Origin of the sequence: Pseudomonas sp. GZJR-8 (assembly GCF_002916705.1) — a bacterium.
Lineage (GTDB): Bacteria > Pseudomonadota > Gammaproteobacteria > Pseudomonadales > Pseudomonadaceae > Aquipseudomonas > Aquipseudomonas synxantha_A.
This window is the reverse complement of record NZ_JXSI01000013.1, coordinates 113,418-171,088: the sequence shown is the minus strand read 5'-3', so window position 1 is coordinate 171,088 and position 57,671 is coordinate 113,418. Positions and strand designations below refer to the sequence as shown.

The 57,671-nt window shown below is 59.9% G+C and carries 46 protein-coding genes and 3 pseudogenes (1 of these 49 only partly in view); 30 read left to right on the top strand and 19 right to left on the bottom strand.

Annotation, left to right across the window (positions count from 1 at the left end):
• Positions 1-473: 473 nt before the first annotated feature.
• Positions 474-926, top strand: a complete 453-nt coding sequence (locus tag TK42_RS22790; protein WP_032875250.1) for a M10 family metallopeptidase C-terminal domain-containing protein — start codon at positions 474-476, stop codon at positions 924-926.
• A 2-nt stretch (positions 927-928) separates the two neighbouring features.
• Here the strand turns inward: TK42_RS22790 and TK42_RS22785 are convergent, their stop codons facing one another.
• The gene (locus TK42_RS22785; protein WP_005788457.1) at positions 929-1,714 is read right to left on the bottom strand and encodes a LuxR C-terminal-related transcriptional regulator; all 786 of its coding nucleotides are present in this window, start codon (positions 1,712-1,714) and stop codon (positions 929-931) included.
• Between the two features lie 199 nt (positions 1,715-1,913).
• Here TK42_RS22785 and TK42_RS22780 point away from each other — a divergent pair, with 199 nt between their 5' ends.
• From TK42_RS22780 to TK42_RS22735, 10 genes are all read left to right on the top strand, one after another.
• Positions 1,914-3,278 carry an APC family permease gene (locus TK42_RS22780; protein ID WP_005788456.1) on the top strand — a complete coding sequence of 455 codons (1,365 nt, stop codon included), beginning with the start codon at positions 1,914-1,916 and terminating at the stop codon, positions 3,276-3,278.
• A 9-nt stretch (positions 3,279-3,287) separates the two neighbouring features.
• On the top strand, positions 3,288-4,394 hold the full coding sequence (locus TK42_RS22775) for a P1 family peptidase (protein WP_103735198.1): 1,107 nt from the start codon (positions 3,288-3,290) through the stop codon (positions 4,392-4,394).
• Between the two features lie 366 nt (positions 4,395-4,760).
• On the top strand, positions 4,761-6,194 hold the full coding sequence (locus tag TK42_RS22770) for a serralysin family metalloprotease (RefSeq protein WP_005788454.1): 1,434 nt from the start codon (positions 4,761-4,763) through the stop codon (positions 6,192-6,194).
• Between the two features lie 46 nt (positions 6,195-6,240).
• Entirely contained in the window at positions 6,241-6,609 is a 369-nt protein-coding gene (locus TK42_RS22765) for an AprI/Inh family metalloprotease inhibitor (protein WP_032875255.1), read from the top strand.
• Positions 6,610-6,708: 99 nt separating this feature from the next.
• Positions 6,709-8,463 carry a type I secretion system permease/ATPase gene (locus tag TK42_RS22760; protein WP_103735197.1) on the top strand — a complete coding sequence of 585 codons (1,755 nt, stop codon included), beginning with the start codon at positions 6,709-6,711 and terminating at the stop codon, positions 8,461-8,463.
• Positions 8,460-9,773 (top strand): HlyD family type I secretion periplasmic adaptor subunit, encoded by a 1,314-nt coding sequence (locus tag TK42_RS22755; protein WP_103735196.1) that lies wholly within the window; start codon positions 8,460-8,462, stop codon positions 9,771-9,773. Before TK42_RS22760 ends, TK42_RS22755 begins: the two co-directional genes overlap by 4 nt.
• A 2-nt stretch (positions 9,774-9,775) precedes the next feature.
• Positions 9,776-11,116 (top strand): TolC family outer membrane protein, encoded by a 1,341-nt coding sequence (locus TK42_RS22750; RefSeq protein WP_103735195.1) that lies wholly within the window; start codon positions 9,776-9,778, stop codon positions 11,114-11,116.
• A gap of 45 nt (positions 11,117-11,161) precedes the next feature.
• Complete coding sequence (locus TK42_RS22745; RefSeq protein ID WP_103735194.1) at positions 11,162-14,119, top strand: autotransporter serine protease; 2,958 nt, start codon at positions 11,162-11,164, stop codon at positions 14,117-14,119.
• 114 nt (positions 14,120-14,233) lie between these two features.
• A complete protein-coding gene (locus TK42_RS22740) occupies positions 14,234-17,341 on the top strand; it encodes an autotransporter domain-containing protein (protein ID WP_103735193.1) in 3,108 nt (1,035 codons plus the stop codon).
• A 128-nt stretch (positions 17,342-17,469) separates the two neighbouring features.
• Positions 17,470-18,894 (top strand): lipase, encoded by a 1,425-nt coding sequence (locus tag TK42_RS22735; protein ID WP_103735192.1) that lies wholly within the window; start codon positions 17,470-17,472, stop codon positions 18,892-18,894.
• Between the two features lie 71 nt (positions 18,895-18,965).
• Here TK42_RS22735 and TK42_RS22730 read toward each other — a convergent pair whose 3' ends face one another.
• Entirely contained in the window at positions 18,966-19,190 is a 225-nt protein-coding gene (locus TK42_RS22730) for a YgdI/YgdR family lipoprotein (protein WP_005788446.1), read from the bottom strand.
• A gap of 188 nt (positions 19,191-19,378) precedes the next feature.
• On the opposite strand from TK42_RS22730, the gene TK42_RS22725 reads away from it, so the two are divergent.
• Together TK42_RS22725 and TK42_RS22720 are read left to right on the top strand one after the other, a co-directional pair.
• Positions 19,379-21,025, top strand: a complete 1,647-nt coding sequence (locus tag TK42_RS22725; RefSeq protein ID WP_103735191.1) for a VRR-NUC domain-containing protein — start codon at positions 19,379-19,381, stop codon at positions 21,023-21,025.
• Positions 21,022-23,280 (top strand): ATP-dependent DNA helicase, encoded by a 2,259-nt coding sequence (locus tag TK42_RS22720; RefSeq protein ID WP_103735190.1) that lies wholly within the window; start codon positions 21,022-21,024, stop codon positions 23,278-23,280. The genes TK42_RS22725 and TK42_RS22720 overlap by 4 nt, the downstream gene beginning before the upstream one ends.
• A 126-nt stretch (positions 23,281-23,406) precedes the next feature.
• Here the strand turns inward: TK42_RS22720 and TK42_RS22715 are convergent, their stop codons facing one another.
• Together TK42_RS22715 and TK42_RS22710 are read right to left on the bottom strand one after the other, a co-directional pair.
• Entirely contained in the window at positions 23,407-24,357 is a 951-nt protein-coding gene (locus TK42_RS22715; RefSeq protein ID WP_005788443.1) for an alpha-E domain-containing protein, read from the bottom strand.
• A gap of 2 nt (positions 24,358-24,359) precedes the next feature.
• A complete protein-coding gene (locus tag TK42_RS22710) occupies positions 24,360-25,769 on the bottom strand; it encodes a circularly permuted type 2 ATP-grasp protein (RefSeq protein WP_005788442.1) in 1,410 nt (469 codons plus the stop codon).
• A 425-nt stretch (positions 25,770-26,194) separates the two neighbouring features.
• Here TK42_RS22710 and TK42_RS22700 point away from each other — a divergent pair, with 425 nt between their 5' ends.
• The 3 genes from TK42_RS22700 (at position 26,195) to TK42_RS27210 (ending at position 27,184) form a co-directional block, all read left to right on the top strand.
• Positions 26,195-26,740: a hypothetical protein gene (locus tag TK42_RS22700; RefSeq protein ID WP_032803895.1), complete on the top strand. Its 546-nt coding sequence runs from the start codon at positions 26,195-26,197 to the stop codon at positions 26,738-26,740.
• 85 nt (positions 26,741-26,825) lie between these two features.
• Positions 26,826-27,038 (top strand): hypothetical protein, encoded by a 213-nt coding sequence (locus TK42_RS22695; protein WP_032875270.1) that lies wholly within the window; start codon positions 26,826-26,828, stop codon positions 27,036-27,038.
• 11 nt (positions 27,039-27,049) lie between these two features.
• Positions 27,050-27,184 (top strand): hypothetical protein, encoded by a 135-nt coding sequence (locus TK42_RS27210; protein ID WP_005788437.1) that lies wholly within the window; start codon positions 27,050-27,052, stop codon positions 27,182-27,184.
• Positions 27,185-27,304: 120 nt separating this feature from the next.
• Here TK42_RS27210 and TK42_RS22690 read toward each other — a convergent pair whose 3' ends face one another.
• Entirely contained in the window at positions 27,305-28,651 is a 1,347-nt protein-coding gene (locus tag TK42_RS22690; protein WP_103735188.1) for a sodium:proton antiporter, read from the bottom strand.
• Positions 28,652-28,846: 195 nt separating this feature from the next.
• Here TK42_RS22690 and TK42_RS22685 point away from each other — a divergent pair.
• Positions 28,847-30,022: pseudogene (locus tag TK42_RS22685) on the top strand (pyridoxal phosphate-dependent aminotransferase); the annotation flags it as partial.
• Positions 30,023-30,080: 58 nt separating this feature from the next.
• On the opposite strand, the gene TK42_RS22680 reads toward TK42_RS22685, so the two are convergent.
• A complete protein-coding gene (locus TK42_RS22680; RefSeq protein WP_032875274.1) occupies positions 30,081-30,521 on the bottom strand; it encodes an Lrp/AsnC family transcriptional regulator in 441 nt (146 codons plus the stop codon).
• A 108-nt stretch (positions 30,522-30,629) separates the two neighbouring features.
• On the opposite strand from TK42_RS22680, the gene TK42_RS22675 reads away from it, so the two are divergent.
• Positions 30,630-31,532 (top strand): DMT family transporter, encoded by a 903-nt coding sequence (locus tag TK42_RS22675; RefSeq protein ID WP_103735186.1) that lies wholly within the window; start codon positions 30,630-30,632, stop codon positions 31,530-31,532.
• Here the strand turns inward: TK42_RS22675 and TK42_RS22670 are convergent.
• On the bottom strand, positions 31,510-33,489 hold the full coding sequence (locus TK42_RS22670; RefSeq protein WP_103735185.1) for a U32 family peptidase: 1,980 nt from the start codon (positions 33,487-33,489) through the stop codon (positions 31,510-31,512). The two genes, TK42_RS22675 and TK42_RS22670, sit on opposite strands and share 23 nt — an antisense overlap.
• 207 nt (positions 33,490-33,696) lie before the next feature.
• Positions 33,697-34,077 (bottom strand): RidA family protein, encoded by a 381-nt coding sequence (locus TK42_RS22665; protein WP_032875277.1) that lies wholly within the window; start codon positions 34,075-34,077, stop codon positions 33,697-33,699.
• Between the two features lie 190 nt (positions 34,078-34,267).
• On the opposite strand from TK42_RS22665, the gene TK42_RS22660 reads away from it, so the two are divergent.
• Entirely contained in the window at positions 34,268-35,035 is a 768-nt protein-coding gene (locus tag TK42_RS22660) for a hypothetical protein (RefSeq protein ID WP_143508450.1), read from the top strand.
• A 95-nt stretch (positions 35,036-35,130) separates the two neighbouring features.
• Here TK42_RS22660 and TK42_RS22655 read toward each other — a convergent pair whose 3' ends face one another.
• From TK42_RS22655 to TK42_RS22645, 3 genes are all read right to left on the bottom strand, one after another.
• Positions 35,131-36,000 (bottom strand): oxaloacetate decarboxylase, encoded by an 870-nt coding sequence (locus TK42_RS22655; RefSeq protein WP_103735184.1) that lies wholly within the window; start codon positions 35,998-36,000, stop codon positions 35,131-35,133.
• 109 nt (positions 36,001-36,109) lie between these two features.
• Positions 36,110-36,775, bottom strand: a complete 666-nt coding sequence (locus tag TK42_RS22650) for a DUF3313 domain-containing protein (RefSeq protein WP_103735183.1) — start codon at positions 36,773-36,775, stop codon at positions 36,110-36,112.
• Entirely contained in the window at positions 36,775-37,086 is a 312-nt protein-coding gene (locus tag TK42_RS22645) for a hypothetical protein (protein WP_078821384.1), read from the bottom strand. Before TK42_RS22645 ends, TK42_RS22650 begins: the two co-directional genes overlap by 1 nt.
• A 129-nt stretch (positions 37,087-37,215) precedes the next feature.
• On the opposite strand from TK42_RS22645, the gene TK42_RS22640 reads away from it, so the two are divergent.
• The 5 genes from TK42_RS22640 to TK42_RS22620 all read left to right on the top strand — a co-directional run bounded on the left by TK42_RS22640 (position 37,216) and on the right by TK42_RS22620 (position 42,819).
• Positions 37,216-37,959 carry a response regulator gene (locus tag TK42_RS22640; protein ID WP_032875287.1) on the top strand — a complete coding sequence of 248 codons (744 nt, stop codon included), beginning with the start codon at positions 37,216-37,218 and terminating at the stop codon, positions 37,957-37,959.
• Positions 37,956-39,287: an ATP-binding protein gene (locus TK42_RS22635; RefSeq protein WP_103735182.1), complete on the top strand. Its 1,332-nt coding sequence runs from the start codon at positions 37,956-37,958 to the stop codon at positions 39,285-39,287. The genes TK42_RS22640 and TK42_RS22635 overlap by 4 nt, the downstream gene beginning before the upstream one ends.
• Positions 39,288-39,443: 156 nt before the next feature.
• On the top strand, positions 39,444-40,400 hold the full coding sequence (locus tag TK42_RS22630) for an ABC transporter substrate-binding protein (RefSeq protein ID WP_103735181.1): 957 nt from the start codon (positions 39,444-39,446) through the stop codon (positions 40,398-40,400).
• Positions 40,401-40,413: 13 nt separating this feature from the next.
• The gene (locus tag TK42_RS22625; protein WP_103735180.1) at positions 40,414-41,733 is read left to right on the top strand and encodes an LLM class flavin-dependent oxidoreductase; all 1,320 of its coding nucleotides are present in this window, start codon (positions 40,414-40,416) and stop codon (positions 41,731-41,733) included.
• Between the two features lie 156 nt (positions 41,734-41,889).
• Positions 41,890-42,819, top strand: a complete 930-nt coding sequence (locus TK42_RS22620) for a cupin (protein WP_177464519.1) — start codon at positions 41,890-41,892, stop codon at positions 42,817-42,819.
• A 1-nt stretch (position 42,820) separates the two neighbouring features.
• Here TK42_RS22620 and TK42_RS22615 read toward each other — a convergent pair whose 3' ends face one another.
• Entirely contained in the window at positions 42,821-43,726 is a 906-nt protein-coding gene (locus TK42_RS22615) for a LysR family transcriptional regulator (RefSeq protein ID WP_103735179.1), read from the bottom strand.
• Positions 43,727-43,933: 207 nt separating this feature from the next.
• On the opposite strand from TK42_RS22615, the gene TK42_RS22610 reads away from it, so the two are divergent.
• Together TK42_RS22610 and TK42_RS22605 are read left to right on the top strand one after the other, a co-directional pair.
• On the top strand, positions 43,934-45,655 hold the full coding sequence (locus TK42_RS22610) for a hydrogenase maturation protein (RefSeq protein ID WP_103735178.1): 1,722 nt from the start codon (positions 43,934-43,936) through the stop codon (positions 45,653-45,655).
• A 149-nt stretch (positions 45,656-45,804) separates the two neighbouring features.
• Positions 45,805-46,413, top strand: coding sequence for a dTMP kinase (locus TK42_RS22605; RefSeq protein ID WP_103735177.1), 609 nt, complete (start codon positions 45,805-45,807; stop codon positions 46,411-46,413).
• 129 nt (positions 46,414-46,542) lie between these two features.
• On the opposite strand, the gene TK42_RS22600 is transcribed toward TK42_RS22605, so the two are convergent.
• Together TK42_RS22600 and TK42_RS22595 are read right to left on the bottom strand one after the other, a co-directional pair.
• On the bottom strand, positions 46,543-47,973 hold the full coding sequence (locus tag TK42_RS22600; protein WP_103735176.1) for an amino acid permease: 1,431 nt from the start codon (positions 47,971-47,973) through the stop codon (positions 46,543-46,545).
• A gap of 190 nt (positions 47,974-48,163) precedes the next feature.
• A complete protein-coding gene (locus TK42_RS22595) occupies positions 48,164-49,198 on the bottom strand; it encodes a histone deacetylase family protein (RefSeq protein WP_103735175.1) in 1,035 nt (344 codons plus the stop codon).
• 119 nt (positions 49,199-49,317) lie between these two features.
• Between TK42_RS22595 and TK42_RS22590 the strand changes: the two genes are divergently transcribed.
• On the top strand, positions 49,318-49,818 hold the full coding sequence (locus tag TK42_RS22590) for an Lrp/AsnC family transcriptional regulator (RefSeq protein ID WP_103735174.1): 501 nt from the start codon (positions 49,318-49,320) through the stop codon (positions 49,816-49,818).
• 50 nt (positions 49,819-49,868) lie between these two features.
• Positions 49,869-50,567: pseudogene (locus tag TK42_RS22585) on the top strand (IS3 family transposase); the annotation flags it as partial.
• A 237-nt stretch (positions 50,568-50,804) separates the two neighbouring features.
• Here the strand turns inward: TK42_RS22585 and TK42_RS22580 are convergent.
• The 3 genes and pseudogenes from TK42_RS22580 to TK42_RS27440 form a co-directional block, all read right to left on the bottom strand.
• Positions 50,805-51,239 (bottom strand): hypothetical protein, encoded by a 435-nt coding sequence (locus TK42_RS22580; protein WP_103735223.1) that lies wholly within the window; start codon positions 51,237-51,239, stop codon positions 50,805-50,807.
• A gap of 194 nt (positions 51,240-51,433) precedes the next feature.
• Positions 51,434-52,159, bottom strand: coding sequence for a methyl-accepting chemotaxis protein (locus tag TK42_RS27445; RefSeq protein WP_371920285.1), 726 nt, complete (start codon positions 52,157-52,159; stop codon positions 51,434-51,436).
• A 132-nt stretch (positions 52,160-52,291) separates the two neighbouring features.
• Positions 52,292-52,576: pseudogene (locus TK42_RS27440) on the bottom strand (HAMP domain-containing protein); the annotation flags it as partial.
• Positions 52,577-53,206: 630 nt separating this feature from the next.
• On the opposite strand from TK42_RS27440, the gene TK42_RS22570 reads away from it, so the two are divergent.
• On the top strand, positions 53,207-54,418 hold the full coding sequence (locus tag TK42_RS22570; RefSeq protein WP_103735173.1) for a multidrug effflux MFS transporter: 1,212 nt from the start codon (positions 53,207-53,209) through the stop codon (positions 54,416-54,418).
• A gap of 22 nt (positions 54,419-54,440) precedes the next feature.
• Here the strand turns inward: TK42_RS22570 and xerC are convergent, their stop codons facing one another.
• Positions 54,441-55,355, bottom strand: a complete 915-nt coding sequence (gene xerC, locus TK42_RS22565) for a tyrosine recombinase XerC (protein WP_103735172.1) — start codon at positions 55,353-55,355, stop codon at positions 54,441-54,443.
• A gap of 106 nt (positions 55,356-55,461) precedes the next feature.
• Positions 55,462-56,274, bottom strand: coding sequence for a M949_RS01915 family surface polysaccharide biosynthesis protein (locus TK42_RS22560; protein WP_103735171.1), 813 nt, complete (start codon positions 56,272-56,274; stop codon positions 55,462-55,464).
• 410 nt (positions 56,275-56,684) lie between these two features.
• On the opposite strand from TK42_RS22560, the gene arnC reads away from it, so the two are divergent.
• A protein-coding gene (arnC, locus tag TK42_RS22555; protein ID WP_103735170.1) for an undecaprenyl-phosphate 4-deoxy-4-formamido-L-arabinose transferase crosses the window boundary here: on the top strand, positions 56,685-57,671 show its 5' portion. The gene runs 78 nt beyond the window's last position; 987 of the gene's 1,065 nt are visible here — the first part of the coding sequence; its start codon is at positions 56,685-56,687; its stop codon lies beyond the right edge, outside the window.

Genomic DNA, 57,671 nt, shown 5'->3' with positions numbered 1-57,671 from the left:
AAAGCGCGAAAGTAACCAAAGCGCTCTTGCCCCACCACTCGGCACCTCGCTTAGGCTCGGTGTGCCCGTAATCCGCCATGGATTTGGGGGGCCGCCGCCACGCGCCATCCATGGCGCGGGGCGGCTAAACCGGCATCCCTGCCGGTTTACCCCCCAAATCCCTGTCGAATTCCGGCCAGCGTGGTTTGACGGGGCGCCTGAGATCAAAAGCAGATCAAGATCAAGAGCGGCTCGCTTCGCATCGTGGTTACGTTGGCTGCTATCAAGTTGTGCAACGGGTCGGCCTACATCGCACCGGACGTTAATTGACACTTTTCAGATAATTAACCGGCCACTGGTTAAATAAATAATGGCGTCATGATTAAGACATTTTCTGTCAACTATTCCGAATGGAAAGAAGGGGTGTCACTGTGAGAGATTTCGGCCGCAACACGTAACACTCTCACATAACTGATTATCAACAGGTGACTTATATGTCTTCCATAGAAAGCCTTCCAATCGGCGGTACATGGACCCAGTCCGAATTACGTGGCACAGACCAGCGCGAACGGCTGGAGGCCAGGCGCGGCGAGCCTTCAGTGCTGGTCGGCGGGGCAGGCGGCGACCAACTGGTGGGGCGTCAGGGTGCCAATACATTCAAATATGAAAAAAGCACCGACTCCCTCAGCGATGATCCGGACACGATCCTGAATTTCAATCCGAAAGAAGATGAGATCGATGTGTCCCTGATGTTAAAGGACCACGCTATATCAGCAATCAATATTCAACCAGGCCCGCCTGTGGAGGTGGGCGATGTGCAACTGAGCCACGCGTTCGGCGTGAGTACATTGACTATCAAAGTCAATGCCGAAGGGCCGAACTTTTCCGTACGCGTTGATGGTGTAAATCTGTTGCCGCAGCATATTAATTTCTTCCATTCGGATTAAGCCTACGGGTTCTCCAGGTCATGCCCCAGCGACTGGATAAACAGTGAAAACAACTCGGGCTGTGACGAGATATCGAGCTTGGCGTAAAGGTGCCTGCGGTGCACTTTGACCGTGTCCGGCGAGATCTTGAGGCGTTCGGCCATGGCCTTGGAGGAAAAACCCCGCAACACCAGGCGAGCGATTTCCAGCTCGCGGTCCGACAGTACACCACTGCCGAAATGACTCAGCGCGTCCCGAATCTGGCTGTCTATTGCCGGTGCTCGCTGAGTGCTTTGCTGCCAGTGCTGCTGCATCAATGGCAGCACCCAAGCAGCCAGTGTGGTCAACAGCCCGGTTTCCTCAAAGCTGAAGCGTCGCTGCATACCCAGTGACAGTGAAAGCGTGCCCGTGCCGGGCAATTGCAGGATCAACTGCACTTCGTCTTCCAGCACGTTGTCGTGGAAGTAGTTGAGGAAGTACTCACTCTGGCGAAAATGGTCCGGCGCCACTTCCTCCAGGCGGTACACGCCGCTGGCATAGTTCTCGCGGCACGCCTGGTAGAACGGGTCGAGCAGGTACAGACCGTTGAGGTACACCAGCATCGACGCCGGTTTGCTGCTGGGCTGGGCGTCGTACTCCTCAAGGGCCTGGGGCGGGCCGTCCAGCGGGTAGAAAATCGCCAGGGCGTTATCGAAGGGCAGGCATTGGTGCAATAACAGCACCAATTGTTTCCAGAACCGTTCGGTGCCGATTTGTGACAGGGTGCGCCCCAATCCCGCGTGCATGCCGATTTCCCGGAACAGGCTCATATCACTGGCTCCCCTCAAAAGATCGGCCAAGGGTTCGGCTTTTAGCCGGTACCGTCAAGGGGAGTACGCCAATAGGGGAATTGGCCTACCGGCCCGCCAGCCGATAACGTCGTCACTATTCAAAGGGAAGCATATCCCGCACACACACATCATTTTTCGTTTCTGCCTCACACCAAAAACAACGACAGAGGATAACGATATGAGCGCTACCCCCACGCCCGATGGCGTGCTCAAGCCCACCTTGAGCGTCTTTGATGTAGTGGCTATCACCGTTTCTGCGGTGACGCCGGCCAGTTCCGTATTTGTGATCGCCCCGTTCGCCATTCAGCAAGCGGGCAGCGGTGTGTTCCTGGCGTTTGTGATGGCCGGGCTGCTGGCGTTGATGTTCGCCTTCTGTTACGCCGAACTCGGACGCGCCCATAACAGTGCCGGTGGCGAGTATGTGTATGCCAAGCGCGTGTTTGGTGGCATGGCCGGCTACGCCACGTTCCTGACAGTGCTGGTGATGTTGCTGTTTATTCCGCCGGTATTGGCGACTGGTGCGGCGACTTATCTGAATAATGCCCTGGGTACGAACTTCGACTCCCAAACTGTCGCCCTGGTGATCGTGGTGTGCAGCTACGCCCTGGGCATTCTCAATATCAAGCTCAATGCCTGGATTACCGGCACCTGCCTGCTGTTGGAAGTGGCAGCGTTGCTGGTGATTGTGGTGATCGGCTTCGGCAACCCGGTGCAGCCGGCCAGCGTATTGTTCCAGCCGCAGATCGTCGAAAACGGCGTGTTGCACCTCGCGCCCTGGGCCCTGGTGATCGGTGCCGTCGGTATTGGCCTGTTCTCATTCAATGGCTACGGCCCGGCGGTGTTGCTGGCCGAAGACATGAAATGCGGCGGAAAGGGGGTACACAAGGCGGTGCTGTGGTCCCTGGGGTTGGTGGTGGTGATCGAACTTGTGCCAATCACCGCACTCTTGATCGGCGCGCCGTCCCTGAGTGAGATGATCAGCAGCCCCGACCCCATTGGCTATCTGTTGACCAGTCACGGTAATGAAACCCTGTCGCGGTTGGTCAGTGCCGGGATTTTCCTGTCGGTGTTCAACGCAATTGTGGCCATTGTCATCCAGATCGGCCGGGTGGTGTTCAGCAGCGGACGCGATGCACTGTGGACGCCGAGTATCAACAAGCTGTTCACGCGGATTCATCCGCGCTGGGATTCGCCGTGGCTGGCTACGTTGTTCCTGGCGATTCCTTCGGCGCTGTTGAGTTTCAGCTCGAACCTGGCGGATCTGACGTCGTTCAGCGTGTTGCTGATCATGCTGGTGTACCTGGTGGTGGCGCTGAGCGCGCTGATGAGCCGGGTGCTGCTGCGTGATCGCGAACATCCCTATCGCATGCCATTGTGGCCGTTGCCGGCCGTGCTGGCGGTGCTCGGCGCGGGGTATCTGTTAGTGACCTTGATCCTTGAGGCGTCGATGCGCGACATCATGGTCATTATCGGCTTGCTGGCGCTGTCGGTGATTTTGTATTGCATCAGTGGCCGGTCGAGTCCGGTCTTTCAGAAATTGTAAGGAGTGGGTATGCGCGCACGTCAATTGGGTATCACGCTGGGGCTGGGCACGCCTGGCGAATTGAATGCCATCACCGATGTTCCCGGGGTTCGCGTCGGCCACACCACGCTCAAGACGCGTGTCGACGGCAAGCAGGTGCGTACCGGCGTGACGGTGGTCCAGCCACGCGCCGGTGAGGCCCGGCATCAACCCTGTTTTGCCGGGTACCACGTGCTGAACGGCAATGGTGATGCCACCGGCCTTGAGTGGATCAACGAGGCCGGATTGTTGACCACGCCGATGGCCATCACCAACACCCACAGCGTCGGGATCGTGCGTGACACCTTGATCGCCCTGGAGCGCGAACGCCTGCAAGACCCCGCGGTGTACTGGTGCATGCCGGTGGTCATGGAAACCTATGACGGCCTGCTCAACGATATCTGGGGCCAGCATGTGCAACCTGAGCATGTGCGCCAGGCACTCGACCATGCCGAAACCGGCCCGGTGCAGGAAGGCGCCGTGGGCGGCGGCACCGGGATGATCTGCCATGAGTTCAAGGGCGGCATCGGCAGCGCATCCCGGCGCTTGTCGGCGGAGCAGGGCGGCTGGACCGTCGGCGTATTGGTGCAGGCCAACCATGGCAAGCGCCAGGAGCTGCGGGTCGATGGCTACCCGGTGGGCCGACATTTGATGGACATCACTTCGCCCTTTGCCGAGCAGGGCACGCCCGGCATGGGGTCCATCGTGGTGGTTATCGCCACCGACGCGCCGTTGCTGCCCCATCAGTGCCAACGCCTGGCGCAGCGGGCGTCCATCGGTATCGCACGCACCGGTGGCGGCACCGAGGATTCCAGCGGTGACTTGTTTCTGGCCTTTGCCACCGGTAATCAGGATTTGCCGCAGGCGGACTACGGGCGCAAGGACCTGCCGCTGCGTACCGCGTTGCATATGGTCAATAACGATCATATTTCTCCACTGTTCAGCGCGGCGGCGGAGGCAGTGGAAGAAGCAATCATCAACGCGATGCTGGCAGGGGAAGACATGACCACACAGGCGGGTGTCCAGGTGCCTGGCCTGGCCGGCGAGACCCTCTTGGCAGCATTGCACAAGTGTGGCTGGAGTGTGCCCCGGCAATAGGGGACACTGCACTTTAATAGTGCAAGTAGTGGCTATTTAATGCCGCTAATGACACCGTGACAATATATTGGATCCATTACTCAAGTGCGCCGCTCAACTTGGAGCGGCTTTACTGCTATTTAATATTTAAATAATGCGGCGCTCGAATTCGGCGGGTAAAAGCAAGCGTTCCCAGTAAACACTGCGTGGGACTTCCTCAAGTTGAACCTGTGTCACATTTTTGCTGTGGAAATAGATGTAGACGAAAGATTTCAAGTTGTGTCAGTTTTCTTACGCCTTCAAAAGAGGTGAGTGATAGGACTATCCTCGCCCGCGAGGTTCCTATCGAACAAAGACTGATGCACTTGCAAACAAGGAAGTACGTTTATGTCAAAAGTAAAAGACAAAGCTATTGTATCTGCCGCGCAAGCCAGCACTGCTTACTCGCAAATCGATAGCTTCAGCCATTTGTATGACCGTGGCGGTAACCTCACAGTCAATGGCAAACCGTCCTACACCGTGGACCAGGCAGCGACCCAGCTGCTGCGGGATGGCGCCGCGTATCGGGACTTTGATGGCAACGGCAAGATCGATCTGACCTACACCTTCCTCACCTCGGCTACCCAGAGCACCATGAACAAACATGGCATCTCAGGGTTCAGCCAGTTCAACGCCCAGCAGAAAGCACAGGCCGCACTGGCCATGCAATCCTGGTCGGATGTCGCCAACGTGACCTTTACCGAAAAGGCTTCCGGCGGTGACGGTCACATGACCTTCGGCAACTACAGCAGCGGCCAGGACGGCGCCGCGGCCTTCGCTTACCTGCCCGGCACCGGTGCGGGCTACGATGGCACCTCGTGGTACCTGACCAACAACAGCTACACGCCGAACAAGACTCCGGACCTGAACAACTATGGTCGGCAGACCCTGACCCACGAAATCGGCCACACCCTGGGCCTGGCTCACCCTGGCGACTACAACGCCGGGAACGGCAACCCGACCTATAACGACGCGACCTATGGACAGGACACGCGTGGCTATAGCCTCATGAGTTACTGGAGCGAGAGCAACACCAACCAGAACTTCAGCAAAGGTGGCGTCGAGGCTTACGCTTCCGGCCCGCTGATCGACGACATCGCCGCGATCCAGAAGCTCTACGGTGCCAACCTCAACACCCGCGCCGGCGACACCACCTACGGGTTCAACTCCAACACCGGGCGTGATTTCCTCAGCGCCACATCCAACGCCGACAAGCTGGTGTTCTCGGTGTGGGACGGTGGCGGCAACGACACCCTGGACTTCTCTGGCTTCACTCAAAACCAGAAGATCAACCTCACTGCCACCTCGTTCTCCGATGTTGGCGGCCTGGTCGGCAACGTGTCGATCGCCAAGGGCGTCACCATCGAGAACGCATTCGGCGGTTCGGGCAACGACCTGATCATTGGTAACCAAGTCGCCAACACCATCAAGGGCGGGGCCGGCAACGACCTCATCTACGGCGGCGGCGGTGCGGACCAACTGTGGGGCGGGGCCGGCAGCGATACCTTCGTGTACGGTGCCAGTTCCGATTCCAAGCCAGGGGCTGCGGACAAGATCTTTGACTTCACCTCCGGTTCCGACAAGATCGATCTGTCGGGCATCACCAAGGGGGCGGGCTTGAGCTTCGTCAATGCGTTCACCGGCCATGCCGGCGATGCTGTGCTGAGCTATGCCTCGGGTACTAACCTGGGCACCTTGGCCGTGGACTTCTCCGGGCACGGCGTGGCGGATTTCCTCGTCACCACCGTTGGCCAGGCAGCCGTCAGCGACATCGTGGCCTGATGCACGGCGCGGCGCCTCGGCGCCGCGCTCCAGGATGGAGCTTTATATGCCACGTTTTTCTCATTTGATCGCCTGTGCTTCGCAGGTGTTGTTCGTTTTGGCAGGAGCCCACGCAATGGCTAGCAGTCTTGTATTACCGACCTCCGCCCAGTTGGCGGGGCATTGGCAATTGAAGCAGCAGGACCAGGTATGCGCGCTGGATTTATTGGAACAGGCCAATGCCCTGGGAGGCGATATCGCTTGTGTGGAGCAATGGCTGGGCGACAAGCCACAGACGTGGTCGCCAACGCCGGACGGCATTTGGCTGTTTAACGCCGAAGGCTCAGGGATCACGCATTTGAATCGCCAGAAAGAAGGCGAATATCAAGCCCGCACTAAAACCGGGCAAGTTGTCGAGCTGAAACGAATGCCTTAGTTAAAAGTTATAAGCATATAACTCGATTTAGCAGTTGGCCGTGCGCTTCCTCGGCAGGGCGACTATTACGTGCAGTGCGCTCCAGGAAGATAAAACAATATGGCGAAGTCCCAAGGGGTCGCGCCCTTATTCAGGGCGCTGGGTGAATACAAGAGTATTTTGATCAGCGTTGGCTGTTTCACGGCATTGATTAACCTGCTGATGCTGGTGCCGTCGATTTACATGTTGCAAGTGTATGACCGTGTGTTGTCCTCCCAGAATGAAACCACCCTGGTGATGTTGACGCTGATGGTCGTGGGCTTCTTTGCGTTTATTGGCCTGCTTGAAGTTATCCGCAGCTTTATCGTGATTCGAATTGGCAGCCAGTTGGAGCGGCGTTTCAATCTGCGCGTGTACAAGGCCGCATTCGAACGCAACCTGCAACGCGGCCAGGGTCATGCCGGGCAATCACTGGGCGACCTGACCGCGTTGCGTCAATTCATCACCGGGCCTGCGCTGTTCGCGTTCTTTGATGCGCCATGGTTCCCGATCTATCTGTTCGTGATTTTCCTCTTCAACGTGTGGCTCGGCGTGCTGGCCACGGCTGGCGCGGTATTGTTGATTGCCCTGGCTTGCCTGAATGAATACCTGACCAAAAAACCATTGGGCGAGGCGGGTGTGTTTTCCCAGCAGTCGACCCAGTTGGCCACCAGCCACCTGCACAACGCCGAGACGATCCAGGCGATGGGTATGCTCGGTGCGTTGCGCAAACGCTGGTTCGACGTGCATTCGCAGTTTTTGGGCTTCCAGAACACCGCCAGCGATACCGGGTCGGTCATTACCTCTCTGAGCAAATCCCTGCGCCTGTGCCTGCAATCTTTGGTATTGGGGCTGGGCGCCTACCTGGTGATCAAGGGCCAGATGACCGCCGGGATGATGATCGCAGGCTCCATCCTGATGGGCCGCGTACTCAGCCCCATCGACCAGCTGATCGCGGTGTGGAAGCAATGGAGTTCGGCCAAGCTGGCCTACCAGCGCCTTGATGGGCTGCTGCGTGAATTCCCGCCAGAGGGCGAGCAAATGGCCTTGCCGGCGCCCAAGGGCCAGGTCAGTTTCGAACAGGTCAGTGCTGGCCCACCGGGGCGGCACATGGCGACCTTGCATCAAGTCAGCTTCAACCTGGCGGCCGGTGAAGTGCTGGGCGTGCTGGGCGCGTCGGGCTCCGGCAAGTCCACCCTGGCCCGCGTGCTGGTGGGCGTGTGGCCGACCCTGGCCGGCACCGTGCGGCTGGACGGCGCGGACATTCACCGTTGGGACCGCGACGACCTCGGCCCGCACATCGGCTATTTGCCCCAGGACATCGAGCTGTTCAGCGGCAGCATCGCCGACAACATCGCACGCTTTCGCGAGGCCGACCCGGAGCTGGTGGTCAAGGCCGCGCAACAGGCCGGTGTGCATGAACTGATCCTGCGCCTGCCCCAAGGCTACGACACGGTGCTGGGCGATAACGGCGGTGGCCTGTCCGGTGGCCAGAAACAACGCGTGGCCCTGGCCCGCGCCCTGTACGGCGGGCCGCGCCTGATTGTGCTGGATGAGCCCAACTCCAACCTTGATACGGTCGGCGAAGCGGCGTTGGCCAGCGCCATCGTGCAGATGAAAGCCCAAGGCAGCAGCGTTGTGCTGGTGACGCATCGCTCCTCGGCATTGGCCCAGGCCGACAAATTGCTGGTGCTCGGCGAAGGCCATCTGCAAGCGTTCGGGCCCAGCCAGGAAGTGCTGCGGGCGTTGTCCGGGCAACAGCAGGAAGCGCCGAAAGAGAAAACCGGTGTCAGTTTCAGTCGTCAGTACCCGGCCGCAAGGAACCCAGGCGCATGAGCAGTATTACGGTAGAACCTCGTTTCAAAGAGCGCGATGCCCGCTTCTTCGTGCGTATGGGCTGGCTGATGACGGTCGTCGGTGCCGGTGGTTTTTTCCTCTGGGCCAGCCTGGCACCGTTGGATCAGGGCATCCCGGTGCAAGGCACCGTGGTGGTGTCGGGCAAGCGCAAGGCCGTGCAAACCTTCAGCCCCGGTGTGGTCAGCCGCATCCTGGTCAAGGAGGGCGAACTGGTCAAGCAGGGCCAGCTGCTGTTTCGTCTCGACCAGACCCAGAACCAGGCCGACGTGCAATCCCTGCAAGCGCAGTACCGCATGGCCTGGGCCAGTGTGGCGCGTTGGCAGAGCGAGCGCGACAATCTGCCGAGCATTACCTTTCCCACCGAGCTGAGCGCCAACCCTGATCCAGCCCTGGCGTTGGTGCTGGAAGGCCAGCGCCAGCTGTTCAGCAGCCGCCGCGACGCCTTCGCCCGTGAACAAGCCGGGATTCGCGCCAGCATCGAAGGCGCTACCTCACAGTTGAGCGGTATGCGCCGTGCCCGCAGTGACTTGACCGCCCAGGCCCAATCCCTGCGCGCGCAACTGAGCAATCTGCAACCCTTGGCCGACAACGGCTACATCCCGCGCAACCGGTTGATGGACTACCAGCGCCAGTTGTCTCAGGTGCAGCAGGACCTGGCGCAAAACGCCGGTGAAAGCGGCCGCATAGAACAGGGCATTGTCGAGTCGCGGCTCAAATTGCAGCAACACAGCGAGGAATATCAAAAAGAGGTGCGCAGCCAATTGGCCGACGCGCAATTGCGCAGCCTGACCCTGGAGCAGCAACTCACCTCCGCGGGTTTCAACCTGCAACACAGCGAAATCAACGCGCCAGCCGATGGCATCGCCGTCAACCTCAGCGTGCACACCGAAGGCGCCGTGGTGCGCGCAGGGGAAACCCTATTGGAAATCGTGCCCCAGGGCACGCGCCTGGAAGTCGAAGGGCATCTACCGGTGCATCTGGTGGACAAGGTCGGCACGCACTTGCCCGTCGATATCCTCTTCACCGCCTTCAACCAGAGCCGCACGCCACGGGTACCGGGCGAAGTCAGCCTGATTTCCGCCGACCAGATGCTCGATGAAAAAACAGGCGCCCCGTATTACGTGCTGCGCACCAGCGTCAGCGACGCGGCGATGGAAAAACTCCACGGTTTGGTGATCAAGCCCGGTATGCCTGCCGAGATGTTCGTGCGTACCGGCGAGCGGTCATTGCTCAATTACCTGTTCAAGCCGCTGCTGGATCGCGCCGGCTCCGCGTTGACTGAGGAATGAGCATGAAGCCAGTGTTCATTTCGCTATTGCTGGTGTGTGGCAGTGCCCAGGCCGCCATGGGCCCGTTCGATGTTTACGAGCAGGCGCTGCGCAACGATCCGGTGTTCCTCGGCGCGATCAAGGAGCGCGACGCCGGCCTGGAAAACCGCACCATCGGCCGCGCCGGGCTGCTGCCGAGGCTGTCCTACAACTACAACAAGGGCCGCAACAACTCCGAGGCGCATCTGCCCGACGGGCGCGGCGGTAGCTATAGGGACGACCGCAACTACAACAGCTACGGCTCCACCTTCAGCCTGCAACAACCGTTGTTCGATTACGAAGCCTATGCCAACTACCGCAAGGGCGTGGCCCAGGCGCTGTTTGCCGATGAAAGCTTTCGCGACAAGAGCCAGGCGCTGCTGGTGCGGGTGTTGAGCTATTACACCCAGGCGCTGTTTGCCCAGGATCAGATCGACATCGCCCGCGCAAAGAAAAAGGCCTTCGAGCAGCAATTCCAGCAGAACGAGCACTTGTTCAAGGCCGGCGAGGGCACGCGCACCGACATCCTTGAAGCCGAGTCGCGCTACGAGCTGGCCACTGCCGAAGAGATCCAGGCCCTGGATGAGCAGGACGCGTCACTCAGGGAGCTGGGCGCGTTGATCGGCGTGCAAAGCGTCAACATCAACGACCTGGCGCCGCTGAACCAGAGCTTTGCCGCGTTCACCCTGACCCCGGCCAACTACGATACCTGGCATGAACTGGCGCTCACCAACAACCCGGTGCTGGCTTCACAGCGTCAGTCGCTGGAAGTGGCGCGCTATGAAGTGGAACGCAACCGTGCCGGGCATTTGCCGCGAATCACCGCGTATGCCACGTCGCGCAAACAGGAGTCCGACAGCGGCAACACCTACAACCAGCGCTACGACACCAACACTATTGGCGTCGAAGTGAGCATGCCGCTGTATGCCGGTGGCGGCATTTCGGCCTCCACCCGCCAGGCCAGCCGCGCAATGGAGCAGGCCGAGTACGAGCTGGAAGGCAAGACCCGCGAAACCCTGATCGAGCTGCGCCGCCAGTTCAGTGCATGTCTGTCGGGCGTGAGCAAGCTGCGTGCCTACCAGAAGGCATTGATATCCGCCGAGGCGCTGGTGGTGTCGACCAAGCAGAGCATCCTTGGTGGCGAGCGGGTCAACCTTGATGCGCTGAATGCCGAGCAGCAGCTCTACAGCACTCGCCGCGACCTGGCCCAGGCGCGGTACGACTACCTGATGGCCTGGACCAAATTGCACTACTACGCGGGCAACTTGCGCGACACCGACCTGGCCAAGGTGGACGAGGCCTTCGGCCCGGATAAAAACCTGTAGGAGTTCGCTCCTATAAGGGGAATAACAATAATCAGGAGTGTGCAGATGATCACTGATTCACCGCGTTTCAAACCCTTCACCGCAGGTTCATTGCTGTTGTTGTCCGTTGCGGCACAGGCGCAATACACCGAGACCGGCCAAGCGGGTAACCCGGCCAGTTGGCGTTCGGCCGAATACCAAAGCGATTGGGGCATGGGCCGTATGAAGGCCGATGAAGCCTACGCCGCCGGGATCAGTGGCCAAGGCGTGAAAATCGGCGCGCTGGACTCGGGCTTCGATGCCAATCACCCCGAAGCCTCCAAAGACCGCTTTCATGCGGTGACCGCCACCGGCACCTATGTCGACGGCAGCGCGTTCAGCACCACGGGCGCGCTCAACCCCAACAACGATTCCCACGGTACTCATGTCACCGGCACCATGGGCGCCGCCCGCGACGGCGTGGGCATGCACGGCGTGGCGTACAACGCGCAAGTCTATGTGGGCAACACCAACGCCAACGACAGCTTCCTGTTCGGCCCGACGCCAGACCCCAAGTACTTCAAGACGGTATACACCGCGATGGTGGATTCCGGCGTGCGCGCCATCAACAACAGTTGGGGCAGCCAGCCCAAGGATGTCAGCTACCAGACCCTCGGTGACCTGCACGCCGCCTATGCCCAGCACTACAACCGTGGCACCTGGCTGGACGCCGCGGCGGATGTGGCCAAGGCCGGGGTGATCAACGTGTTCAGCGCCGGCAACAGCGGCTATGCCAATGCCAGCGTGCGCTCGGCCTTGCCGTATTTTCAGCCGGAACTGGAAGGCCACTGGCTGGCGGTGTCGGGGCTGGATAAGGCTAATAACCAGAAATACAACAAGTGCGGTATCGCCAAATACTGGTGCATTTCCACGCCCGGCGCGCTGATCAACAGCACTATTCCCGACGGTGGTTATGGGGTCAAATCCGGCACCTCGATGTCGGCACCCCATGCCACCGGAGCGTTGGCGCTGGTGATGGAGCGCTATCCCTATATGACCAACGAGCAAGCGTTGCAGGTGTTGCTGACCACTGCCACGCAGCTTGACGGTTCGATCACCCAGGCGCCCAACGCAATCGTCGGTTGGGGCGTGCCGGACCTCGGCAGGGCGATGCACGGCCCGGGTCAACTGCTGGGAGCCATGGATGTGAACCTGGCAGCCGGGCAGGGTGATGTGTGGAGCAACGGTATCTCCGACCAGGCCTTGCTTGCGCGCCAGGCCGAGGACCGCGCCGAGCACAGCGCCTGGCAGCAAACCCTGATCGACAAGGGCTGGCAGAACGGCGTGAGCGCCACCGCCAGCCAGCAGGACCAGACCGACTACGCCATCGGCAACGCCCGCGACCAGGCTGCCGCGAACCGTGTGTATGAAGGCAGCCTGATCAAATCTGGCGCCGGCAGCCTGGTCCTCAGCGGTGACAGCACCTATCGGGGCGCCACTATCGTCAATGGCGGCCTGTTGGCGGTGAACGGTTCGCTGACCTCGGCAGTCACCGTGAATGACAGCGGCACCCTTGGCGGTTCCGGGCGTATCGCCGCGTTGTCGGTAAACAACGGCGGCCGCGTGGCACCGGGCAATTCCGTGGGCACCTTGCAGGTAGCGGGAGATGTGAACCTCGGCGCGGGCTCGACCTATGCAGTGGAACTGACGCCCACCAGCAGCGACCGTATTGTCGCGGGCGGCAAGGCGGTCCTGGGCGGCGGCACCGTCACCTTGGCGCTGGAAAACAGCCCCACGTTACTCAGTCAAAGTCAGGTCCAAAGCCTGATTGGCCGGCAATACTCGATCCTTGAGGCCGCGGGCGGCATCCAGGGCCAGTTTGGCCAAGTGCTACCCAACTACCTGTTCCTCGGTGGCACCCTCGACTATGCCGCCAACGCTGTGCAACTGAACGTGGGGCGCAACGACGCGAGTTTTGCCAGCGTCGCCGCCACCCGTAACCAGCGCAACGTGGCGGCGGCTGCCGAGCAATTGGGCGCCAGCAACCCGGTGTATGAAAGCCTGTTGCAGTCGCAGTCAGTCGCCACCGCCCAGCAGGGTTTGCAGCAACTGTCCGGTGAAATCTACCCCGCCGTCGGCGCGATGCTGATCAACGACAGCCTGCAACTGCGCAATGCCGTGGGCGAGCGCCTGCGCCACGTACCAGTGAGCGGCGAAAGCAACCTGTGGTTCAAGGCGCTCGGTGCCTGGGGCAAGAGTGACAGCCGCAGCGAAACGGCCGGTTCGACCACCTCCATCGGCGGCCTGCTGGCGGGCGTGGATGGCGCACTGGATGAGCAGACCCGCGTGGGTGTGGTCGCCGGTTACAGCGACAGCTCCTTGAATATGGGCAGCGGCACGCACTCATCGGCATCCATCGACAGCTACCACTTCGGCGCGTATGCCGGGCGCGAGCTGGGCGACTGGCGCTTGAGTGTCGGCGGTGCCTACAGCTGGCATCGCGGGGATGTGAAGCGCGACCTGCAATGGGGCGATGTCAGCGGCAAGCAAAAAACCAAGCTGGATGCGACCACAGCGCAAGTCTTCACCGAAGCAGCGTACCGCATCCGCCTGCAAGCGGTGGCCTTGGAACCGTTCGCCAACCTGGCCTATGTGCACCTGAACAGCGAGTCGTTCCACGAAAAAGGCGATGCCGCCGCCCTGGAACGCGGCAGTGACCGCCGCGATGCGGTGCTCAGCACCCTTGGCGTACGGGCATTGAAAACCCTGGCCCTCAATGACCACCAGCAACTGGAACTTTCCGGTTCGTTGGGCTGGCAACACAGCCTCACCGCCGTGGAATCCGAAGAGCACTTGGCGTTTGTCGCAGGCGGGCCTTCATTCGCCGTGCGCAGTGCGCCGTTGCTGCGTGACGCTGCTTTGGTGGGGCTGCAAGCCAGCCTGGCGCTGAATGCCGCGACGCGGGTCAACCTGGATTACAACGGCCAGTTGGGTGGCCGCGCTCAAACCCAGGGTGTGGGTTTGAGCCTGAACTGGCAGTTCTGAAGACACCGCGAACAAAAAATGTGGGAGCAGGCAAGCCAGCGCCCACATTGAATCGGCGGTGTTCTGGAGAAAGTGATTTACACACGTGCAATAAGAAAACTAAGGAAGGTCACCGTGAAAAAACGCAAGTCAGGGTTAACTACCGCCATCCACACCGGCCCGGGCTACCCGCTCAAGGCGCTGAGCTGCGTGCCATACGGCGCGTTGCTGTGTTGCCTGGCAAGCCTGGGAACCGCTCAGGCTGCACCCTATGTGGAAACCGGCAAGCTGGGTGATGCCGCCAGTTGGCGCAGCAACGAGTTCAAGGCCGACTGGGGCTTGGGCGCCGTGCATGCCGACACCGCGTATGCCGCCGGCTACACCGGCAAGGGCGTCAAGCTGGGGATCTTTGACCAGCCGGTGTATGCCCAGCACCCGGAATTCGCCAGCCCCGACAAGGTGGTGACGATTGTCACCGAGGGCATTCGCCAATATACCGACCCGTATATCCCGGTGAAGGCCGGTGATGCGTTCCGCTACGACGGCACGCCGTCCAAGGACTCCAACGGCAAGCTGGGTAACCACGGCACCCACGTCGGCGGCATTGCTGCGGGTAACCGCGATGGCGGGCCGATGCATGGCGTGGCGTTCAATGCGCAAATCCTCACCGCCGAAAACGGTGACCCGGGCCCGGAAGACGGGATTATCCTCGGCAACGATGGCGCGGTTTACAAGGCCGGCTGGGACGGGTTGGTTGCCAGCGGCGCACGCATCATCAACAACAGCTGGGGTATCGGCATCGGTGACCAGTACGCCAAGGGCGGCCGCGATCCGGCGTTCCCCAATTTCACCGTGAATGAAGCCCAGGCGCAGTTCAATACGATCCGGCCGATCCTCGGCACGATCGCAGGTGGTGCTTATCAAGGCGCCATCGACGCGGCCCGCAGTGGTGTGCTGACCATCTTTGCCGCCGGTAACGACTACAACCGCAACAACCCGGACGCGATTTCCGGCCTGGCGTATTTTGTGCCGGAGATTGCGCCGAACTGGCTGTCGGTGGCGGCATTGCAGCAGAACCCGGACACCGCCAGCCCTGATCCGTATGTGATCAGCACCTTCTCTTCACGTTGCGGCTATGCGGCGAGTTTTTGCGTGTCGGCACCCGGTACCAAGATCTACAGCTCGATCATCAACGGCACCGACCTGAACAACCTGACCACCGACTGGGCCAACAAAAACGGCACCTCCATGGCCGCCCCCCATGTGGCGGGTGCAGCAGCGGTGCTGATGGAGCGCTTCGAGTACATGAGTGGCGACCAGATCTCCACGGTGCTCAAGACCACGGCCACTGACCTCGGCGCGCCGGGTATCGACTCGCTGTATGGCTGGGGCATGATCAACCTGGGCAAGGCGGTCAACGGCCCGGGGATGTTTGTGACCGCCGAGGACATTCCTGCCGAGTTCCGCATTGAGGGCGCCTATGGCAGCGGCCAGTTCGTCGCGGACCTGCCGGGCGTCGGTGCGGTGGTGGACGCGGGCAAACCGACCCAGCGCATTTGCAACGACGTGCACTGCGGGCTGGATGTGTGGAGCAACAACATTTCAGGCCATGGCGGCTTGACCAAGCAGGGCATCGGCACCCTGGTGCTGGCCGGCGCCAACACCTACAGCGGCCCGACCCTGGTCAATCAGGGCTTGCTGGCGGTCAACGGTTCGGTCACCTCCGATGTCATCGTCAGCCAGACCGGCGTAATCGGTGGCTCGGGGCGTATCGGCTCGCTGACGGCAAATAGCGGCGGCGCCGTGGCGCCGGGCAATTCCATTGGCACCCTGAACGTGGCAGGTAATGTCACCTTCAACCCGGGCTCGACCTACGCTGTGGAATTATCGCCTACCAGCAGCGACCGTATCGTCGCCGGGGGTACCGCCACGCTCAATGGCGGCACCGTAACCCTGGCCCTGGAAAACAGCCCGACACTGTTGAGTGCAACCCAGGCCCAAAGCCTGATCGGCCGTCAGTACAACATCCTGCAAGCGGCGGGCGGTGTCACCGGCAGTTTTGGTGCTGTACTGCCCAACTATCTGTTTGTCGGCGGCACCTTGAATTACGCGGCGAACGGTGTGCAGTTAGACGTGACACGCACCAACAGCTTCGCCAGTGTTGCTGCTACACCGAACCAACGCGCCGTGGCCGCAGCCGCTGAGCAATTGGGTGCGGGCAATGGCGTGTATGAAAGCTTGCTGTTGGCACCGACGGCCGCTTCGGCCCAGGGCGCGTTCCAGCAACTGAGCGGTGAAGTCTATCCGGCGCTGCAAACTGCATTGGTCAATGACAGCCGTTATGTACGCGAAGCAGTGGGCGAGCGCCTGCGCAATGGCGAGATGGGCGCAACCAGCCAAGCCATCGACAGCCGTGGCAACGTCTGGGTCAAGGCCCTGGGCGCCTGGGGCAAGACCGACAGCCGCAGTGACACCGCTGGCTATAACACCTCCATCGGCGGGATGCTTGCCGGGGTGGACGGTGCCCTCGACGACGCCACGCGCATTGGTCTGGTCGCGGGTTACAGCGATACCTCGCTGAACATGGGCAGCGACACCCATAGCCGCGCCTCGGTCGACAGCTACCACTTCGGTGCTTATGCCGGGCATGAAATCGGCGCCTGGCGCCTGAGCGGTGGGGCGACCTACAGCTGGCACCGCGCCGATGTGAAGCGCGATCTGCAATACGGCGATGTCGCCGGCAAGCAAAAGGCCAAGGTCGATGCGCAGAGCACCCAGGTGTTCACCGAAGCGGCGTATCGCATCAACCTGCAACCGCTGGCCCTGGAGCCGTTCGCCAACCTGGCCTATGTGCACCTGGACACGGACAGCTTCAAAGAGAAGGGCGATGCCGCTGCGCTGAAAAGCGGCGACGACAGCCGCGACCTGGTGTTGAGCACCTTGGGTGTGCGCGCCTTGAAGACCTTCAACGTCAACGACCACCAGCAATTGGAAGTCTCCGGCACTCTGGGCTGGCAGCACAACCTGAGCAGCACCGATTCCGAGCAACACCTGGCGTTTGCCTCGGGTGGCCCGTCGTTCGCGGTCGAAAGTGCGCCGATGGTGCGGGATGCCGCACTGGTTGGGGCACGGGTCAGCCTGGCGTTGAGCAAGGATGCGCGGGTGAACTTTGACTACAACGGCCTGCTGGCCAGCAAAGAGAAGGTGCACGGCGTCGGCTTGAGCCTGGACTGGGCGTTCTAAAGGTCAGGTGTAGTTGGATGTGGAGAGGGAGCAAGCTCCCTCGCCACAGAAGCTCGCTCCTACAGTAGGTAACGGATAACAGGTGTTTTGGCTTTCTCTACAAATCCAACAACAGAGAGGCACTACCAATGGGTATCTTTGACTATAAAAACCTCGGCACCGAGGGTTCCAAAACGTTGTTCGCCGATGCGATGGCGATCACGATGTATTCCTACCACAACCTGGATAACGGCTTTGCCGTGGGTTACCAGAACAACGGCTTGGGCCTTGGCCTGCCGGCCACGCTGGTGAGCGCGCTGATTGGCAGCGGCAACGCCCAAGGCGTGATTCCCGGGATCCCGTGGAACCCGGATTCAGAAAAAGCCGCCCTCGACGCAGTGCAACAGGCCGGTTGGACCCCAATCAGCGCCAGCACCCTGGGCTATACCGGCAAGGTCGATGCCCGTGGCACCTTCTTTGGCGAAAAGGCTGCCTACGGTACCGCCCAAGTGGAAGTGCTGGGCAAATACGATGACGCCGGCAAACTGCTGGAAATCGGCATCGGCTTCCGTGGCACCTCGGGGCCACGGGAAAGCCTGATCACCGATTCCATCGGGGATGTGATCAGTGACCTGCTTGCTGCATTCGGTCCCAAGGACTATGCAAAAAATTACGCTGGCGAGGCGTTTGGCAACTTGCTCGGCAACGTCGCTGACTATGCCAGCGCCCAGGGCTTGAGCGGCAAGGATGTGGTGGTCAGCGGCCACAGCCTGGGCGGCCTTGCGGTCAACAGCATGGCGGATCTGAGCGGGAGCAAATGGTCAGGGTTCTACACCGATTCCAATTACGTAGCCTATGCGTCGCCCACCCAAAGCGCCGGCGACAAGGTGCTTAACGTCGGCTACGAAAACGACCCGGTATTCCGGGCGCTGGACGGTTCCTCATTCAACCTGTCGTCCCTGGGCGTACACGACAAACCCCACGAATCGAGCACCGACAATATTGTCAGCTTCAACGACCACTACGCTTCCGCACTGTGGAACGTGCTGCCGTTTTCCATCCTCAACCTGCCGACCTGGGTCTCGCACTTGCCCACCGGTTATGGCGACGGCATGACGCGCATCCTCGAGTCCGGCTTCTACGAGCAGATGACCCGTGACTCCACAGTGATCGTCGCCAACCTGTCCGATCCGGCACGGGCCAACACCTGGGTGCAGGACTTGAACCGCAACGCCGAGGCGCACAAGGGCAATACCTTTATCATCGGCAGCGACGGCGACGACCTGATCAAGGGCGGCAGGGGGGCGGACTTTATCGAAGGCGGCAAGGGTAATGACACGATCCGCGACAGCAGCGGGCATAACACGTTTTTGTTCAGTGGGCAGTTTGGTAATGATCGAGTGATTGGCTATCAGTCGACAGACAAGCTGGTGTTCAACGATGTGCAGGGCAGTCCCGATTATCGCGATCACACCAAGGTGGTGGGCGGGGATACGGTGATCAGTTTTGGCGCCGATTCGGTGACGTTGGTGGGCGTGAGCAGTCTGTCGGGGGAGGGGATTGTTATCGCTTAAGTTGGAATGCGGTTGAAAACTGTGGGAGGGGGCCTGCCCCCTCCCACATTTGATCGGTGTTGATTCGAAGATTAGTTTTCCTTGCGCACCGTGGCTACATCATCGGCCTTGATGCGAATGCGCTTGCCGGCGATATCGGTAAATTCATAGAAGCCGTCGGCTGTCTTGGCGTTGGGCGTGTCCTTGGTCAAATACTGCGTGCCATTTTGCAATGTCACTACCGTTTGCGTGGAGCAACCGGCCAATACCAGAAAAGTGAGTGCAACCAGCGGCAGACCCAAATTCTTCATGTTCATAACCCTTACCTTTAACCCTGAAAAGTCCCGCAGCGTCTGGCTGTGGGCTATAAATGTTACGCGATCAACTCCCTCATCTGATCGTTTTTTTGCAAAAAGTTGCAGGCGCCATTTATCTATTACCGATTGCAACAACGGCTTTGCATCGGCACTCTGTATGCATAACCAGTATTTGACTCCCTTGCGCCATGGCCAACCCCCTCGAAGACCCCTTGTATTACCTGCATAACTTCCGCCAGGTCCTGGCCTGGCTGGGGCAACGCTATGCCGATCTGCTCGATGCGGACGAACAGCATTTCATTCAGCAATTTGACAGGTTGCCCCAGGCGTCCCAGGCGTTATTGGTGCGCATGGTGATGCGCAAGGGTGTGCATTTTCGCGGCGCCAAGCTTAATTATGTGGAAATCGGCTGCCCCCATGCGGCAGCGGGCCCATTACGAGAACTGGGATGGGTGGATGACCAAAGCCCGCTGCCGTTTGCCACCTTGTTCGCCTTGCTGCAAAAGGGTGAAATCCTCGGCGCGTTCAGGCCCTGGATCGATCAGCCCAAGGGCAACAAGGCCACCTGGCTCGAACCGCTGGCGGCGCAGTTCAGCGAGCCGCGCAGTTTTGCTCAATGGTGCCCGGGCTTGGATGATGTGCTCTATAGCCTTACGGTCATGGCGTTGTGTGATCGCCTGCGCTTGATGTTCTTTGGCAACCTGCACCAGGACTGGTCCGAGTTCGTGCTGGCAGACCTGGGCATCTACACCTATGAAAAAGTCGAGATTTGCGCCGAGTCCCGCGGGTTACGCACGCGTGACGACGTGGTGGGGTTCCTGTTCCTGCACCAGTGCCAGCAAGCGTTTGAAGCCGGTGAGGCATTGGACACGCTGCTGGTGCAGATCGCCGGCCTGTGCACCGACAACCCCTGGCTGGAAAAACGCCGCGCCAAGCTGTTGTTCCAGATCGGCCAGTATTGCGAGCGCTGCGCCGAGCTTGCGCTGGCTGAACAGATCTACCTTGCCTGCGACTATCCCGGTGCACGTGCGCGGTTGATCCGGGTCGTTGAGCGTCAAGAGGATTACGCCCGAGCGCTGGCCCTGGCCACCGCAGCCCAGCAGGCCCCGGAAAGCGCCGCTGAACAACAGCACTTGCTGCGTGTATTGCCGCGCCTGCGCCGCAAACTCGGCGAACCGGCGTTGCCCAAGGCCAAGCCGCAAGCGGTTGCACGCCTTGACCTGGCACTCGCCCAGGCGCCGCTGATGTCGGTGGAATACTGCGTCCAGGCGCACCTGAACGAGCCCGAGGCACCGGTGCATTACGTGGAGAATGGGTTGATCAACTCGCTGTTCGGCCTGTTGTGCTGGGAAGCGATTTTCGCGCCACTGCCGGGCGCGTTCTTCCATCCGTTCCAGCGTGGGCCGGCGGACCTGCACAGCGAAGACTTCCATCAACGCCGCGAGGCGTTGTTTGCTGCGTGTTTCGAGCAACTGGGGGATGAGCGCTACAAGGCCACCATCCGCCAACGTTTTCTGGACAAATGGGGTATCCAATCACCTTTCGTGTTCTGGAACCTGCTCAGCGAAGAGCTGTTGGAGCAAGCCCTGGCCTGCCTGCCCGCCGAGCACCTGCGCCATTGGTTCACACGCCTGCTGCTGGATATCCGCGCCAACCGCACCGGAATGCCGGACCTGATCCAGTTCTGGCCTGCACAAAAAACCTACCGCATGATCGAGGTCAAGGGCCCGGGCGACCGCCTGCAAGACAACCAACTGCGCTGGCTGCAATTTTGCGGCGAGTACCAGATGCCGGTCACCGTCTGTTACGTGCGCTGGGCGGAGCAACCCGCTTGAGTTACAGCGTGGCCGTACGGGCGCTGTGTGAGTTCACGGCCAAGGTCGGCGACCTTGACCTGCGCTTTACCCCGTCGCCCAGCGCCCAGGAAGGTATCGTCGGCCACCGTACGGTGGCGTCCCGGCGTAGCGCGCACTACCAGAATGAAGTCGCCCTGGAGGGGCAATACCAGCAGCTCAACGTGCGGGGCAGGGCGGACGGCTACGACCCCGACGCCAACCGCCTTGAAGAAGTCAAAACCTACCGCGGCGACCTCTCTGCCCAGCCCGCCAACCATCGGCAACTGCACTGGGCCCAGGTCAAGGTGTATGGCTGGCTGATGTGCCAGAAGCTCGGCCTCGGCGAAATCGACTTGGCGCTGGTGTACTTCGATATCGTTGGCGAAGGCGAGACGCTGCTGAACCAACGTTTCGACGCGGCGCAGCTTGAGCGCTTTTTCAATCAGCAATGTGCGTTGTTCCTCGACTGGGCCCAATTGGAAATGCAGCACCGCGATAAGCGCAACAAGGCCGCCCAAGCCCTGGCATTTCCCCATGCCGATTTTCGTCCCGGGCAGCGTACGTTGGCCGAGTCGGTCTACAAGGCGGTCAGCACCGGCCGTTGCCTGATGGCCCAGGCGCCCACGGGCATCGGCAAGACCGTCGGTACCCTCTTCCCGATGCTCAAGGCGCTGGCGCCGCAGCAGCTGGACAAGGTGTTCTTCCTTACCGCCAAAACGCCGGGGCGCAAGCTCGCCCTGGATGCCGCCCAGGTGCTGTACGACAGCAGTCCGGATCTGCCGCTGCGTGTACTTGAGCTGGTTGCACGGGACAAGGCGTGCGAACACCTGGATAAAGCCTGCCATGGTGATTCCTGCCCACTGGCCAAGGGTTTTTACGACCGCTTGCCCGCCGCCCGCCAGGCCGCGTCCAGGGTTCGCCTGCTCGATCAGCGCAGCCTGCGCAGTGTGGCGCTGGCCCATGACGTGTGCCCGTATTACCTCAGCCAGGAAATGGCGCGCTGGGCCGACCTGGTAGTCGCCGACTACAACTATTTTTTCGACTTCGGCGCCCTGTTATTCGGCCTGGCGCAGTTGAACCAATGGCGTGTTGCGACGCTGGTCGACGAGGCCCATAACCTGGTGGAACGCGCCCGTTCGATGTACAGCGCCAGCCTCGACCAATACAGCCTCAAGACCTTGCGCGATACCGCGCCCGAGCCGCTGAACAAACCCTTGCAGCGCCTGAACCGCGAGTGGAACGCGTTGCACAAGGAACAAGTCGCGCCGTATCAGGCCTATGCCACCCGGCCCGACAAACTGCTACAGGCCCTGAGCCTGTGCACCAGCGCCATGGGCGACTACTTCAACGATCACCCCGAGTCCCTCAATGGAGACCTGCAAGCCTTCTACTTTGAAGCACTGCAATTTTCCAAGGTGGCCGAGCTATTCAACGAACACTTCATCTTCGACATCAGCAAGCGCCAGTTCAGTGGCAAGCGCAGTAGCTCGACCCTGTGCCTGCGTAATGTGGTGCCGGCCGAATTCATCCGGCCCCGATTGACGGCGGCTCGCAGCAGCGTGCTGTTTTCCGCGACCCTGAGCCCACGCCACTATTACGCCGATTTACTCGGGTTGCCGGCGGATACTGCCTGGGTCGATGTAGAGTCGCCGTTCAAGGCCGAGCAATTGCAGGTCAGCATCGTTGAGCGCATCTCTACACGCTTTGTGCACCGCCAGGCGTCGCTGGAACCTATTGTGGAATTGATCGCCCGGCAATTTGCCGAGCAGCCGGGCAACTACCTGGCGTTTTTCTCCAGCTTCGATTACCTGCAGCAAGTGGCGCAGTTACTCGCCGAGCGACACCCGCAGATTGCACTGTGGCTGCAGTCACGCGGCATGGCCGAGGCCGAGCGCCAGGCGTTCCTGGACCAGTTCACCCAGCACAGCCAAGGCATCGGTTTTGCGGTATTGGGCGGCGCGTTTGGCGAAGGTATCGACCTGCCGGGGGCGCGTTTGATTGGCGCTTTTATTGCCACCCTGGGCTTGCCGCAACTCAACCCGGTGAATGAACAGATCAAGGCACGCATGGGCGAGGTTTTCGGCGCGGGGTATGACTACACCTACCTGTATCCCGGCATCCAGAAGGTGGTGCAAGCGGCGGGGAGGGTGATCCGCAGCCAGCACGATCGCGGCGTGGTAATGCTGATCGATGACCGCTTTGGCGAGGCACGGGTTCGACAGTTGCTGCCGAGGTGGTGGGCGATCAATGTTTGACAGATTACGGCGATTCAAATGTGGGAGGGGGCTTGCTCCCGATTGCGGCGTATCTGCCAGCCAGTATGTAACTGACCCACCGCTATCGGGAGCAAGCCCCCTCCCACATTTGAGCGGTGGTGTTGCTTAGATTACTTCCAGGTAAGAACTGTGTATCGCCCGCGCCAACTCGCGCACGGTGTCGATAAAGTCCGTCAACCGGGCGTGCAGTCCATCTTCCAGAATCTCATCGATCCCGGTATACCGCAGCCTTGCTTCGAACTCCGCCGCCAGGCGCTGCGCCGTGCGTCCGTAACTGCCGGGCAAGTCGGCGAGGATATGGCTCAACTCTTCGATGCACGCGTGCAGCGAGCGCGGGACATCGCTGCGTAACAGCAGTAGCTCCGAGACCGAGCGTGCATTCAGGGCGTTGGGGTATAACTCGGTGTACGCCTCGAACGAGGACAGCGCACGCAGCAGGGCGCTCCACTGGTAATAACCGCGAGCCGACAAGTCGCTGACTTCTTCGGACTCTTCACCAAACATCTCATAGCGCGCATCCAGCAGGCGCAAGGTGTTGTCGGCGCGTTCGACAAAGGTGCCCAGGCGAATAAACCGGTAGGCGTCATTGCGCATGATGGTGCCCGAGGTCGCGCCGCGAAACAGGTGCGAGCGTTGCTTGACCCAGTCGCAGAAGTGGCTGATGCCATGCCGCGCCAGGCCGCCGGCGGCGATGCTGCGCATTTCCAGCCAGGTGGCGTTGAGGTTTTCCCACATATCGGCGGTGATGCGCCCGCGCACGGCGTGGGCATTGCCTCGGGCGGCGCGCAGGCAGTTGTAAATGCTGGCCGGGTTTTCTTCGTCCAGGGCGAAGAAGTGCAACATGCGCTCGGCATCCAGGGTCTGGTGACGCTCCAGGTAGCTGTCCAGGGTGCCGCTGCTGAGCAACGACATTGCCAGCTCATCCAGGCCATCGCTGCGCCCGGCCTGGGGCATCAACGACAGTGAATAACTGACTTCCAACATGCGCGCCAGGTTCTCGGCGCGTTCCAGGTAGCGCGACATCCAGTACAGATCAGCAGCGGTTCTACTCAACATACTCAGCCCTCCACCACCCAGGTGTCCTTGGTTCCGCCGCCTTGCGACGAGTTGACGACCAGCGAACCTTCCTTCAGCGCCACGCGGGTCAAGCCGCCCGGCACCAGGCGGGTTTCCTTGCCCGAGAGCACGAAGGGGCGCAGGTCGATATGCCGGGGCGCGATGCCGTTTTCGACAAAGGTCGGGCAAGTGGACAGGCTCAAGGTCGGTTGGGCGATATAAGCGTGGGGACGCGCCTTGATGCGCTGGCGAAAATCTTCGATCTCGGCTGCGCTGGAGGCGGGGCCCACCAACATGCCGTAGCCGCCGGAACCCTGGGTTTCCTTGACCACAAGTTGTTCCAGGTTGGCCAGCACATGGGACAGTTCATCGGGCTTGCGGCACTGGAAGGTCGGTACGTTTTGCAGCACCGGCTCCTCGTCCAGATAGAAGCGGATCATCGCCGGCACATAGGGGTAGATCGACTTGTCGTCAGCCACCCCGGTGCCGATCGCGTTGGCGAGCACCACATTACCCGCGCAATAGGCCGCCACCAGGCCGGGTACGCCGAGCATTGACTTGGGGTTGAACGCCTCGGGGTCAAGGAAGGCGTCGTCGATGCGCCGGTAGATCACGTCCACCGCCTTGGGGCCATCGGTGGTGCGCATGAATACCTTGAGGTCGTGCACGAACAGATCGGCGCCTTCGACCAGCTCCACGCCCATTTCCCGCGCCAGGAACGCGTGTTCGAAAAAAGCGCTGTTGAAGCGCCCAGGGGTCAATACCACCACATTGGGGTTATCGAGGCGGCTGGCGCTTTTCAAGGTCTTGAGCAGCAGGTTGGGGTAGTGGTCCACCGGCGCAATGCGTTGCTTGGCGAACACTTCCGGGAACAGGCGCATCATCATCTTGCGGTCTTCGAGCATGTAGCTCACGCCGCTGGGGGTACGCAGGTTGTCTTCGAGCACGTAATAGGTGCCGTCGCCGTCGCGTACCAGGTCGACACCGGAGATGTGCGAGTAAATGTCGCGGTGCAGGTCCAGGCCGACCATCGCCTTCTGATAGCCCTCGTTGCCCAGCACCTGTTCTGCCGGAATGATCCCGGCCTTGATAATGCGCTGGTCGTGGTAGATGTCGGCGAGGAACATGTTCAGTGCGTTGACCCGCTGGATACAGCCGCGCTCGATCAGGCTCCACTCACTGGCGGGGATGCTGCGGGGGATGATGTCGAAGGGAATCAGGCGTTCGGTGTCTTGCTCGTCGCCATACAGGGTGAAGGTGATCCCGGCGCGATGGAACAGCAAGTCGGCTTCACGGCGACGCTGGGCCAGCAGTTCCGGCGGCGTGTTGGCCAGCCAGCGGGAAAAATCCTGATAGTGGGCGCGGCATACGCCGTTTGCGTCATTCATTTCATCGAAGAAAGTTCGAGCCATTCCAGTACCTTGTCAGTGCCGAGGGTTTCCTGGGTGGCACTGCCGCTTAAAAAACGCATGTTCTTATGAGCCCGTGGCTGAGGGTGCCAACAGGCCTGGTCCTTACTTTCTTATGGAGTCGGCTCTGGGTCGCGGGGTAACGAATGCTCCTGTTTTCGGGTAGATGAATGGATAAAGCAAGGGATGTGCCGGAACGCACACAAGGTGGCAATTACCTGTGGCGAGCGAGCTTGCTCGCGCTGGAGTGCGCAGCGCTCGCGCTTTTGTGGGGGCCGCTGCGCAGCCCAGCGCGAGCAAGCTCGCTCGCCACAGAAGCGGGCTCACCACAAGGGGGCAGAGGGCGCCCTGACTTGGTGCGCAAGAAACTTGAACTTCATCCACGTCCGATTCTTCTAACGAGTCCCGTCACTTTGTGGAGCATCGTTGTGCCCCGAATCATCTCCCCAAACACGCCGGAAGCGGCCCTGACCGACCATAGCGAACACAACGCCAAGATCTTCGGCTCGCCCAAGGATCGCCTCGACTTCTACCGGCGCGAGATCCAGTACGAAACCAGCATCCTGGCCAACCGCACCGACGCTTACCTCACTGCGCAATCGTTTCTGGTGATCGCTTTCGTGTCCGGCATGGGCAACCTCAACCCGGAATGGGGCAAGCTGTTCACGCTGGTGGTGCCGGTGATCCTCGCCGCGCTGGGTATTCTCAGCTCGCTCAACGCCTGGCCTGGCATACGCGCGGCCTACCAGATCATTGATCACTGGCACTACAAGCAAAGCGAATTGCTGCGCAGCGAGCCGGTGATGGGCCTGGCCTACGATGAATCGCCGCTGTTTTCCGAAATGGAGTCCAGTCACAAGGGCTATCGCAAGTCGTTGCTGTTTTCCATGCGCGCGCCGTGGTTGTTCATGGTGTTCTGGCTGGTGTTGGGCATCTATGCGTTTTATATCCAGGTGGACAATCCACTGCGCTGAGCAATCGGACGGAACTTCACTGGGGCACGTGGCGCCTTAGCTTTACGCGGTAAAGATTTATCACCGGTCTGTGAAGAGGTATGCCATGTCTACATCCAACGATCCCCAAACCAGCAACCGCAATGACCCTGCCATCGATGGTGGCGAGCCCGCTCCGGGCACCGCTGCCGATGCGCCCAAGGACCCGACGCCTGCCAGCGACCCCAAGGCCAAGGAAAACGACTACAGTCCAGACTTCAAGCCTGAGCGCGAGCACAAGCCTGAAACCGATGCCGATATCGATACCCAAGGCGGTTAACGGAGACGGTCATGTCAAAAGAACTCGACGAAGAACTCAACGACCCCGGCAATGAAGATCCGGGTTCGCTGATGGATGATGCGCAAGTGCCGCTCAACGATCTGGATGAAGCGGCCGACGTCGGCAATACCGACAGTCAGGATTGATCCGGCGGCGGGCCAGAGGGATCGGTGAACTTGAACAGGAGATCTCCTTCCTGTGCTTGATCCAGTGAAACCTCCTGGCCCGGTACGCAGTTATCCATCACGCCAAGCGCGGCGCAGGATTCATTTTTTGTGCACGGCGCGTCGTTCGTACCACGCCAGCAAGGGCTGGGTGCTGAGGCCATGCACCATCACGCTCAGCGCGATCACCGAGAGGGTCAGGTTCACCGCCACGGCGCTGCTGGTACCTATCAGCCCATGGTTGAGCGCATAGAACAGGTAGTAGAGGCTGCCGATCCCGCGAATACCAAACCAACTGACCAGGCTGCGTTGCCGCCGATCCAGCAGGCTGCCCCAAGGCATCGCAAACACGCTGAGCGGGCGAACCACGCAGAACAGCAACACCGCCACCGCCAGCGCGCGCCAATCCCAATGGCTGACCAACACGATGCCCAATACGCTGACCAGAAACACCTCCATCGAGCGCTCGACCAGGCTGCCGAAAGCCAGCATGTCGCCCATCATCACGCCGGCGGCGATCTGGGTGTCCTTCAACTGGCTGAAGTCACCGTGCAGCGCCTGCTCGGGCTCGATCTCCAGATGGCCCACCACCGGCTGGGCCAGGTGCTCGGCCGGCGTTTGCGCATAACCGGTGGATTTGACCTCGGCCTGGCGCAGCCCCAGGCCCGCCGCAAACACCGACAAGAAGCCGTAGCCGCCGACCGCTTCAGCCGTCACATACGCCAGGGCAATCAGCGCGAGGGTGAGGTAGTCATTCGGTGACAGGGTGCTATCGGCATTGATCAAGCGCAGGCGCAGGGTGATACGGCCAATGCCGCGGCCCATCCAGTAACCCATCAACAGCCCGGCCGGTACCGCCCACAGCAGGTTCTTCAGCACCCAGCCGCCGAACCAGTCGCCGTCGAAACCGCCATGTTGCATGAACAGCAGGCCAAAAATCACAAAAGGAAACGCAGTGCCGTCGTTCAACCCTGCTTCGCCGGACAGGCCGAATCGCAACGCGTCATAGTCCTGGGCATTGTTGACCTGCACCAGGCCGGCCAGCACCGGATCTGTGGGCGCCAGCATCGCTCCCACCAGCAATGAAACGCCCCAGGTTAAATCGAACAGGTAGTGCAGCAACAGGCAGGTGCCGAGGATGGTCAGCAGCATCACCGGCCCGGCCATGCCAAAGGCGATGCGCCAGGTGCGGTGCTTGAGCGGCAGGCGCAGTTTCAAACCGCTGACAAACAGCGAAAACAGCACCGCCACTTCCGTCAGGTGCTCCATCCAGCGCGCTGAGCCCTTCACGTCCAGGTGCAACAAGTCCACGCCCAGCGGGCCAATGGCGATGCCCAGCAACAAGCACACCGCTGAGGTGGTCACCGGCATCCAGCGCAAATAGGAGGAGGTGAGAGCGAGGGTGAGCAGTACGGCGCCCAATACGGCCAGCCATAGAATGAAAGTCATCGTGCGTGTTCCAGGGCCGTGGTCTATGCAGGTTTGAGAACAGCGACCGGGAGGGGGTTCAATGTGATTGCCAGCCACGGGGACAAGGCCCTATTTATCCATTGAACGACGGTTTGCTATGCACTAAGTTGACCGATTGTTGCCGCGCGCATATTTATGGATTTGCGTCTTTATTCTTTCACCAGAGGCTCTGGCATGAGGTTTTCTCCCTTCGTTGAACGAATTGCAGGGCAGGGCGTCGCCGCCTGGGACATCCACCACGCTGCGTTCGACGCTGCCAGCCAGGGCGAAGACGTCATCATCCTCAGCGTCGGCGACCCGGATTTCGCCACGCCGGCCTTTATCACTGACGCCGCCGTCAATGCCTTGCACGCGGGAGATTCCCACTACACCGAGATCGCGGGTCGCCCGGCCTTGCGCGAGGCGATCGCGACCCGTTACAGCCAGACCCTGGCCCGCCCGTTGGCGGCTGACAACGTCATCATCGTGCCCGGTGCGCAGAACGCGCTGTTCATCAGCTCGCTATGCCTGTTGCAGGCCGGCGACGAAGTGTTGGTGCTCGACCCGATGTACGTTACCTACGAAGCCACGCTCAAGGCCAGCGGCGCCACTCTGGTGCGGGTGCCCTGCAGTGCGCAGTCCGGCTTTCGACTGGATCCACCATTGCTCGCCGCCGCGATCACGCCGCGCACCCGGGCGATATTCTTTTCTAATCCGAACAACCCCACTGGCGTGGTGCTCAACCGGCAAGAGCTGCAAGCCATTGCGGACTTGGCGATCGCACATGACCTGTGGGTGGTGGTGGATGAGGTCTATGAAAGCCTGGTGTTCGACGGTGAATACCACAGCCTGGCGGCGTTGCCGGGCATGGCGCAGCGCTGCATTGTGATCGGCAGCTTGTCCAAGTCCCATGCCATGACCGGCTGGCGAATCGGTTGGCTCATCGCCCCAGCGCAAATGGTGCAGCACGCTGAAACCCTGCTGTTGAGCATGATGTACGGCTTGCCCGGCTTCGTGATGGAGGCGGCGACATCTGCGGTGTTGGCCCATGACGAAGTCACGCAAGGCATGCTTGAGACTTACCGACGCCGACGCGACCTGGTGGTGACTGCCTTGAGCGCCTGCCCGGGCATCCGCGTGCAGGCGCCGCAAGCGGGCATGTTTGTGTTGGTGGATGTGCGCGATACGGGCCTGGGGTCCCTGGATTTCGCCTGGCGCCTGTTTCGTGAAGCTGGCGTGTCGGTGCTGGACGCGGCAGCCTTCGGCGAGCCGGCCCAGGGCTTCGTTCGGCTTTCCTTTACCTTGGGCGAGGAGCGTCTGGCGCAAGCCTGTCGGCGGATTGTGCTGTTTGTTGAACAGCTTGCCAGTGAGCGGGCCGTGCACTGGGCGTGAGTACTTGCCCAACTCTCCCACAGGCTACGCAGCCCTGTTAGTCAGCCAACGGCGGCAAACGCCGTTTCACCGGGGTTTTCTTGACGATAGCGGTGTTGGTCTCGGCATAGGTATTCAGCCGGTCCAGCAGCGTGTCGAGGTGCTCCATGGTGCGTACATGCAGGCGTGCGATAAAGCAGTCGTCGCCCGTGACCTTATCGCATTCTGTGAACTCGGGGATCGCCTGGATCTGGCGTTCCACTTCCTGCAGTTTGCCGGGCAGGGGGCGGATGCGCACGATGGCTTGCAGCAGGTAGCCGAAGTGCTTGGGGTCGATGTCGACGGTGTAGTGGGTCAGCACGCCGCGCTCTTCCAGGCGGCGCAGACGTTCGCTGACGCTCGGCGAAGACAAACCGGTGATGCCCGCCAGGGTCTTGAGGGACAGGCGCGAGTCGTCCATCAAGGCGGCGATCAATTGCTGGTCGATAGTGTCGATCATGAGCTTTGCCTAATAAGAAAAGGTGAATCCTGGGTTTTGCCTTTTTTAGTCGCTGTAGCCGTGTCGAGCAGATTGCCATAATTGAGCATCACTTGAGGAGCCTCAATCATGGATACATCAATCCGTCGCGGAACCTGGGAAATGATCGCTGCCATGCTGATCTCCGGCACCATTGGCTGGTTTGTGCTGGTGTCGGGCGTGTCGGTGCTTGAGGTGGTGTTCTGGCGCTGCGTGATTGGCGCGCTGACACTGATGCTGGTGTGCGCGTTGCTGGGGTATTTGCGCCTGGAGTTACTCAACTGGGCCAAGCTCGGGCTGGCAGTGCTCAGCGGCGTGGCGATCGTCGGTAACTGGCTGTTGCTGTTCGAGTCCTATTCCCGTGCGTCCATCGCGATCAGCACGGCGGTGTACAACGTGCAGCCGTTCATACTGGTGATGCTGGCAGCGGTGTTTCTCGGTGAGAAGATCACCGTGCAAAAAATGGCGTGGCTGAGTGTGGCGTTCCTGGGCATGTTGGCGATCGTGACCGCCCATGGTGAGCAATCGGGTGGTGGGAATTATCTTGCTGGCATTGCCTTGGCCTTGGGCGCGGCATTTTTGTACGCGGTGGCGGCGCTGATCATCAAACGCCTGAAGGACGTACCGCCGCATTTGATGGCGTTGATCCAGGTGACCACCGGCGCCGTGCTGCTGGCGCCGCTGGTGCCCTGGCACAGCTTGCCCGGGTCGACCACTGCCTGGGCGGCACTGGCGACATTGGGCGTGGTGCATACCGGTTTGATGTATGTGTTGCTGTACGGGGCTATTCAGAAGCTGCCCACAGCGATGACCGGCGCGTTGTCGTTCATCTATCCGATTGCGGCGATCCTGGTCGACTGGATTGCGTTCGGGCATCGCCTGGGGTGGCTGCAATGGCTGGGTGTGGCGGCGATTCTGCTGGCCGCTGCCGGGTTGCAGCGGGGCTGGTGGTGGCCCCGCGCCCGTCAGGTCAGTGCGTGCCCTGATAGATAAGGTTTTCCGGGTTGAAATGCTCTACAGCACTGCCCGGCTGCGGCAACCCAAGAATATGCCCCTTGATCTTGCCCACCACATGCATCTCGCACGGCTTGCAATCGAACTTCAAGGTCAGCACTTCGTCGCCGTGGATCAACTGCATCGGCGCGACCTTGGTCTTCACGCCGGTGACGCCCTTGGCCTGTTTGGGGCACAGGTTGAACGAGAAACGCAGGCAATGCTTGGTGATCATTACTGGCACTTCGCCGGTTTCTTCGTGGGCTTCGAAGGCCGCATCGATCAGCTTCACGCCGTGACGGTGGTAGAAGTCGCGGGCCTTCTGGTTATAGACGTTGGCCAGGAATGACAGATGCGCATCCGGATACACCGGCGGCGGGGTGGTCTCGGCCTTGCGTCCGCCCCGAGGGTGCGCCTGGATGCGGGCGGCGGTCAGGGCTTCGATCACTTCACGGCGCATGGCCTTGAGCTGCGAGTTGGGGATGAAGAACGCCTGCGGCGCGTCCAGCTCGATGCGGGTGGCGTGATACTCCGTAGTGCCGAGCTGGCCGAGCAGATCGCGCAGGGTGTCCAGTGCCTGTTCCGGCTTGTTGGCTACACCAAACGGGCCGGGCAGGGTGACACTGGCGCTGATGCCTTCTTCGCTGGTGGCGGTGAGGTGCAACTGCTCTTCACGCAGGCGTGCAACCCACGCCAGGCCGATACGGCGTTCGGCGGACGTCTTGAGCAGTGCCTGTTGCCAGTTATGGTCCAGGTTACGGTTCAAAGGATGGTTGGGGCGCAACTGATGCAGGCCGGCCGGCATTTCATTCGGCTCGACGCGGTAGCGATAGCGTTTCTCGCCGTCTTCTTCGAACTCGCCTTTAGGCTCGGCGATATTGGCGCGGAACCCTACCACTTCACGCTTGACCAGCACATTCAGACCATCGCCGTTGGAAAGCGGCTCATGGGTGACTACCTGCAAGTCGCGCTTGCCGGCTTTTTCCACCACACCCACGGGCAGGCCGGTGAAGGTCGGGGTGTCGAACGCGCCGATGTCGATCTTGCGATCGGTGACGAAATAGTCGGTGCTGCCACGGTGGAAGGTTTTTTCGGGGTCGGGCACGAAGAAGTGCGCGGTACGCCCGCTGGAGGCACGGGCCAGATCCGGGCGGTCTTCGAGGATTTCGTCGAGGCGCTGGCGGTAGTAGGCGGTGATGTTCTTCACATAGCCCATGTCCTTGTAGCGGCCTTCGATCTTGAACGAACGCACACCCGCTTCGACCAGCGCGCGCAGGTTGGCGCTCTGGTTGTTGTCTTTCATCGACAGCAAGTGCTTTTCAAAGGCCACGACGCGGCCCTGGTCATCTTTCAAGGTGTACGGCAGACGGCAGGCCTGGGAGCAATCACCACGGTTGGCACTGCGGCCATTCTGCGCATGGGAAATATTGCACTGCCCGGAGAACGCCACGCACAGGGCGCCGTGGATGAAGAATTCGATGGCGGCATCGGTTTCGTCGGCGATTGCGCGGATTTCCTGCAGGTTCAGCTCACGGGCCAATACCAACTGCGAGAAACCGGCCTGGTCAAGAAACTTTGCCCGGCCCAGGGTGCGGATGTCGGTCTGGGTGCTGGCGTGTAGCTCGATGGGCGGAATATCCAGCTCCATCACGCCCAGATCCTGCACGATCAACGCGTCTACACCTGCGTCATACAGCTGGTGGATCAGCTTGCGCGCCGGCTCCAGCTCGTTGTCATGCAAAATGGTGTTGATGGTGGTGAAGACGCGGGCGTGGTATCGACGGGCGAATTCCACCAGCTGCGCGATATCGCTCACGTCGTTACACGCATTATGGCGAGCGCCGAAGCTCGGCCCGCCGATATAAATGGCGTCGGCGCCATGCAGAATGGCCTCGCGCGCAATGGCGACATCGCGGGCAGGGCTGAGCAATTCAAGGTGATGCTTGGGCAAGGACATAGTTTTTTTAGTCAGGCTTGTCACGGTCGAGGCGCGCATTGTAGCCGTGAAATGCCCGGCCGGCATCTACCGCAGGGCTGTCGGGCCCAGGGCCCTGTGTGGGAGGGGGCTTGCTCCCGATGAGGGTGTGTCAGTAATTAAAACTGTTCTGACCCACCGCTATCGGGAGCAAGCCCCCTCCCACATTGTTCATAGCGCTCTGAGATATCAGGCTTTGGCAGCCATTGCCGTTACTTCAACACGCATCCCGTCCACCGCCAACGCAGCCACACCCACCGCAGCCCGCACCGGCCATGGCTTGGCGAAAAAGCGCTTGTAGACTTCATTGAACGCAGCGCGGTCGGCCATATCGGTGAGGTAGATGGTCAGGTGCATCACCCGATCCATGGAACTGCCGGCTTTTTCCAGCGCGACTTTGAGCGCTTGCAGGGTGCATTCGCTTTGCAGGGTGATGTCGCCCAGCTCCAGGCTGCCGTCGGCGTGGGTCGGGATTTGGGTCGAGACCAGAATGCCGTTGAAGCCGATGACATCGGAGGAGATGGAGTCGGCATCTGGGTCGGGAGTGAAAGAAAGATCGTGGTTGGCCATGTAGGTCTCATGTGCAGTGCGGATCGAAGGTTGGCGAACAGTTTAAACACTGCCCGCTCGAAGGTCACGGCGCCTGCGTCTGTAGTTGCTGCCCCCTCTAACAGGTAAGCTTGCGCCAGCATGTCAGTGAACGAACGATAGGGATATTGGAATGGTAGTTAAGTTAATGACGACGGCAGCGTGCTGGGACATGGACGCTAACGTGTCGGCCAGTTTTGCGCACGCGGCCCCCAAGGACCTGTTTTATTTTTGCCCTTGTTGCCTTGAGGAGGTCGTTGCGGCCATTTCAATTCTGGGCAACTTCTATTTCAGGGCGCTGAACTCTCACAAACCGCGCTGTGTGAACGAAAAAGCCCCGTCTCATGCGTCTGCGTTTCCAGGAGTGTCAGCCCCGCGACCGGCCTATATCGCGCCGCCGCTTATCCCAAGCCACTTGGGCAAACTCTCCACGCGGCGCAAAAACGCCAAACCAACGGTTACCGAGATGCAAGCTCTGGCCTCGTCGCTCCAAGCGTCGACGTCTGCGGTTATACACCCAGGCACTTTGGCTGAAGTTGTTGAAGCATGGTCTGCTATGACCGTAAACGTCCGTCAGCGAACATCGCTATCTATCGCGGGCCAGCAACTGACCTATTTCGATGCGTTTGCGCAGCTTACTGCCGCTCAAAAGAACATTGCGTCCCTGGGATGTGATCGACTCATCACCCATGCTCAGGCGACGGTGTCACTGCTGGATAACGTAGTTTTAGTCGTAACCTGGCTCAAGTTCGATACACAAAACAAACCAGTGCCGATCAGGGTAAAAATGAAGCGCAGTGATCCAGTAGCCAATCAATTGGCCAAAGGTCAGCACGTAAGGCTGTTTCTGCATGGTCCTGCCCCTGTACTCAATGCTCAGCAAAAATACTTCGAAATGCAGAACATCAGCGAGTACCTGGGATTCATTGTGATGACGTAAAACAACCGTTTTGCGCCATCACAGTTTTTACCGCGGTGAGCCTGGCGGCTGGATGAGTCCGGTGCTGACAAGACGCATCAGCACCGGCACGGCAATTACTCTTTAACGTCCATGAACTCTTCAGCCCACGCCACATAGCTCTCCGGCAACGTGTAGGTGTGGGTCAGCTCCGTGGCGCTGAGATTGGACGTGCTATGGGTAAGCTGGCGTTGCGCACGCAGGCTGTCGTAGGTGGCCTTGATCGCGGCGAAGTACGCGCCATGCCCGGCTACGACGATGCGCACGCCCAGGCTGGCCAGGCGCTCGCTGTCATGCAGTTGCGGGTTGCCGTAGGTCACCAGCATCAATGGCACGCTGAGGTTCTCGGCGATTTGCTCCAGGTGCTCGAAATCTTTGACGCCGACCATGCAGATGCCATCGGCGCCGGCCTTTTCGTAGGCTTTGGTGCGGGCGATAACATCGGCGGTGGGCAACACGCCGGCGTTGGTGCGGGCAATGATCGACAATTCGGGGTCGACGCGCGCCTCAATGGCTGCCTTGACCTTGCCGATGCCTTCTTCTACCGAAATCAGATCGGTGGACTTGCGCCCGAATTGCGCCGGCAGCAGGGTGTCTTCAATGGTCAGCGCGGCGACACCGGCGCGTTCCAGTTCTTCGACGGTACGCATCACGTTCAGCGCATTACCGTAGCCGTGGTCGGCGTCGGCAATGAAGGGTAACTGGGCGACGCGGCCAATGCGGGTGGCTTGCTCAACGAACTCACTCAGGGTAATCAACGCAAAATCGGGGGCCGCCAGCACCTGCAGGGAGGCGACTGAACCGCCCAGGATCCCGACTTCAAAACCCAGGTCGGCCGCGATGCGGGCAGACATGGGGTCGAATACGGAGGCGGTTTCAACGCAGATGGGCGTTGCCAGCAGGTCACGGAAGTTACGGCGTAGCGCTGAGTGAGAAATCTTGGGCATGTTCTTTCCTGGCTTTGGTCATCGTCAAGTGACGATCAATGTCTATTCGTGGTGCCGGGAGATTACCACGCAGACGGGCAGGGGATTATGACGTTTGAGCGGGGCCGTGCTATTGAGCGACGGCGCTGTATGACTGGCCCAGGTCACGGGCCCAGCCGTCGAGCACTTCTTTTACGTTGTCGGCGGTCATCACTTGCTTGTCGTTATCCAGGGGAATGCCGGTGCCCTCGCTCACGATGGCTGCCACCACATCGCCGGTCGAGCCGTCTTCGAGGGACAGTTGCGTGGCGATCTCGCTGTCCTGGTCGCGGATGCCGGCGGCGGTGCTCACGCCCGCTGCGACCAGGGTGATCGGCAGCCATTCATACAGGCGCAAGCCTTGGGGGCTGGTGGCGATCCGGGTAATGGCGGGGCGTACCGTAAGCGTGTCGGGCCCGGGCTTTGCGGCCAGATACATGTGTTTGCCAAGCTCCGACCGCAGTACCAAGTCGTAATATCCGGTGACGTGGAAGAGGGTGCTTTGCGGTATCTGGGCGCTGGGTTCAACGGCCGGGAAAAACTGGCTGGGCGCCAGGTACACCTGCTTGTATCGGCCACGCTTCAAGGCCGGACTGACCCAACTCAGCACGGTCTGGCCCGAAGCACTCTGGTGCTCTTTAAGCAGGCTGTAATCGTGAAGAAAACCCGCGTCTTCGGGCTCGATACGGTTGCTGCTGCAGGCCGCCAGGCTCAAGGTGGCCGCCATCAATAACGGCAGTGAACGTTTGCAGGTCATCAGTGGGCTGCCTGTTCGTTCGGGTTGTCATGAGAGCATTCGATGTGCAACTGCCCATGGGTCATGATCCAATGGACAAGCTCGGCGATGGGGATGGAGTGGGCATACTCGACCCAGCGCCCGGCGTCGGGGCTGTAATGTTCGAAGTAGCGGCGCAATACGATGCGGTCCTGGTCCGCCGTCAGGCCCAGGCAGGATTCCTGGAACAGCATGGGGCTGTCCTGTGCGGGGGACGATGTGCGCTGGCTCAGCACCAATGGCCGCCCGGTGTCCTGTGCCTGCTCGGTATACCTGCTGCTAGAAACCTTCATGAACGTCTCCTTGAATGGAAGGCGTGCAGGATGCCCGACGGGTTTTTCCCGAAGATGTCCGGGTTGTGTCCGTGGCGAAGGAATGTTGCTCGATTGAAATAAATGACCCCGGCGCCGGAATGGTTTTAGATGTTTTCCTTTTTTGCCAGGGGACCTGGGAACGTGAGCAGACTGCTGATCGTCGACGACGACGGAGAAATTCGGGCATTGCTGAAGAAGTTCTTCGTGCAGCACGCCTATGAAGTCGACGTGGCTGCCGACGGAGAAGCCATGTGGGCAGCCATCGCCCGGCAGCGGCCAGACACCATTATCCTTGACCTCATGCTGCCCGGTGAAGGCGGTCTTAGCCTGTGCCAGAAAGTCCGGGCGCAGATGGGCATTCCAATCATCATGCTCACGGCCATGGGCGAGCTCAGTGATCGCATCGTCGGCCTGGAGCTGGGCGCCGACGACTATCTGACCAAACCGTTTGCCCCCCGCGAATTGCTGGCCCGTCTGCGTGCGGTGCAACGGCGGGCGGGGCAGCCCGTCGGCGCTGGCAGTGAGCATTCCCGGCCAATCATCGCGTTCGCCGGTTGGCATCTGGATATTACCTGCCGCGAGCTGCGCTCTCCCGAGGGCGTGATGATTCCGCTGTCCGGTGGCGAATTCGACTTGCTGGTGGTGTTTCTTGAGCATCCTCAGCGCATCCTCACCCGCGACCAATTGATCGACCTGACCCACGGCCGGGACCACGACGCCTTCGACCGCAGCATCGACGTGCAGGTCAGCCGACTGCGGCGCAAGATCGAGCCCGATTGCAAACGCCCGGACCTGATCCGCACGGTACGCAATGGCGGCTATCTGTTCACCGCCCCGGTCACCCGGTCATGATCCGCGGCCTGTTGCGTCGCGACACCCTGAACCGGCGCATCGCCCTGACCATTCTCGCCGCGATGCTCGCTTCGCTGGCGCTTAATGCCTTGTTCGTCCAGGTTGCCGGGGTCTGGGCGCGCCCGCCGATCGAGCGCACAGGGTTGCTGGAGCAGATGGCCGCCACCACCAAAGTCATCGAAGCCGCGCCTGCAACGCTGCGTCCGCAACTGGCGGCAGCGGCCAGCGATGCCCGGCTGCATGTGGCGTGGCGTAACGAGCCCGCGGATTTCGGCCTTCCCGACGGCAACACGGCGCTTCAAACGGGCGAAGTCCCGGGGATACAAGCACTGTTTGGCACTGGGCGACAAATTAAGGTGTTCAGCCCCAACGATTGGCCGCGTGGCAGCCCCGAAGCGCACTATGTTGCGCTCGTGCAGTTGCTCGATGGCAGCTGGCTGTCATTCGTCCCGCCTGAACGCACGTGGGGGCTGAGCGCGCCCACGCGCATCGCGGTGATCATCACCCTGGGGTTGATCGCGACCTTGTTGGTGGCCTGGCTCGCGACCCGGCAATTGGCCCAACCGTTGCAGCGTTTCGCCAGTGCCGCCAGGCGTTTTGGTGGTGATTTGCGCGCTCCGCCCATCGACAGCGAAGGCCCCCACGAAATACGCCAGGCCATCATCGCCTTCAACACCATGCAGGCGCAGATCCAGCATTTCATTGGCGAACGCACCCATATGCTCGCGGCGATTTCCCACGACTTGCGCGCGCCTTTGACGCGGATTCGCCTGCGTTGCGAGTTCATGGAGGATCTGGACCATCAGCACAAACTGATTCGCGATGTCGAGGAAATGCAGTCGATGATCAACGCTGCGCTGGCGTTCTTTCGCGACGATACGGTGCTGGAGCAACGCACTGCATTCGATCTGTCGGAGCTGCTGCAAACCATCATCGATGACTATCGCGACCAGCATTTTGCGGTGGATTTCATTGGGCCGTCCCATCTGGTCTATCACGGACGCCCACTGGGACTTAAGCGGGTGATCGTCAACCTGCTGGAGAACGCCGCCAAATATGCGCGTCACCCTGGCATCTCTCTGAGTGGGGACGGTCAGCGCATCTGCATTGAGGTTCATGACCAGGGGCCGGGGATTCCCGAGGCTGACCTTGAGCGCGTATTCGATCCATTCTTTCGCCTCGAAACCTCGCGCAATCGTAATACCGGTGGCGTGGGTCTCGGGCTTTCAGCAGCACGCGCCATTGTGCGCGAGCAGGGCGGCGAACTGACGCTAAGCAACCGTCTGCGTGGCTCAGGCTTGGTGGCGCGGGTCGAGCTGCCTCGATAGCCTGATGCGGTGCGCGCATTATTTGCGCATTACGTTATGCGTTATAGGTATTTTACACGCGCCTCTTAGAACAGCATCGTATTGATCCTTACGAACATTGCCGAGACCGCACGCGCGGATCGACTTGACTGCCCAACACGGCATCTGGAGACGAGCGTGCGTTACCTGACAACACTGGCGGCCGGGTTGGCCGCCACCTTGCTAAGCCTGACGGCACAGGCACAAACCCTGGTCGTGGGTGACCAGAGCTATAACGCCCAAGCGGTGATGGAAGCGGCGGGGGTGCTGGATGATCTGCCCTATACCCTGGAATGGAAGCAATTCACCGCCGGGTCACCGGTGGCCGAAGCGCTCAACGTCGGCAGCCTGGATATCGGCCTGCTGGGCGATGCGCCGGTATTGTTCCTGGGCGCATTGGGCGCACCGATCAAGGTGATTGCCGTCAGCCGCCAGAATCTTGCGGGCGTGGCAATCCTGGTGAAAAAGGATTCGTCGATCCACAGCCTGGCCGATCTTGCGGGCAAGCGCGCGGCCATCTGGAAGGGCTCCTGGAGCCAGCAACTGCTGCTGACTGCATTGGATAAAGCCGGGGTTGCACGGGACTCTCTGGAGTTGCGCTACCTCAGCGCGCTGGATGCGTCCCATGCGCTGGAGGGCGGCGCGGTTGACGTCATCGCCACCTGGGAGCCGTATGTCACGCAACAGGAACGCCAGGGTGCGCGAGTGCTGGCGACCGCCGAGGGGTTGATCCCGGCCCAGAGCTTCATTGCCGCCAACGCCAATGTGGTAGAGGCCAAGCGTGAGCCTATCAGCGACTTTCTCCAGCGGCTGAAAAAAGCCCGTCACTGGGCTCGCCAAAACCCGGCCAACGCCGATGCCTATGCCGATGCCTGGGCCAAGCGCACCCGTGCCAACGCCGACATCGCCCGTGTGTGGTTTGCTCGGGCGCGCACCACCGTCGAGCCACTGACCGCCCAGGTGCCTGTGGAAGCGCAAAAGACCGTGGACTTTTTCGCCAGCCAGGGCCTGATCAAGGCTTACCCGGCCGCCCAACTGTTTGACCCGTCCTTCGCGGCGTCCTTGCAGCCCGCCGTCGCCACCCGCCAGCCCTGAAGGGGGTCTCGTCATGACTAAAAGACAGCTCAAACTGGGCGCCCTGACCATGGGCAGCGGTGGCCCGGGCCGGCATAACCTGTGGCTCGACCCGCAACTGCCGGCCGATGCCAGCGTCAACGTCGACTGGTACATCGAGATTGCGCGCCAGGCCGAGGCGGCGCTGTTCGACTTGATGTTTATCGTCGACAGCCAATTTATCACCCCCGGCTCGCCGTCCCATTACCTCAATCGCCTGGAGCCGCTGACACTGTTATCGGCGCTGGCGGTGAGTACCCGGCATATCGGCCTGGTTGGCACGCTGACCACCTCCTACAACTCGCCGTATAACGTGGCGCGGCGCCTGGCGTCCCTGGATTTGATCAGCAAAGGCCGCGCCGGCTGGAACGTGGTCACCAGCGGTGATGCTGGCACCGCAGGCAATTACAGCCGCGATGAACATTATGACTACGCCACCCGCTATGGCCGCGCCGCCGAACACGTCCAGGTGGTGCAGGGGTTGTGGAACTCTTACGAAGACGATGCGTTTGTGCGCGACCGCGCTACCGGCCAGTTTCTCGACCCCAGCAAGCTGCACAGCCTGAACCACCAGGGCGAACATTTTCGCGTGGTCGGCCCGCTGAATATCCAACGCTCACCCCAGGGCCAACCGGTGATCTTTCAGGCCGGAGATTCCGAGCCAGGCCGCGATCTGGGTGCAGCCACGGCGGACGTGATCTTCACCCATGCGGCCAGCATCGAGCAGGGCCAGGCGTTTTACCGGGATATCAAGGGCAGGGCGGCACAAAGAGGGCGCGATCCGGAGCAGTTATTGATCATGCCCGGTGCGGAAGTCTATGTGGGTGACACTGATGCACAGGCCCGGGAAATCGAGCAGCACTACCATCAACTCGACCATAGTTTTGAACTGGCGCTCAAGGAGTTCGGGCGTAATTTCGGCTGGCATGATTTCAGCCAGTACGACCTGGATGCGCCATTCCCGCAAGAGAGCCTGGAAGCGGCGCGCAGCAGTTTTTTCACCAATGCCAAACGCATCGCCGATCAGGCGCGGGAGAAGGGTTTCACCTTGCGCCAGGCCATTGAGTTTGGTCGGCAACTGCGTCCTGGCGCCTTCGTGGGTAGCGCCGATACGGTGGCGCAGAAAATGGCTGCCTGGCTCCAGGCGCGGGCTGTGGACGGGTTCAATATCTACATCGGCCACCCCGGGCAGTTCGATCGACTCACCCGGGAGGTGATTCCGTTGTTGCAGGAACGCGGTGTTTATCGCTCGGCGTATGAAGGCTCGACGTTGCGCGAAAGTCTGGGGCTGGCGATACCACGGTTTAAGGTTTGATAGCGGTGCCGACAGGGAGCCAAGCACCTCCCCGTTTCGCATAACTGCTGTGCAGTACCAGGGATTAATCCGCCTGCGCGCACTGCCTATAGTTCATTCACACACCGCAGCGTTTAAAAGCGCTGCGGGCTCCAGCCAAAAACTGAGATGAGCCTGATGAACGAATTCAACCCTGCGCCGACGGATATAAACCAAGTGGACGCCGAGTACTTCGAGTACAGCAAAGCGGCCAACCCCATCAGTGCCAACCTTATTGCGCGCATTCCCTACCACAGCTTTCCCGCCTCGTTATACGACAGTGGCCCTTCACGCGTGGTACCGCTGGACCTCAGCGACGCCTTGGGCTGCGAAGGCCCTGCGACAGGCCCCGGGCTGTGCGCTAACTTCATGCGCCTTAACCGTGGCGACACGCTGACCCTGCAACCGAATGCGACGTCCCAGGTGTTCTACGTGATCGCGGGCGAGGGCAGCGTGGTTCAGGGCAAACATGAGATTCAATGGTCAAAAGGTTGTTTTATGGCCTTGCCTGGCTTGCAGGCAGCACACTTCAGCGCCCGCCAGGATGCGCGTCTTTACTACGTGCACGATGAACCGTTATTGCGTTACCTGGGGGTGGCACGCAGCGCAGACCGCTTCGCGCCGACGCTGTACCCCGCAGAACTGGCTAACGCCAAGCTGCGTGAAGCGGCCGACGATCCTCGTGCGCAAGACCGCAGCCGCATCAGCATTTTGCTGGGCAACCGCAATTTCCCCCAGACGCGTACCGTGACCCATGTGCTGTGGGCGATGTATGGGATCCTGCCGGCAGGCTCGGTACAGAAACCTCACCGGCATCAGTCGATTGCGCTGGATTTCATCATTGATTGCCCGCCGGGCTGTTACTCGCTGGTGGGCACCGAGTTGGACGCGGACGGGCAGGTTCGCAATCCGCAGCGGGTGGACTGGTCGCCTGGCCTGGCATTTGTCACGCCGCCGGGGTACTGGCACGCGCACTTCAATGAATCGGATACCGAGGCGTTCCTGATTCCGATTCAGGACGCAGGGCTGCAAACCTATCTGCGCTCCCTGGATATTCGTTTCAGTTGAGTCATGTCCACTCAGGCGTTTCGCCCAGTCGCTCAACGATAAAGTCGATAAAGCACCTGACCTTGGACGACACGATGCGCTTGGGCGGGTAGACAAACCACACGGCGAAGTCGCGCTCGACATCGCGTATTCGCCATTGCGGCAGCCACACGAGCAACTCGCCGGCCTGGATGCTCTGGGCGACCAACCAATCCGGCAAAAGGGCAAAGCCCAGCCCCTGGCGAGCGGCGATCAGTTGTGCGTCGAGATCATTTATCCGAATGCAGCCGTTGTGCAGCAGCGGTGATACATGATCGCCGCAGACAAAGCTGATAGCGCCCGTAGGCAGCGTACCCAACACCGCGGGCAAACCGGCGAGGTCGGCAGGGGTTGAGGGTGCAGGGTGCTGCCTGGCAAAAGCCGGGCTGACCACCACGCGGTAGTGGCCATCGCAGAGTTTGCGGGCCTTGAGCGTCGAATCGGCCAGCGCGCCAATGCGTATGGCTAGATCGACGCCGGCATGAATCAGGTTGACCTGAGCATTATCCAATACCAATTCCACACTGATTTGCGGGTAGCGCGCGCAAAAGTCCTTCAAGGCTGGAAGGATGTGATGGCGGGCGAATGCCGGCGGCAGGTTGAGCTTCAACAAGCCCCTGGGCTGCTGGTTCAACGCAGACGTCGCCGCCTTGGCGTGTTCCAGTTCATCCAGCACCCTGCGGGCGTGCATCAGGAAGGTCTGGCCGCCTTCGGTCAGGTGCAAGGTGCGCGTGGAGCGGTTGAACAACGCGATACCCAGGTCCTGCTCAAGATCCTTTATATAGCGTGAAACCGTGGACGCCTTGATCCCCAAACGCTCGGCTGCGCGGGAGAAGTTATTGCCTTCGGCAGCTTCGACGAAGGCGGTGAGGGCACTGAAATAGTCCAAGGACAGCCTCGGGGCAGGGCAGGAAAGTTGGCAGGTTGTTGAAGTTTGCAGGGCGCTGTCAACTCGAAACTATCGTCATTTGCTGGCACAAGCTTGATCCTGGTCAGGTAACGCTGCTGCCACGCTCTATAACCTTGAGCTTCCATCAAAGGCCAGGGACGGCTCAAGGAGCACCTCTGGTTGCCCAATCTCAAGGAAGAGTCAGCCATGCGATCATTGAAGATCCTGTTGTTATCCTCGGCATTCAACGGTTTGACCCAGCGGGCCTGGCTGGATTTGCGCCAGGCGGGTCACGACCCCAGCGTTGTGGTATTCACCGATGAAACCACGGTGTGTCGCCACGTCGAGGCGTCAGGCGCCGACCTGGTGATCTGCCCATTCCTGAAGGACCGTGTACCACAGCAGCTATGGAGCCACCCGCAGCGCCCGGTGGTGATCATCCATCCCGGCATCGTCGGTGACCGTGGCGCCAGCGCACTGGACTGGGCCATCACCCAGCAGGTCCGGCGCTGGGGCGTCACGGCCCTGCAGGCCGTGGAGGAAATGGACGCCGGGCCGATCTGGTCGACCTGTGAATTCGACATGCCCGCCGATGTACGCAAATCCGAACTGTACAACGGCCCGGTGAGTGACGCGGCGATCGTCTGCATCCGCGACGTGGTGGAAAAATTCGCCAATGGCTTCGTCCCGGAGCCCCTCGACTACACGCAACCTAGCGTTATCGGGCGGTTGCAGCCGAACATGACCCAGGCTGACCGCACCTTCAGTTGGTTCGATTGCGCAAGCTTCATCAAGCGCAGCATCGACGCCGCCGACGGCCAACCCGGGGTGTTGGCAAGCCTGCTGGGCGGGCAATATTACCTGTACGACGCGCACTTGGACTCACGCCAGGGCACCCCGGGAGACATCCTCGCGGTACAGGACGACGCCGTGTTGGTGGCAGCAGGGGATCACAGCCTGTGGATCGGCTCGCTCAAACGCAAGGCCCAGCCAGGGGAGGAGACCTTCAAGCTGCCGGCTCGCCATGTCTTGGCTGAACAACTGGCTGACATTCCGGTGTTGAACAGCTCGATCGCGCAACAAAGCTTCAATGCGCTGGCCTATCAACCGATTCGCTACCGGGAGGCCGGTCACGTCGGCGAACTGACATTCGAGTTCTACAACGGCGCCATGAGCACCGAACAATGCCAACGGCTGGTGGCAGCATTGCGCTGGGCCAAGGCGCGAGACACCCAAGTGTTGTTGATCAAGGGCGGGCGCGGGAGCTTTTCCAATGGTGTACACCTCAATGTCATCCAGGCCGCCAAAGTGCCGGGGCTGGAAGCCTGGGCCAATATTCAAGCCATCGACGATGTGTGCCGGGAGCTGCTAACCGCCAGGCAACTGGTGATCAGCGGCCTGACCGGCAGTGCGGGCGCAGGCGGCGTGATGCTCGCGCTGGCCGCTGACATTGTATTGGCCCGTGAGGGTGTAGTGCTCAACCCGCATTACAAAACCATGGGGCTCTATGGCTCCGAGTACTGGACCTACAGCCTGCCACGGGCCGTCGGCAGTGAGATCGCGCACAAGCTCACCGAAGAATGCCTGCCCGTCAGTGCCGTCCAGGCCTTGCAGCACGGCATGGTTCAGGACATCGGCCCGCGCTGCCCACACGCCTTTGATCTGTGGCTCTCTCAACAGGCCCAAAGCGCGCTGACCGATGATAAGTATCTGTACGCACGCACCCGTAAAGCCACGCTGGATATTCAGCAGGTTGAACGTTGCCGCGAACATGAGCTGGTACAGATGCAGTTGGATATGGTGCAAAACCGCCAACAGTTTGCCGAAAAGTGCCGCAACTTCGTGTTTAAACGCAAAACCTGCCAGACCCCGCAGCGCTTGATCGCGCCCTGGGCGGTGACGTACGAGGCCGAAGTCCCGGAATGCTGAATGGCTGACCGATCCTCTACGGTCGACGCGGGAAGGGCCCAGCCTCGCATTGGGCAATAGGGTTCCCCATAATGGAGGCCAATTCGCCCAAACGCTCAGACCAGAGGCCCCATGGAACTGCACAACCTCAACGATAACGCAGCGCTCGTATGAATCGTGCGCTGTTTATTTCGTTGGATGGGCCCAAGGGCACCGGCAAAACCACGCTGTTGGAGGCCGTTACGACAGCATTGAGGGCCGACAACAAAAAGGTTGTCCGCCTGTGCGAGCGCAAGAGCGATCCCTATCGAGCGCAAACGATGGCTCTGGTTAACACATTCGCCAGAGACCCCAGCCGGGATCTGGAACTTGAGGTGTGTGAACGCTTTGCCGACAGCCGTCGCTGGATTACCCGGCACGTACTGGCTGCCCAGCCACCTGACAGCATCATCCTGATGGACCGTTGGTACCCCTCCGATGCCGCGTTTCGGCGGTTGATACCGTTTAAAGACATTCTTGCGCTGAACCTTGATCGACAGGTGCAAGTGCCGGATCTACATGTGGGGGTTGTCACCACTGCGCAAATATCCTGGGCGAGGGCAGCGGCAAGGCGACGCGGGCTGAGCAGTACGGTGATGCATAAGCTGGAGGAGCAGGTTGTGTGTACAGAGGCGTTTGAGCGGGCGGTTGTGGGGCAGGGGTGGGTGATGTGTCGCAATGAAGGGACGATTGAGGAGGCGATGAGGCGGGTGGTTTCGCAGATATATAAAGTCCTTTGATCGAATTCAACATGAAGGGCGCTAGGCTAAAAACAGAACGGCTGCGACACATCAGTCTCTTCAATAAGGTTTCCCTCGTACCCCCTAGAGTTCCACGCCAGGAGGTACGAGAGAGGTAAGCCATAGCCCTTAAACCAACCCTTCGCGTTTGTATTGATTTGCCGAACTGTCAGCGGGCTTGGGTTTTCTGGAACAGGTCAGCTGGTAAGCAATTGCCAACCATAGGAACCATCCCGGCATGACCATCAACGCAATTCGGGTATCTGGTCTCAATGCCAGCAGACAAAGAACAAAGCCCAGAAACGCCAAAGAGAACCAGGCCATCGGCGCACCGCCAGGCATCTTGTAGGCCGATTTTGCTTGCAGGTCAGGACGAGTTTTGCAATAGGCAATGTACGACGCGAGGATCGTCGACCAAGTGAAAATCACCAGAATTGCTGACACGGTAGAGACGATGGTGAACGCGGTCATGACTTCTGGAACGATGAACAGCAACAACACGCCCAGCAGCATCAACAAGGTGGTGAACGCCAAGCTCGGCAGAGGCACGCTATTGCTCGACAGACGCCGGAAAATCCCCGGAGCGTTGTCCTGATTAGCCAGTCCGAACAGCATCCGGCTGGATGAAAATACGCCACTGTTGGCCGATGAGGCGGCGGATGTCAGCACCACAAAGTTGACGATACCGGCTGCTGCGGGGAACCCCGCAACCAGAAACAGCTCGACGAAGGGGCTCTTGTTGGGCGAAACCTGTTGCCAGGAAGTCACTGCAATAATGCAGGCCAGTGCCAGCACATAAAACAAGATGATTCTGAGCGGAATCGAGTTGATGGCTTTAGGCAGGGTCTTTTCGGGGGAGCGCGTTTCGGCGGCTGCGGTGCCGATCAGCTCGGTGCCCGCAAACGAGAAAATCGCCATCTGAAACCCGGCAAAGAAACCGAACAAGCCGTTGGGGAATGCGCCCTGTTTATCCAGCAAGTGGTTCAGGGACGCGGTGACGCCACTGGGTGAGACAAAGGAGCTGGCAATCAGCACGATGCTCACGCCAATCAGGGCAACGACGGCAATGATTTTGATGATCGCGAACCAGAACTCCACTTCACCGAAGAGCCTGACAGTCAGCACGTTCAAGGCGAACAGTGTTATCAGCATGCCAATGGCCGGTATCCATGCGGGTACATCAGGGAACCAATACTGAAAAAAACCACCCACCACGACTGCATCACCTATCACTGCAACGCTCCAGCTTAGCCAATATGACCAGCCGAGAAAGAATGCTGCGCGTGGGCCAAGATAGGCACCGGCAAAATCAGCGAAGGTTTTGAAGTTCAAGTTGGAAAGTAACATTTCGCCCATGGCACGCATGACGAAGTAGACGAACAGTCCGATGATCATATAGATGAGGATGATCGACGTGCCGGAGAGGGCGATGATCTTCCCGGAACCCATGAACAGGCCTGTCCCGATAGCACCTCCCATGGCCATTAACTGAATGTGACGATTGCTGAGTGTGCGCTGCAGCGCGGGCTGTTCAACCCGCTCGGACGGAGTCGATTTCATTACAAAACCTCTTGATTTTATGTTTTTGAGTTTTGGTAGAAAAGTGGGTGTCACATGACCTTGATTGAGATGTAACGGCTACTGACGGTGGTGGTTTGCGGATGGCAGGCTTTTCCTCCGCTAACAAGGTGCACGGCCAATAAAAAAGTCATGTTTTTGTTCTCCGATTCAACAGTCGAAAGGCTGCGATTCAGGCGCGTTTGCTCTCGTAACCATGCAGCACATTGACGGCATTGATCCCGATTTCATCAACCATGTACCCGCCTTCCATCACAAACAGGGCAGGGCAGCCCACGCCGGCTATCAGCTCGCCGATGCCGATGAAGTCTTCGCTTTCAAGCAAAAAGTGGCTGATGGGGTCGTCCTTGAAGGTGTCGACGCCCAGTGAAATAACCAGCACTTCAGGGGCAAATTGTTGGAGTTTCTTGCAGGCGTGGAGCAAGGCGTTGCGGTAGCTTTCCCAGGAGGTGTTCTTCGGCAGCGGATAGTTCAGGTTGTAACCTTCGCCGTGACCAGCGCCGACTTCGTGGCTGTAGCCTGAGTAGTACGGGTAGGACACCGTCGGTTCGCCGTGCAGCGAGACAAACATGACGTCACTGCGCCCGTAGAAAATATTCTGGGTACCGTTGCCATGATGAAAGTCGACATCCAATACCGCGACACGCTTGGCGCCTCGGGTAATAGCCTGCTGTGCGGCAATGGCTGCGTTGTTCAGATAGCAATAGCCGCCCATGTATTCACGTGCTGCGTGATGGCCGGGCGGGCGGCATAGGGCAAAGGCACTGTCGTGACCTTCATCGATCAGCGCCAGTCCTGTCAGCGCGATATCGGCACTGGTTTTTACCGCTTGCCAGGTGGTGGCGGTAATGGGGGAGCCGGCGTCCATGGCGTAGAAACCCAGCTTGCCGTCGATGAAACTCGGAACTTGCTCGTTGGCCAGATCACGCACTGGCCATACCAGCGGCAAGGCGTCGTGGGTGCGCCCGGTTGCACACCATTCAGACCAGGCAGATTCCAGAAAAGTTACGTAGCGCTCGCTGTGCGCGTTGACATAGCACGACCGATCAAATGCCCGCGGTTCGATGATCTGGCCAAGATCTACCTGTTTGACCCGATTGTGGACGGTATCGGCCCGACTGGGCTGTTCGAAGGACGGCTTGAGCACGCCGTCTTTCAATTCGGTGCCGTGGTGCAAACGGTGGGAATCACTGAAAACTGTAAACATTGTGCGCATCCGTTGATGTGAGCCAGTGCAAATATTCTGTTCCGGCTCTGATGCGCTTTCTTTGCTTTGTTTTCGTGGTTTACTGGATTATTCGGGCGTTTTTACTCAGGAATGACGTAATGCAGAAAAAAACATCCAAACGCATCAGTCTCGACGACACCGACCTGGCGATTCTCGCGTTGCTGCAGGAGGATGCGGGTATTTCCAACTCTGAGCTCAGTGAGCGCTTGTCGTTAAGCCTGACACCTTGTTGGAGGCGGCGTAAGAGAATGGAGGAGGCGGGCGTGATTAAAGGCTATCAGGCGAACCTTGATCGACGAATGCTGGGGCTGGATATCATGGCGTTCGTGCACATCCGTTTTTCCACCCACGCCGACCACGCTCCCGATGATTTTGAGGCGGTGATCGCTCAACTGCCTGAAGTGTTGTCCTGTCACAAGATCACCGGGGATGCCGATTACGTGCTGCAAGTGTTAGCAGAGGACCTTGATAGCTACAGTGACTTTATCGAGCAGGTGCTCAGGCATCAGGTGGGTATTGCGTCCATCCAGTCCAGTCTGGCTTTACGCGAAATTAAGACCAGTAGCCGTATCGCGATACCCAAATCGATCAAGGCGTGAATGGGCAGGGGGTAGATCACGAAGTGGAACCCTGTCTTTAACCGCATAGCCAAGGAGTGCGGCTGAAGTACGCCTTTATCAAGCAGCGCGCAGGCGACTATTCGATTCGACGGCTTTGCCTGACGCTGAAAGTCCATCCCAGCGGTTATTACGCCTGGCTGTCTGAGCCGCAATCTGTACGCGCCAAAGGCGACCAGCGACTGCTGGGTTTGATCAAGCATTCCTGGCTGGAGAGCGGCGGCGTTTATGGCTATCGCAAAATCCACGACGATCTGCGCGAGGTCGGTGAGGATTGTGGTCGTCATCGTGTGGCGAGGCTAATGCGTCTCGAAGGTCTGCGTTCTCAGACAGATTATCGACGCCGCCCTGGAAAGTACGGCGGTAAGCCAGCGGTCGTCTCACCCAATTTGCTGAAGCGCCACTTCGATGTTGTGGAACCCAACAAGGTTTGGGTAACCGACATCACGTACATTCGTACGTATGAAGGCTGGTTGTATTTGGCGGTGGTACTGGATCTGTTTTCTCGGCAGGTCGTTGGCTGGTCAATGAAGTCGCAGATGACCAGTGATTTGGCCATTGATGCGTTGTTGATGGCGGTTTGGAGGCGTAAGCCGAAGCAAGAGGTGATGGTTCATTCCGACCAAGGCAGCGAGATGTTCTACAACGTAAAACGCCGCCATGGTTTCAACAATCAGCTGTCGCCGGTAGGGTTTGAAAAGCGTTACGCAATGAGCTTGCAAGGTGTCTAGAGAATCCGGGGCGATTCAAGGTAACCGAGAAGAAGGACAGGATAGTCGTCAGTGACAGGGTTCCTTCACAATATCAAATTTAACATAATATACATTATGCGAACCACTGAGCCATCCTTCAGGGGCTCTGTTCGGCGCATTTCACTAAGCGACCTAGACCACCGCGCGCCAGATTCATAAGCAGCCATCGTTGCCCTCGCTGACCTGCCTCCGTTTGACCCTTGGGCCACCGGGCATTTACGGCGAGTCAGCACACGGTTCACCAACGCTGTGGTGAAATCGATAACGTTGCCCGTCATAACGCAGTACTGGGAAACAAGAGCCCGGGCCGCCGACCTCGACATCAGGCCAACCATTACTGCCTTTGCCAGGGAGAAACTCAGCGACGCCGCTTTCTTTGAGCAAGAGTTTCCAGTGACCGTCAGCCTGCTGGCTGACTAGATAAAATCCAGTACCCGCTTGCCCATAACAGTCAGTGCTGCCTTCGGTAATCAACGCATCCGGCCGACCGTCGCCGTTCAGGTCCTTGATCAGCTCCATGGTTGCCGGCGTATAGCTACCTGTTGTCTCGATTTCGCACTCCGACGTCTCTTGGTTAAATCCAGCAGCGCGGAAAGCTTTTATCTGCTCGCTACGCGGCAGTTCATCCGCCAGCGCCGTGGCACTGATCACGAAACATGCCACCCATAGACCTGACGTAAGCCTTCCCCGCATATAGACCGTCCCTTTATGATGCTCAAATGTAAAGTATCGTGCACGTACCCACACTAGCGTGAAGGATGAGCTAGCTCTGCCCTTATTATATAACCACTGACTATAACTAAACTAAATGACTATTTAGTTGAGTTATATATAGATAGATCGGTTCACAACCTGAACCGATCCACCGACTGCGAAAGCTTCCCCGCCAAACTCGACAATTCATCCGTCGTTGACGCCGTGTCTCCAATCACGCGGCTGTTGTTTTGCGACATACCTGCAATCATCTCCACCTGGTGAGCAATTTCATTGCTGGCCAGGCTTTGCTCGCTGATGGTGCGGGAAATATCGTTGACCAATTCGGTGGTGCTGAGCGTGGCCTGAAGAATCTCGCGAATGGCGCGTTCCACTTCGGCGGTAACGGCCATGCCCTTGTCCACTTGAGCAACGCCCTCCTCCATGCTGGTCACCGCTTCCCGGGTGTTCAGCTGGATGCGCCCGACCATACTGGCGATCTCCTGCGTGGATGCGCTGGTGCGTCCGGCCAGGCTGCGCACTTCATCGGCGACGACTGCAAAGCCGCGGCCCTGCTCACCTGCACGGGCGGCTTCGATGGCGGCGTTCAGGGCCAGCAGGTTGGTCTGGTCGGCGATGCCTTTGATCACTTGAATAATGCTGTAGATCGCCTCGGACTCCTTGTCCAGTGTGCGGATCACTTGGGCCGATTGCTGCGCTGAACGGGCAATGCCATCCATGTCGCTGACAACCTGGTGAATGACGCGGCCGCCGTCCTTGGCCAGGGTTTCTGCCTGGTTGGCCATGTCGAGGGCGCGTTGGGCGTGGCGAGTGATTTCCTCGATGCTGGCAGTCATTTCGCTAGCGGCGGCGGCCATGGTGCTGGCGGCGGCGCTTTGCTGTTGACTGCTGCCTGCGACTTCATGGCAACCCTGGCTCAGTTGTTCGCTCATGCCATTGACGCCGTGGGCGTTGCTGCGAACCACTTCAATCATGCCGCGCAAATCCCGCTGCATGGTGGCCAGGCTGCGAATCAGCGCACTGGCTTCATCGTGATTTCTGGGCTCGATAATCGGTTCGCTCAGGTTGCCATGGGCAATGCTGTCGGCAATGCGGCTGGCGGTACGCAGTGGCCCCATGATGCTCAGGATCACCCAGCGCCCTTGTGCCAGCAGCAGTAACAGGCTGGCGATCAGTACCACGGCCAGGGTCCAATTGGCGTGGCTGATGGTTTGTCGGGTACTGATACTGGTCAGTTGAGTCTTGTTTTCGATCAGTTCGCTCAAGGCCGCCATTTGATCTTCCAGCCGACTGAACGCGGCATTGAAGGTCTCCAGCTCACCACGGGCGGCTTCGGGGTTGTCCAGGGCCAGCGCGACGATACGCTCACCGGCGCTGATATAGGTATCCAGGCTGGGCTTGATGTTTTCCAGGCTCGCCTTGATTGCATCGTCCAACGGCTGCTTGAAGTTGTCCGCCAGCACCTGGCGAAAGTGTTCGGCATGTTCCTTGAGCGAGCTGTTGACCTGGGCCGGTGTGCTGGTGCTTTTGCCTAGCCCCACCAACATGGCCGACAGCACGTCGGCACGCAGGGCGTCGTGCATCATGTCGGCTTCCATGTGATTACGCAGCACGGTCATGCTGACGTCATTGTCCTGTACCGCATCGCCCATCCGGGTATTTCCCAAATAGCTGGCCAGGCTCATGATCAAGGCGGTGAGCAATCCGGTCCCAATCAACAGCATCAAGCGTAATTTGATCGTCATGCTGGTATCCACGTGCCGGGACCGTCGGTTGGGAATCCAACCGTTCAAGTGCTCACTGTTAGCTGTATCGGCAACAACTCCTTGTTAGTGAAGCCTAAGTTTGCGGATCTGCGCGTTTCACTTAAGCTGACCGTCCTTTGCTCCAGCCGGACCTGCCAAATGTCTAGAAGTATCGCCCATCTCGCCCTGCTGCTGGGCTTGATCACCGCCGTCGGCCCGTTTGCCATCGACATCTACCTGCCCGCGCTGCCAACCCTGGGCGCAAGCCTTGGGGCCTCACCGGCGGCGGTGCAGATGAGCCTCACCGTGTTCTTCATGGTCATTGGTGTGTGCCAGTTGTTCTACGGGCCGATCAGCGATGTGTTCGGGCGCAAACTGCCGATTTATGCGGGTTTGGTGATCTTTACCGTTGGCAGTATCGGCTGCGCATTGGCGCCGACGATCGAAGTATTGATCGGATTTCGTGCCATACAGGCGTTCGGTGCCTGTGCGGGGATGGTGATCCCGCGGGCGATCGTGCGCGACCTGTACACCGGCCATGAGGCAGCGCGCCTGATGGCTTTGCTGATGCTGGTGATGAGTGTTTCGCCAATCCTCGCGCCGCTGGCCGGCAGCCTGGTGATTTCGATCTGGAGTTGGCGCGAAGTATTTGCTGTGCTGGCGGTGGTCGCCGTGCTGTGCCTGGTCATGACCATCGTGCAACTACCGGAAACCCACCCGGCCGAACGCCGTTTGGGCAAGACCCTGGGCAATGCATTCGGCAGTTATGGAGCGCTGTTGCGCGACCCGGTATTCACCGGGTTATCGGTGGTGTGCGGGTTTGGCCTTGCGACCTTCTTTGTATTTATCGGCAGCGCGCCCTTCGTATACATCGAATATTTCGGCCTGACACCGACGCAGTTCAGCCTGTGTTTTGCCCTCAACGCCGCCTCGTTTTTTGCCATGAGCCAACTGACCGCACGCCTGAGCGCACGGTTTGGTCTGGCGCCGCTTATTCGTTGGTCGGTGGTCGCAGTAGCCACGATCATGGCCCTGTTGGCAGCCACCACATTCTGGGGTGATAGCCTGCCCTTGATGATGGGCCTGCTGTTTATCGGGTTCGGTTTTCTCGGCCTGTTGCTGCCGGCGGCAGGTGTGCTGTCGCTGGAAGATCATGGCGCGGTGGCAGGCTCTGCGTCTGCCTTGCTTGGCGCGATCCAGATGGTTACCGCGGCCGTTTCGATGACCCTGGTGGGCGTATTCGCCGACCATACTCCTGCACCGATGTTGATCGGCATTGCGCTATGTGCGCTTGCCGCGATGCTCACCACGTTGTGGACCTTGCGCCGGTTGCCGGCGCACCTGGCCTCAAGCGTCCCGCCCTCCTCCTGAGGCTTGCCCTACCCCGCCCAGCTCACAGATCAAAGCGGTCCACTGCCCTGCGCCGCTCATTGTCGTCGCGTACGTCGTAGCTGGCGGTGGTCTGGATATTGGTGTGATGCGCCAATTTCTGGGCAATCGACAAATCATGCTCTTCGATCACTCGGGTGATGAACGAACGGCGGAAATCATGGGGCATGATTTTCACACCCACCTGATCACCGCGCTGCCGAGCAATGTAATAAATCGCATGTTTGGTAATGCGTTCGCGCGTGATGTGGCTGCCCCGGCGGATACGGTTGAACAGAAAGGTGTCGTCCTGCTCACCTTCCTTGAGTTGTTCACGACGAAACTCAAGCCACGCCCGCAGTTTTGCGAACGCCCAGTCCGGCGCGTACTTGATCAGTTCCTTATTACCTTTGCCGATCACCCGCAGGCTGCGCTGATCAAAATTGATCTGCTCGAGGTCGAGATTGACCGACTCCGACTTGCGCATCCCGGAGCCATACAACAGGCCGATCACTGCGGCATCCCGCAGGCCCTGGGGCCGAGGATCGGCGGCGCATACATCGAGCATCTCGCGGATCAGTGTACGACGCAGGTTGCGGCCCTGCCCCAGGCGCGTACCGGCGGCAGCCTTGACCGAGCGCATCTTCAACAAGTGATCCTGGCTGATCAAGCTCATGCGCCACGCTTCATTCATCACTCCTCGTACCGCATTCACGTACAGCGATGAGGTATTCGGCGCATAGCCGTCCTCGCGCAATGCGGCCACCAGTGCGACGACGTGTTCGGGTTGCAGTAGATGCCAGTCAATGTCTTCGAGGTTGAGGTCTTCGAAACCCAGGCGGTCGGCGGCATCCTGCAGCACGTAGCGCATGGTCAGTTGGCTGGAGGGCGCCAGGCGAGTGAGGTAGAGGGTCAGCGGGTTGCGGATAGTCTCGGTCAAGGGATCAGCCTTTGGATTAAATACATCAATCAACTCGTTGATTAATCGATGTATTTAGTGGGTTGGCGAAGACTGAGTCTAACCCAGGCGCGGCCCTGGCACAAAATCACGGCGCCAATTCGACTTCCTCTGCCGGTTCCTGCGGTTGCGCCAGGGACTGGCTCCAGTCAGCGTCCTGTCGCTGCATCAGCGCAAACCAATGCCCACGCATAAACGTCAGGTAGCCAGCCGGGGCCTTGGCAAAGTCCTTCTCGTCGCCATAGCAGCCTGGCAGTGGCAGTTCGGTGCCCTGCTCCTTGTACTGGCTGACCAACTTCTGTTGGGCCTCGACGCTGCAGTCAGTGGGCAAGGGCATGCCGCGCAGGGCACCGGCATCTTCGTCCCACCAACTGGCGCCGACGCGATCGAGGCCGCGCAGGCGATACTTGTCGGACTTGCCGACCCGCATGATCAGCTTGAACTCATTGGGGCTCACATCACTGGTACAGGTGCGCGAATAACCGACCGTGACCTGGGTATTGCCGTCGCGCAGCAGGTCGGTGACTTTGGTGGCCGCCTGATCAAAGCGCAGGCTGGCGTCGAACTCGCAGTGTTGCACGTCGTCGTGCAGCATCCAGACCCGCTTGGGGCGATCGCCCGTGAGCAGGTACTGCGCTGCGTAGACAAACGCCGACTGGGTGCCATCATCCTCCCGCTCGCTGACCTGCTCGGCGAGTACCAGCAGGTTCTTGCCCTGAAGGTCATCCCAGGTATAAGCAGCGACTTGCTTGCCGGGCACTTCCACACCTTCCGGCACCTGTTCAATGCTGGTCAGTGCGATCCCTTCATCGGCGCGTACGCTGGTGACACAGGCCATCGTCATCAATAATCCCATCAACGCAGGCCGCAACTGGCCGCGCAAAAGCTGCACGCTATTCATCCGAGTACCCTGGCAAGAGATGGCTTACTTTACCGGCACTTGAGCGCCAATGCAGAGAAGATTGTTCAATCACCGGCATTGGCCGAGCGGGAGCGCCCGGATTGAACCAAACGCCCGGCACAGCGTTCCGATCTGACCATCCGGCCTGCACATGTAACGCCTTGATTACTTAGCTGAACCCTAGCTGTCTACCTGTCAAATAAACGAGTTTTTCATCCGCCTTTCATATTCGTTGCACACATTTGCGCTTAACCTTGTAAGCAGTACTTCAGGGCATTCCGTGGTTTATCGACTAACCTGTTGATTACGCTTTATCTTTAGCGCCGCGTTGTCATCTGCGGGCTGTAGTTCTGCCCGATGATTGCTGCTGTTTTCACGCGTCAAGTTGCTCCAGCCGAGGTCATGAAACTTTGAAACCCTACCCTATTCACTGCGTGTCGATCGTTATCCCGGTCTACAACGAACAAGAGAGCCTGCCGGAGCTGCTGCGTCGTACCACAGCAGCCTGCAAGCAGCTGGCCTACGAATACGAAATCATCCTGGTGGATGACGGTAGCCGCGACAATTCGGCCCAACTGCTCGAAGACGCCGCCGCCGAAGAAGGCAGCCATGTTGTAGCGGTGATCCTCAACCGCAATTACGGCCAGCACGCCGCGATCATGGCCGGCTTCGAACAGTGCCGTGGCGAAGTCGTAATCACCCTCGACGCCGACTTGCAGAACCCGCCGGAGGAGATCCCGCGCCTGGTGGAGCAAGCTGCCCTGGGCTACGACGTGGTCGCCACCGTGCGTAACAACCGCCAGGACTCCGCGTTCCGTCGCTGGCCGTCGCGCTTGATCAACCTGGCCGTGCAGCGCTCTACCGGCGTGGCCATGACCGACTACGGCTGCATGTTGCGTGCCTACCGCCGCACCATCGTCGACGCCATGCTCGCCTGCCGTGAACGCAGCACCTTCATCCCGATCCTGGCCAACGGCTTTGCCCGCCATACCACGGAAATCCTCGTGCACCACGCCGAGCGTGAGCACGGCGAGTCCAAATACAGCGCCATGCGCCTGATCAGCTTGATGTTCGACCTGCTGACCTGCATGACCACCACACCATTGCGCCTGCTGTCCATCGTCGGTTTCAGCCTCGCGGCGTTGGGCGTGCTGTTCGCCTTTGCGCTGATCGTCATGCGCCTGGCCTTCGGCGCCGATTGGGCGGGTGATGGTCTGTTCGTGCTGTTTGCGGTGCTGTTCGTGTTTACCGGTGGCCAGTTCATCGGCATGGGCCTGCTGGGCGAATACCTGGGCCGCATGTACAGCGATGTACGCGCCCGCCCGCGCTTCTTTATTGAAAAAGTGCTGCGCAACCAGCCGGCAGCACCGACTCCAGTCGTCGTCGTTGACGGCCTG

What these genes read in the sequence shown, in the direction of transcription:
- TK42_RS22595 (WP_103735175.1), bottom strand. Translation starts at nt 49,198, where the DNA reads ATGTTTACAGTTTTCAGTGATTCCCACCGTTTGCACCACGGCACCGAA.
- TK42_RS22755 (WP_103735196.1), top strand. Translation starts at nt 8,460, where the DNA reads ATGAGCAGTATTACGGTAGAACCTCGTTTCAAAGAGCGCGATGCCCGC.
- TK42_RS22665 (WP_032875277.1), bottom strand. Translation starts at nt 34,077, where the DNA reads ATGGCCAACCACGATCTTTCTTTCACTCCCGACCCAGATGCCGACTCC.
- TK42_RS22695 (WP_032875270.1), top strand. Translation starts at nt 26,826, where the DNA reads ATGTCTACATCCAACGATCCCCAAACCAGCAACCGCAATGACCCTGCC.
- TK42_RS22645 (WP_078821384.1), bottom strand. Translation starts at nt 37,086, where the DNA reads ATGAAGGTTTCTAGCAGCAGGTATACCGAGCAGGCACAGGACACCGGG.
- TK42_RS22735 (WP_103735192.1), top strand. Translation starts at nt 17,470, where the DNA reads ATGGGTATCTTTGACTATAAAAACCTCGGCACCGAGGGTTCCAAAACG.
- TK42_RS22750 (WP_103735195.1), top strand. Translation starts at nt 9,776, where the DNA reads ATGAAGCCAGTGTTCATTTCGCTATTGCTGGTGTGTGGCAGTGCCCAG.
- TK42_RS22635 (WP_103735182.1), top strand. Translation starts at nt 37,956, where the DNA reads ATGATCCGCGGCCTGTTGCGTCGCGACACCCTGAACCGGCGCATCGCC.
- TK42_RS22770 (WP_005788454.1), top strand. Translation starts at nt 4,761, where the DNA reads ATGTCAAAAGTAAAAGACAAAGCTATTGTATCTGCCGCGCAAGCCAGC.
- TK42_RS22650 (WP_103735183.1), bottom strand. Translation starts at nt 36,775, where the DNA reads ATGACCTGCAAACGTTCACTGCCGTTATTGATGGCGGCCACCTTGAGC.
- TK42_RS22620 (WP_177464519.1), top strand. Translation starts at nt 41,890, where the DNA reads ATGAACGAATTCAACCCTGCGCCGACGGATATAAACCAAGTGGACGCC.
- TK42_RS22640 (WP_032875287.1), top strand. Translation starts at nt 37,216, where the DNA reads ATGTTTTCCTTTTTTGCCAGGGGACCTGGGAACGTGAGCAGACTGCTG.
- TK42_RS22670 (WP_103735185.1), bottom strand. Translation starts at nt 33,489, where the DNA reads ATGTCCTTGCCCAAGCATCACCTTGAATTGCTCAGCCCTGCCCGCGAT.
- TK42_RS22765 (WP_032875255.1), top strand. Translation starts at nt 6,241, where the DNA reads ATGCCACGTTTTTCTCATTTGATCGCCTGTGCTTCGCAGGTGTTGTTC.
- TK42_RS22675 (WP_103735186.1), top strand. Translation starts at nt 30,630, where the DNA reads ATGGATACATCAATCCGTCGCGGAACCTGGGAAATGATCGCTGCCATG.
- TK42_RS22760 (WP_103735197.1), top strand. Translation starts at nt 6,709, where the DNA reads ATGGCGAAGTCCCAAGGGGTCGCGCCCTTATTCAGGGCGCTGGGTGAA.
- TK42_RS22785 (WP_005788457.1), bottom strand. Translation starts at nt 1,714, where the DNA reads ATGAGCCTGTTCCGGGAAATCGGCATGCACGCGGGATTGGGGCGCACC.
- TK42_RS22725 (WP_103735191.1), top strand. Translation starts at nt 19,379, where the DNA reads ATGGCCAACCCCCTCGAAGACCCCTTGTATTACCTGCATAACTTCCGC.
- TK42_RS22710 (WP_005788442.1), bottom strand. Translation starts at nt 25,769, where the DNA reads ATGGCTCGAACTTTCTTCGATGAAATGAATGACGCAAACGGCGTATGC.
- TK42_RS22600 (WP_103735176.1), bottom strand. Translation starts at nt 47,973, where the DNA reads ATGAAATCGACTCCGTCCGAGCGGGTTGAACAGCCCGCGCTGCAGCGC.
- TK42_RS22655 (WP_103735184.1), bottom strand. Translation starts at nt 36,000, where the DNA reads ATGCCCAAGATTTCTCACTCAGCGCTACGCCGTAACTTCCGTGACCTG.
- TK42_RS22745 (WP_103735194.1), top strand. Translation starts at nt 11,162, where the DNA reads ATGATCACTGATTCACCGCGTTTCAAACCCTTCACCGCAGGTTCATTG.
- TK42_RS22560 (WP_103735171.1), bottom strand. Translation starts at nt 56,274, where the DNA reads ATGAATAGCGTGCAGCTTTTGCGCGGCCAGTTGCGGCCTGCGTTGATG.
- TK42_RS22660 (WP_143508450.1), top strand. Translation starts at nt 34,268, where the DNA reads ATGGACGCTAACGTGTCGGCCAGTTTTGCGCACGCGGCCCCCAAGGAC.
- TK42_RS22715 (WP_005788443.1), bottom strand. Translation starts at nt 24,357, where the DNA reads ATGTTGAGTAGAACCGCTGCTGATCTGTACTGGATGTCGCGCTACCTG.
- TK42_RS22775 (WP_103735198.1), top strand. Translation starts at nt 3,288, where the DNA reads ATGCGCGCACGTCAATTGGGTATCACGCTGGGGCTGGGCACGCCTGGC.
- TK42_RS22590 (WP_103735174.1), top strand. Translation starts at nt 49,318, where the DNA reads ATGCAGAAAAAAACATCCAAACGCATCAGTCTCGACGACACCGACCTG.
- TK42_RS27445 (WP_371920285.1), bottom strand. Translation starts at nt 52,159, where the DNA reads ATGGCCGCCGCCGCTAGCGAAATGACTGCCAGCATCGAGGAAATCACT.
- TK42_RS22605 (WP_103735177.1), top strand. Translation starts at nt 45,805, where the DNA reads ATGAATCGTGCGCTGTTTATTTCGTTGGATGGGCCCAAGGGCACCGGC.
- TK42_RS22570 (WP_103735173.1), top strand. Translation starts at nt 53,207, where the DNA reads ATGTCTAGAAGTATCGCCCATCTCGCCCTGCTGCTGGGCTTGATCACC.
- TK42_RS22625 (WP_103735180.1), top strand. Translation starts at nt 40,414, where the DNA reads ATGACTAAAAGACAGCTCAAACTGGGCGCCCTGACCATGGGCAGCGGT.
- TK42_RS22780 (WP_005788456.1), top strand. Translation starts at nt 1,914, where the DNA reads ATGAGCGCTACCCCCACGCCCGATGGCGTGCTCAAGCCCACCTTGAGC.
- TK42_RS22790 (WP_032875250.1), top strand. Translation starts at nt 474, where the DNA reads ATGTCTTCCATAGAAAGCCTTCCAATCGGCGGTACATGGACCCAGTCC.
- TK42_RS22730 (WP_005788446.1), bottom strand. Translation starts at nt 19,190, where the DNA reads ATGAACATGAAGAATTTGGGTCTGCCGCTGGTTGCACTCACTTTTCTG.
- TK42_RS22690 (WP_103735188.1), bottom strand. Translation starts at nt 28,651, where the DNA reads ATGACTTTCATTCTATGGCTGGCCGTATTGGGCGCCGTACTGCTCACC.
- TK42_RS22610 (WP_103735178.1), top strand. Translation starts at nt 43,934, where the DNA reads ATGCGATCATTGAAGATCCTGTTGTTATCCTCGGCATTCAACGGTTTG.
- TK42_RS22680 (WP_032875274.1), bottom strand. Translation starts at nt 30,521, where the DNA reads ATGATCGACACTATCGACCAGCAATTGATCGCCGCCTTGATGGACGAC.
- TK42_RS27210 (WP_005788437.1), top strand. Translation starts at nt 27,050, where the DNA reads ATGTCAAAAGAACTCGACGAAGAACTCAACGACCCCGGCAATGAAGAT.